Origin of the sequence: Massilia agrisoli, from assembly GCF_020831365.1 — a bacterium.
Lineage (GTDB): Bacteria > Pseudomonadota > Gammaproteobacteria > Burkholderiales > Burkholderiaceae_D > Telluria_A > Telluria_A agrisoli.
In genome coordinates this window covers 1-57,671 of sequence record NZ_JAJHPV010000006.1, presented here as the reverse complement: position 1 = coordinate 57,671, position 57,671 = coordinate 1, and the positions used below count along the sequence as shown (strand labels likewise).

General features: G+C 65.1%; 50 protein-coding genes and 2 rRNA genes (1 of these 52 running past the window's edge). 23 read left to right on the top strand and 29 right to left on the bottom strand.

The window, feature by feature from the left end:
- Positions 1-1,110 carry the 3' end of a methionine synthase gene (gene metH, locus LMJ30_RS04270; protein ID WP_229431105.1) on the top strand. The gene continues 2,655 nt to the left of window position 1, outside the view, so 1,110 of the gene's 3,765 nt are visible here — the last part of the coding sequence; its start codon lies off the left edge, out of view; its stop codon occupies positions 1,108-1,110.
- A 157-nt stretch (positions 1,111-1,267) separates the two neighbouring features.
- Positions 1,268-1,645: an SPW repeat protein gene (locus LMJ30_RS04265; protein WP_229431104.1), complete on the top strand. Its 378-nt coding sequence runs from the start codon at positions 1,268-1,270 to the stop codon at positions 1,643-1,645.
- A gap of 47 nt (positions 1,646-1,692) precedes the next feature.
- Here LMJ30_RS04265 and LMJ30_RS04260 read toward each other — a convergent pair whose 3' ends face one another.
- The 8 genes from LMJ30_RS04260 to rsmB all read right to left on the bottom strand — a co-directional run bounded on the left by LMJ30_RS04260 (position 1,693) and on the right by rsmB (position 9,824).
- A complete protein-coding gene (locus tag LMJ30_RS04260) occupies positions 1,693-2,973 on the bottom strand; it encodes an EAL and HDOD domain-containing protein (RefSeq protein WP_229431103.1) in 1,281 nt (426 codons plus the stop codon).
- An 86-nt stretch (positions 2,974-3,059) separates the two neighbouring features.
- Positions 3,060-3,827, bottom strand: coding sequence for a class II glutamine amidotransferase (locus LMJ30_RS04255; protein ID WP_229431102.1), 768 nt, complete (start codon positions 3,825-3,827; stop codon positions 3,060-3,062).
- Between the two features lie 132 nt (positions 3,828-3,959).
- Positions 3,960-4,217 (bottom strand): BTH_I0359 family protein, encoded by a 258-nt coding sequence (locus LMJ30_RS04250; protein WP_131428549.1) that lies wholly within the window; start codon positions 4,215-4,217, stop codon positions 3,960-3,962.
- A gap of 109 nt (positions 4,218-4,326) precedes the next feature.
- A complete protein-coding gene (locus LMJ30_RS04245; RefSeq protein ID WP_229431101.1) occupies positions 4,327-4,698 on the bottom strand; it encodes a P-loop NTPase family protein in 372 nt (123 codons plus the stop codon).
- Positions 4,695-5,414 carry a response regulator gene (locus LMJ30_RS04240; RefSeq protein WP_229431100.1) on the bottom strand — a complete coding sequence of 240 codons (720 nt, stop codon included), beginning with the start codon at positions 5,412-5,414 and terminating at the stop codon, positions 4,695-4,697. The genes LMJ30_RS04245 and LMJ30_RS04240 overlap by 4 nt, the downstream gene beginning before the upstream one ends.
- A gap of 90 nt (positions 5,415-5,504) precedes the next feature.
- Positions 5,505-7,781: a sensor histidine kinase gene (locus tag LMJ30_RS04235; RefSeq protein WP_229431099.1), complete on the bottom strand. Its 2,277-nt coding sequence runs from the start codon at positions 7,779-7,781 to the stop codon at positions 5,505-5,507.
- Positions 7,782-8,345, bottom strand: coding sequence for a DUF4390 domain-containing protein (locus LMJ30_RS04230; protein WP_229431098.1), 564 nt, complete (start codon positions 8,343-8,345; stop codon positions 7,782-7,784). It abuts the gene before it with no gap.
- A 48-nt stretch (positions 8,346-8,393) separates the two neighbouring features.
- Positions 8,394-9,824 carry a 16S rRNA (cytosine(967)-C(5))-methyltransferase RsmB gene (rsmB, locus tag LMJ30_RS04225; protein WP_229431097.1) on the bottom strand — a complete coding sequence of 477 codons (1,431 nt, stop codon included), beginning with the start codon at positions 9,822-9,824 and terminating at the stop codon, positions 8,394-8,396.
- A 182-nt stretch (positions 9,825-10,006) separates the two neighbouring features.
- On the opposite strand from rsmB, the gene argS reads away from it, so the two are divergent.
- The 7 genes from argS to LMJ30_RS04190 are packed head-to-tail and all read left to right on the top strand — an operon-like array spanning position 10,007 to position 16,049.
- Positions 10,007-11,719 (top strand): arginine--tRNA ligase, encoded by a 1,713-nt coding sequence (gene argS, locus LMJ30_RS04220; protein ID WP_229431096.1) that lies wholly within the window; start codon positions 10,007-10,009, stop codon positions 11,717-11,719.
- 20 nt (positions 11,720-11,739) lie between these two features.
- Positions 11,740-12,378: an SPOR domain-containing protein gene (locus tag LMJ30_RS04215; protein ID WP_229431095.1), complete on the top strand. Its 639-nt coding sequence runs from the start codon at positions 11,740-11,742 to the stop codon at positions 12,376-12,378.
- Positions 12,379-12,401: 23 nt separating this feature from the next.
- Positions 12,402-13,073, top strand: coding sequence for a thiol:disulfide interchange protein DsbA/DsbL (locus LMJ30_RS04210; protein ID WP_229431094.1), 672 nt, complete (start codon positions 12,402-12,404; stop codon positions 13,071-13,073).
- A 19-nt stretch (positions 13,074-13,092) separates the two neighbouring features.
- Entirely contained in the window at positions 13,093-13,866 is a 774-nt protein-coding gene (locus LMJ30_RS04205) for an SDR family oxidoreductase (protein WP_229431093.1), read from the top strand.
- Positions 13,863-14,630, top strand: a complete 768-nt coding sequence (locus tag LMJ30_RS04200) for a biotin--[acetyl-CoA-carboxylase] ligase (RefSeq protein WP_229431092.1) — start codon at positions 13,863-13,865, stop codon at positions 14,628-14,630. The genes LMJ30_RS04205 and LMJ30_RS04200 overlap by 4 nt, the downstream gene beginning before the upstream one ends.
- Positions 14,631-15,356 (top strand): type III pantothenate kinase, encoded by a 726-nt coding sequence (locus LMJ30_RS04195; RefSeq protein ID WP_229431091.1) that lies wholly within the window; start codon positions 14,631-14,633, stop codon positions 15,354-15,356.
- 3 nt (positions 15,357-15,359) lie between these two features.
- Positions 15,360-16,049, top strand: coding sequence for an SPOR domain-containing protein (locus LMJ30_RS04190; RefSeq protein ID WP_229431090.1), 690 nt, complete (start codon positions 15,360-15,362; stop codon positions 16,047-16,049).
- Positions 16,050-16,059: 10 nt separating this feature from the next.
- Here the strand turns inward: LMJ30_RS04190 and LMJ30_RS04185 are convergent, their stop codons facing one another.
- From LMJ30_RS04185 to LMJ30_RS04160, 6 genes are all read right to left on the bottom strand, one after another.
- The gene (locus LMJ30_RS04185) at positions 16,060-17,079 is read right to left on the bottom strand and encodes a septal ring lytic transglycosylase RlpA family protein (protein ID WP_229431089.1); all 1,020 of its coding nucleotides are present in this window, start codon (positions 17,077-17,079) and stop codon (positions 16,060-16,062) included.
- Positions 17,079-18,191: a rod shape-determining protein RodA gene (gene rodA / locus LMJ30_RS04180; RefSeq protein ID WP_229431088.1), complete on the bottom strand. Its 1,113-nt coding sequence runs from the start codon at positions 18,189-18,191 to the stop codon at positions 17,079-17,081. Before rodA ends, LMJ30_RS04185 begins: the two co-directional genes overlap by 1 nt.
- An 8-nt stretch (positions 18,192-18,199) precedes the next feature.
- A complete protein-coding gene (mrdA, locus tag LMJ30_RS04175; protein WP_229431087.1) occupies positions 18,200-20,110 on the bottom strand; it encodes a penicillin-binding protein 2 in 1,911 nt (636 codons plus the stop codon).
- A 7-nt stretch (positions 20,111-20,117) separates the two neighbouring features.
- Complete coding sequence (mreD, locus tag LMJ30_RS04170) at positions 20,118-20,630, bottom strand: rod shape-determining protein MreD (protein ID WP_229431086.1); 513 nt, start codon at positions 20,628-20,630, stop codon at positions 20,118-20,120.
- Positions 20,627-21,652 (bottom strand): rod shape-determining protein MreC, encoded by a 1,026-nt coding sequence (gene mreC, locus LMJ30_RS04165; protein ID WP_229431085.1) that lies wholly within the window; start codon positions 21,650-21,652, stop codon positions 20,627-20,629. Before mreC ends, mreD begins: the two co-directional genes overlap by 4 nt.
- 132 nt (positions 21,653-21,784) lie before the next feature.
- Positions 21,785-22,828, bottom strand: a complete 1,044-nt coding sequence (locus LMJ30_RS04160; RefSeq protein ID WP_018057985.1) for a rod shape-determining protein — start codon at positions 22,826-22,828, stop codon at positions 21,785-21,787.
- Between the two features lie 322 nt (positions 22,829-23,150).
- Between LMJ30_RS04160 and gatC the strand changes: the two genes are divergently transcribed.
- From gatC to gatB, 3 genes are read left to right on the top strand one after another with little or no spacing between them, the layout of a single operon-like run.
- Positions 23,151-23,453, top strand: coding sequence for an Asp-tRNA(Asn)/Glu-tRNA(Gln) amidotransferase subunit GatC (gene gatC, locus LMJ30_RS04155; protein ID WP_229431084.1), 303 nt, complete (start codon positions 23,151-23,153; stop codon positions 23,451-23,453).
- A gap of 21 nt (positions 23,454-23,474) precedes the next feature.
- Positions 23,475-24,950, top strand: coding sequence for an Asp-tRNA(Asn)/Glu-tRNA(Gln) amidotransferase subunit GatA (gene gatA / locus LMJ30_RS04150; protein WP_229431083.1), 1,476 nt, complete (start codon positions 23,475-23,477; stop codon positions 24,948-24,950).
- A gap of 22 nt (positions 24,951-24,972) precedes the next feature.
- Positions 24,973-26,433: an Asp-tRNA(Asn)/Glu-tRNA(Gln) amidotransferase subunit GatB gene (gene gatB, locus LMJ30_RS04145; RefSeq protein WP_229431082.1), complete on the top strand. Its 1,461-nt coding sequence runs from the start codon at positions 24,973-24,975 to the stop codon at positions 26,431-26,433.
- Between the two features lie 93 nt (positions 26,434-26,526).
- Here the strand turns inward: gatB and pyrE are convergent, their stop codons facing one another.
- A complete protein-coding gene (pyrE, locus tag LMJ30_RS04140) occupies positions 26,527-27,189 on the bottom strand; it encodes an orotate phosphoribosyltransferase (RefSeq protein ID WP_229431081.1) in 663 nt (220 codons plus the stop codon).
- A 59-nt stretch (positions 27,190-27,248) separates the two neighbouring features.
- Here pyrE and LMJ30_RS04135 point away from each other — a divergent pair, with 59 nt between their 5' ends.
- Both LMJ30_RS04135 and LMJ30_RS04130 read left to right on the top strand, forming a co-directional pair.
- Positions 27,249-28,019, top strand: coding sequence for an exodeoxyribonuclease III (locus LMJ30_RS04135; RefSeq protein ID WP_229431080.1), 771 nt, complete (start codon positions 27,249-27,251; stop codon positions 28,017-28,019).
- A 215-nt stretch (positions 28,020-28,234) separates the two neighbouring features.
- Positions 28,235-30,931, top strand: a complete 2,697-nt coding sequence (locus LMJ30_RS04130; protein WP_229431079.1) for a DUF4214 domain-containing protein — start codon at positions 28,235-28,237, stop codon at positions 30,929-30,931.
- On the opposite strand, the gene LMJ30_RS04125 is transcribed toward LMJ30_RS04130, so the two are convergent.
- From LMJ30_RS04125 to LMJ30_RS04070, 12 genes are all read right to left on the bottom strand, one after another.
- Positions 30,932-31,843, bottom strand: coding sequence for an RluA family pseudouridine synthase (locus LMJ30_RS04125; protein WP_229431078.1), 912 nt, complete (start codon positions 31,841-31,843; stop codon positions 30,932-30,934). It abuts the gene before it with no gap.
- Positions 31,844-32,728, bottom strand: a complete 885-nt coding sequence (locus LMJ30_RS04120) for a M48 family metallopeptidase (protein ID WP_229431077.1) — start codon at positions 32,726-32,728, stop codon at positions 31,844-31,846.
- A gap of 84 nt (positions 32,729-32,812) precedes the next feature.
- The gene (gene metW, locus LMJ30_RS04115) at positions 32,813-33,430 is read right to left on the bottom strand and encodes a methionine biosynthesis protein MetW (protein ID WP_229431076.1); all 618 of its coding nucleotides are present in this window, start codon (positions 33,428-33,430) and stop codon (positions 32,813-32,815) included.
- Entirely contained in the window at positions 33,427-34,698 is a 1,272-nt protein-coding gene (gene metX / locus LMJ30_RS04110; protein ID WP_371872972.1) for a homoserine O-succinyltransferase MetX, read from the bottom strand. Before metX ends, metW begins: the two co-directional genes overlap by 4 nt.
- Positions 34,598-36,355 carry a phosphoenolpyruvate--protein phosphotransferase gene (gene ptsP, locus LMJ30_RS04105; RefSeq protein WP_229431074.1) on the bottom strand — a complete coding sequence of 586 codons (1,758 nt, stop codon included), beginning with the start codon at positions 36,353-36,355 and terminating at the stop codon, positions 34,598-34,600. The genes metX and ptsP overlap by 101 nt, the downstream gene beginning before the upstream one ends.
- Before the next feature lie 41 nt (positions 36,356-36,396).
- Complete coding sequence (locus LMJ30_RS04100; protein WP_229431073.1) at positions 36,397-36,666, bottom strand: HPr family phosphocarrier protein; 270 nt, start codon at positions 36,664-36,666, stop codon at positions 36,397-36,399.
- A 64-nt stretch (positions 36,667-36,730) separates the two neighbouring features.
- Positions 36,731-37,138 carry a PTS sugar transporter subunit IIA gene (locus tag LMJ30_RS04095; RefSeq protein WP_229431072.1) on the bottom strand — a complete coding sequence of 136 codons (408 nt, stop codon included), beginning with the start codon at positions 37,136-37,138 and terminating at the stop codon, positions 36,731-36,733.
- Between the two features lies 1 nt (position 37,139).
- The gene (gene gshB / locus LMJ30_RS04090) at positions 37,140-38,087 is read right to left on the bottom strand and encodes a glutathione synthase (protein ID WP_229431071.1); all 948 of its coding nucleotides are present in this window, start codon (positions 38,085-38,087) and stop codon (positions 37,140-37,142) included.
- A gap of 102 nt (positions 38,088-38,189) precedes the next feature.
- Positions 38,190-39,491: a glutamate--cysteine ligase gene (gene gshA / locus LMJ30_RS04085; RefSeq protein WP_229431070.1), complete on the bottom strand. Its 1,302-nt coding sequence runs from the start codon at positions 39,489-39,491 to the stop codon at positions 38,190-38,192.
- A gap of 158 nt (positions 39,492-39,649) precedes the next feature.
- The gene (locus tag LMJ30_RS04080) at positions 39,650-41,179 is read right to left on the bottom strand and encodes an ammonium transporter (RefSeq protein WP_307729217.1); all 1,530 of its coding nucleotides are present in this window, start codon (positions 41,177-41,179) and stop codon (positions 39,650-39,652) included.
- Between the two features lie 12 nt (positions 41,180-41,191).
- Positions 41,192-41,530 carry a P-II family nitrogen regulator gene (locus tag LMJ30_RS04075; RefSeq protein WP_229431069.1) on the bottom strand — a complete coding sequence of 113 codons (339 nt, stop codon included), beginning with the start codon at positions 41,528-41,530 and terminating at the stop codon, positions 41,192-41,194.
- Between the two features lie 13 nt (positions 41,531-41,543).
- On the bottom strand, positions 41,544-42,287 hold the full coding sequence (locus LMJ30_RS04070) for a TorF family putative porin (protein WP_267869545.1): 744 nt from the start codon (positions 42,285-42,287) through the stop codon (positions 41,544-41,546).
- Between the two features lie 248 nt (positions 42,288-42,535).
- Here LMJ30_RS04070 and LMJ30_RS04065 point away from each other — a divergent pair, with 248 nt between their 5' ends.
- The 9 genes from LMJ30_RS04065 to LMJ30_RS04015 all read left to right on the top strand — a co-directional run bounded on the left by LMJ30_RS04065 (position 42,536) and on the right by LMJ30_RS04015 (position 57,146).
- Complete coding sequence (locus LMJ30_RS04065) at positions 42,536-42,781, top strand: accessory factor UbiK family protein (RefSeq protein ID WP_229431068.1); 246 nt, start codon at positions 42,536-42,538, stop codon at positions 42,779-42,781.
- Between the two features lie 105 nt (positions 42,782-42,886).
- Positions 42,887-45,007, top strand: coding sequence for a hybrid sensor histidine kinase/response regulator (locus LMJ30_RS04060; RefSeq protein WP_229431067.1), 2,121 nt, complete (start codon positions 42,887-42,889; stop codon positions 45,005-45,007).
- Between the two features lie 143 nt (positions 45,008-45,150).
- Positions 45,151-45,750 (top strand): adenylyl-sulfate kinase, encoded by a 600-nt coding sequence (gene cysC / locus LMJ30_RS04055; RefSeq protein WP_229431066.1) that lies wholly within the window; start codon positions 45,151-45,153, stop codon positions 45,748-45,750.
- Positions 45,751-45,761: 11 nt separating this feature from the next.
- On the top strand, positions 45,762-46,610 hold the full coding sequence (locus LMJ30_RS04050) for a sulfotransferase (RefSeq protein WP_229431065.1): 849 nt from the start codon (positions 45,762-45,764) through the stop codon (positions 46,608-46,610).
- A gap of 19 nt (positions 46,611-46,629) precedes the next feature.
- A complete protein-coding gene (locus LMJ30_RS04035) occupies positions 46,630-53,292 on the top strand; it encodes an Ig-like domain-containing protein (RefSeq protein WP_267869544.1) in 6,663 nt (2,220 codons plus the stop codon).
- Positions 53,293-53,410: 118 nt separating this feature from the next.
- On the top strand, positions 53,411-54,931 hold the full coding sequence (locus LMJ30_RS04030; protein ID WP_229431064.1) for a YifB family Mg chelatase-like AAA ATPase: 1,521 nt from the start codon (positions 53,411-53,413) through the stop codon (positions 54,929-54,931).
- A 27-nt stretch (positions 54,932-54,958) separates the two neighbouring features.
- Positions 54,959-55,468 (top strand): hypothetical protein, encoded by a 510-nt coding sequence (locus LMJ30_RS04025; RefSeq protein WP_229431063.1) that lies wholly within the window; start codon positions 54,959-54,961, stop codon positions 55,466-55,468.
- A gap of 1 nt (position 55,469) precedes the next feature.
- A complete protein-coding gene (locus tag LMJ30_RS04020) occupies positions 55,470-56,717 on the top strand; it encodes an MFS transporter (protein WP_229431062.1) in 1,248 nt (415 codons plus the stop codon).
- An 84-nt stretch (positions 56,718-56,801) separates the two neighbouring features.
- Positions 56,802-57,146 carry a DUF1840 domain-containing protein gene (locus LMJ30_RS04015; protein ID WP_229431061.1) on the top strand — a complete coding sequence of 115 codons (345 nt, stop codon included), beginning with the start codon at positions 56,802-56,804 and terminating at the stop codon, positions 57,144-57,146.
- 222 nt (positions 57,147-57,368) lie between these two features.
- On the opposite strand, the gene rrf is transcribed toward LMJ30_RS04015, so the two are convergent.
- Positions 57,369-57,481, bottom strand: a 5S ribosomal RNA gene (gene rrf, locus LMJ30_RS04010).
- Between the two features lie 116 nt (positions 57,482-57,597).
- Positions 57,598-57,671, bottom strand: a 23S ribosomal RNA gene (locus tag LMJ30_RS04005); the annotation flags it as partial.

Below are 57,671 nucleotides of genomic sequence, written 5' to 3'. Positions count from 1 at the left end.
GTGCCGGACGCATCGCGCTCGGTATCGGTAGCGCAGTCGCTGCTCACGCCCGAGACGCGCGACAAGTACATCGAAGAGATCAGCGACGACTACGCGCGCATCCGCGAGCAGCACGCCAACAAGAAGGCGCTGCCAATGCTGTCGCTGAAGGACGCGCGCGCCAACAAGGCCAAACTGGACTTCGCGCCGGTGCGCCCGAAGTTCATCGGCCGCCGCGAATTCCGCAATGTCGACCTGGCCGCGTTGGCGAAGTACATCGACTGGGGCCCGTTCTTCCAGACCTGGGACCTGGCCGGCCCCTACCCCGCCATCCTGAAAGACCCGGTGGTTGGCGAAGCGGCCAGCCGCGTGTTTGAAGAAGGCCAGGCGCTGCTCAAGAAGGTCATCGAAGGGCGCTGGCTGACCGCCAACGGCGTCATCGCGCTGCTGCCGGCAAACTCGGTGAACGACGACGACATCGAGGTCTACACCGACGACACGCGCACCGAAGTGGCGTTCACCTACTATGGCCTGCGCCAGCAGGGCGTCAAGCCGGTGGTCGACGGCGTGCAGCGCCCGAACCAGTGCCTGGCCGATTTCATCGCGCCGAAATCATCGGGCGTGGCCGACTACATCGGCATGTTCGCCGTCACCGCGGGCCTGGGCATCGAGAAGTACGAGAAGCGCTTCGAGGACGCGCACGACGACTATTCGTCGATCATGCTCAAGTCGCTGGCAGACCGGCTGGCCGAAGCCTTCGCCGAGTACCTGCACGAGCGCGTGCGCACCGACCTGTGGGGCTATGCAGCCACCGAGACGCTGAGCAACGAAGACCTGATCGCCGAGCGCTACGCGGGCATCCGCCCGGCGCCTGGCTACCCTGCGTGTCCTGAACACACGGTCAAGGCCGACATGTTCCGCGTGCTGCAGGCCAAGGACATCGGCATGGAACTGACCGACTCGTTCGCGATGTTCCCGGGCGCGGCCGTCTCCGGCTTCTACTTCGGCCATCCTGAATCGAAGTACTTCGTGGTCGGCAAGATCGGCGACGACCAGTTGGCCGACCACGCGGCGCGCCGCGGCGCCAGCAAGGACGAGCTCGAGCGCTGGCTGGCGCCCAACCTCTCGTAAGCCCGGCAACGACGCGGGCGGCGATATCGAGATCGCCGCACTGCGGATTTGCCAGAACTTTTGCCTCCCCTCCGCCGTCCAAGCACTGTTGCGGGCGTGTCGGCGCGACGCCTGTGGCGGCTGCTTTTTCGCGCCGGACTGTCTTCACGGAGGCTATATGGCACTGCACTTCTCCGCCAAGCGCTGGCAGGACCAGGTCATCCTGCTGCTGGGCGTATGGCTGTTCGTTTCACCCTGGGTGCTTGGACTCGCGACCGACTCGCCACAGGCAATCAACGCGTACATCGTTGGCGCCGTGATGGCAGTGCTGGCCGCCTTCGATCTCTACAAAACCTACTTCTGGGCAGTGGCGGCCAACCTGATGCTGGGGGCATGGATAGCGATTTCTCCATGGGTGCCAGCCTTTGCCGACAGGGGCGCGATGATGACCAATTCGGTCATCGTCGGCATCGCCGTGGTCGTGCTGGGCTTGTGGGAGCTGCGCAGCGACCCGGACCTGCACCGCCAGTGGGCTGGCACGGGCGGCGCGCACTGAGCGCCCAAACAACAACGCGAACCTTCGGGTTCGCGTTTGTTTGCACATCAGATTGCGTAGCGCGCGACGTTGTCGCTCCATTCGAACGCAGCGACTTCCAGTTCACCGAGATCCTCCGCGGACAGCGCCAGTTCGGCCAGCGCGGGCGCTACATGCTGCTCGCCCTCGTCCATCATCTCGATGCTCTCAGCCAGTCGCAACAGTTCACCGAAGAAGCCACTGCGCTTGAGCAGCGCATCGGCAACCTCTTCACTCACCGGCATCTGCTGCACGATCTCGTCCATCGGCATGCCGAACAGCGCATCCATCAGCGACATGATGCCGACCGTGAACGCGATCTCGGGCACGCTGCGCTGGCCCGGACGCAGGCGCTGCGCCAGCAGTTCGAGCAGGCGGCCACGCGCCGTCGCCAGGGTCAACAGCGGCGGCATGCTTTCGCCGCGCCGCGCCGGCTCCGCGTACAGCATGATCTGCAGCCAGCGCTGCAGCTGGCGCCGTCCCAGTACCGTAACCGCCTGGCTGACCGAGTCGACGCGGTGAACGATGCCGGCGGCCGGCGTATTGACCAGCCGCAGCAGGTTAAGCGCAAGGGGCACGTCTTTCTTGACGGCGCGTTCGATGACGATGTTGTCGGCGTCGGCATCGATCAGGTTCATCAGTTCGAGCAGGACCACCTGGCCCGGGGACAGTTTGCGGCCGCTGATGATGGCCGGACGGGCAAAGTAAAAGCCCTGGAAGTAGTCGATACCCAGCGCCATGCAGCTGTCGAATTCCTCGCGCGTTTCGACCTTCTCGGCCACCAGCTTCTTGCCGGTCGCCTTCAGCTGCGGCGCAATGCATTCAAGCGCCTCCTGCGAGGTGTTGCGCAGGTTGATCTTGAGGTAGTCCAGCATCGGCAGCAGCTGGCCGTAACCGGGCGTTTCGCCCCCCACGTCCGACAGGGCGAAGCGGAAACCGTGACCGGCCAGTTCGGCGATCCGGTCCAGCAGGGGGCCGCCAGGCTGCATCGACTGGGGGATTTCCAGCACCAGCTTTTCGCGTGGCAAAAAGGCAAAGATGTCGCTGTTAAGCACTTCCGCGTCGACATTGAGGAAGCCGCATGCGCCGCCCAGCACCCGGTCCAGGCCGAGCTGGGCGGCGTGGGCGATCACCGCAGCAGTCGCCGACAGGTCGGAATCGATGCCGGCGGGCCCAAGCGGCGCACTGCGAAACAGCAGTTCGTAACCGTATAGCGCCTGGTCGCGGCCAAGGATGGGCTGTCGCCCGAGATAGAAATCTCGGACCCGCAGGTGCGAGCGGGTGTTGTCGGGACTTGCGGTATCGATCATGCGGGGCCAGTTCTAAACGGAAATTATGGGCGATACTTTAACCTTTATTTCCGTTTTTGTGGCTTTTTTGTCATTGATCGACCGGTTTAGTCGAGCGGCCAGCCGTCGACGAACACCTTGATCTCGCCGCTGGCGAACGCCGTCCACGCCTCGTTGGTGGTCAGCGGCGCGGTCACGATCACCGCCACCCTGTCCTGCGGGGTGGTGACCTGGGCGAAATCGACGCTGACATCCTCGTCGGCCAGCTTGGCGGTAGGAAACGGATACTGGCGCACCACGTAATGCAGGGCGGTCGAGCAATGGGCGAACAGGGCCGAGCCGTCCGACAGCATCATGTTGAAAGTGCCGTGCGCGGCAATGGCGCGGACCAGCTCGCCGAGCACGGCCCGCAGGGCGTCCAGCGGCGGCGGTTCGTCGCCAAAACGCGCGCGCAGCTCCTGCAGCAGGTAGCAGAAGGCGCGCTCGCTATCGGTCGTGCCTACCGGGCGGAACGGACCATCGAGCCCCGGATCGAAGTCCTTCAGGTCGCCATTGTGGGCAAACACCCAGTAGCGCCCCCACAGTTCGCGCACGAAGGGATGGCAGTTTTCCAGCGCAACATGGCCCTGGGTCGCCTTGCGGATGTGCGCAATGACGTTTTTGGACTTGATCGGGTAGCGTTTGATCAGTTCGGCAACGGGAGACTCGATCGCCGGCATGTGATCGACGAACAGGCGCACGCCGGGGCCTTCGAAAAATGCGATGCCCCAGCCGTCGTGGTGGGTGTCGGTGCGGCCGCCGCGCAGGGCAAAGCCGGTGAAGCTAAAAACAATGTCCGTAGGGACATTGCAGTTCATTCCGAGAAGTTGGCACATGGCGCAAGCTTACCATGCGCGCTTTGAGCTGCTGCAAACCGGGACAGGCCGTGCGGCCGATATAGAGGGGAGAAATGCCGGGAGGCGCCGGGTGCGTGGGCCGCCCGCAGGGGACCCACGTCCGGCCCAGGTTTAGTGCAGGAGCACAGGATTGCTCATCAACGAATCGTACGAACCGAGGAAGTCGTCAATCTCTTCCATGGTAGGTTCGCTGGCGATCAGCGTATTGACGTCGCGGCGGAACGATTGTGCCAGCTTGCCGCCGATAAATGCTTCGCGGCGGCCCGACTTGTCGACGATCTCATAACCGCCGAAGCGCAGGGCTTCGAGGTTCTGGTCAACGCCGAACTCGACGACGCTGTACTGTTCGCTGTTGTAGATCATATTCATAAGTCACTCCTTCACTCGATCAGACGGTTTTGCAGATCGGAACCGCCTGCGTTCAGACGGCTGACTTTCCACTCCGTTCAATGGGGAGGTGGGGATCCCGGAACCAAATTCAAGTGCTGAGGTCCGGGGTCAGTTCCAACAGCTGATCGTATGGCGGTTGCTGCAGCCACGATCGCAACTGATCAAGATGTTCCGTGCTGGCAAGCCCGATATAGAGGCGCTCGGGCCGCCGGCGCAGGACACGATTTAATGTTACACGCAAAACCAGATTGCCGGTGCAGCATACGCAACCGGGTGCGATGCGGTGCACTTCGAGGGAGCCGGAGGGAGTGAGGATGGAGCGGGGATCGGGCAGGCCTTCGAGGATGACGGCCAGGTGGCCGCCCTGCCCCATGGCGGCCAGGCTGGCGCCGATGGCCGCCTCGCGCGCAGCAGCGCTGGGGCCGGTCACGAGCGTGGCCGGCAGCGCCGCTGCGGTCATTGGCCTTTTTTGGCCAGCTTGCCCGGCTCGACGCCGAGTTGCTTGAGCTTGCGGTACAGGTGGGTGCGCTCGAGGCCGGTTTTTTCGGCCACGCGGGTCATGCTGCCCCCTTCGCGCCCGAGGTGGTGTTCGAAGTACATACGCTCGAAGGCGTCGCGCGCCTCGCGCAGCGGCAGGTCGAACGACAGGTTGTAGCCGTGTCCTTCGCCATTCGGCAGGCCGCCGACGCGGGCCGGGATGCCTACCGGCTGCGGGCTGGCGGCGAACATCGGCGCCCCCGCCACGATGCTTTCCTCGACCTGCGCCGCCATCATCGGGCGCGGCGCGATGGCCGGGGCGCGCACCACTTCCTGGGCGCGCGACAGGCCCTGCTGCACCGCCTTGAGCAGTTTTTGCAGCGCGATCGGCTTTTCGAGGAAATTCAGCGCGCCAATACGGGTCGCCTCGACGGCCGTGTCGATTGTCGCGTGGCCCGACATCATAATGACCGGCATCGTCAACAGGCCGTCGCGCTGCCATTCCTTGAGCAGGGTGACGCCGTCCGTATCCGGCATCCAGATGTCGAGCAGTACCAGGTCGGGCGCGCCCGCCGCCCGCGCATCGCGTGCCTGCTGCGCATTTTCGGCGAGTTGGATCGCATGGCCTTCATCGCCAAGGATCTCCGAGAGGAGCTCGCGGATGCCCATTTCATCATCAACTACGAGTATGTTTGCCATCTAATGCCTTCCTGATTTCGCCCATGCTGGGCCGCACGCGTGGCATGCCGCCGAAGCCATGATTCTATTCTTGATTCTTACCTTACGCCACTATGCCGCAGGCGCTAACTTTAACAGCAAAATCAAGACTGACGCGCCTGTTCCGTCACTACGGTTCTGGATGTCGATCCTGCCACCGTGTTCGTCGACGATTTTTTTCACCATCGGCAGGCCAAGGCCGGTGCCGCGCACCTTCGACGTAACATACGGTTCGAACGCGCGCGCCAGGATGCGCGGCGCGAACCCGGGACCGTTATCGACGATCGACAGGCGTACCGCGGTGCCGGCGGCGCCGCCCGCACCCTGGTAGTGGATCGCCTCCGTGGTGATGTCGATGCGCGGCGGCGGCGCGCCGGGCGGCCGGTCGTTCATCGCATCCTGCGCATTTTGCAGCAGGTTGTGTATCACCTGGCGCAACTGGGTCGGGTCGCCCATCACCGCAGGCAGGCCTGGCGCCAGCGCGGCGTGGATGATATCGCTGCCGTCGCCGGCCAGGTAGAGGTCGAGGATCTCGCCGATCAGGGCATTCAGGTCGAGCGTCTCGAGGTGGGCCGGCGGCGCCTTGGCATAGTCGCGGAAGTCGTCGACCATGCGCTTCATTGCGTCGACCTGGTTGACGATGGTGGCGGTGCCGCGGTTCAGCAGGTCGGCTTCCTTCTGTTCGAGGTGGCCTTCAAGCTTCATCTGCATCCGCTCGGCGGCCAGCTGGATCGGCGTCAGCGGGTTCTTGATTTCGTGCGCCAGGCGGCGCGCCACCTCGCCCCAGGCGATCGAACGCTGGGCCGAGATCACGTCCGAGATATCGTCGAACACCACGATAAAGCCGCTGCCCGCGCCCACCGGAAGGCGCGAGCCGCGCGCCAGCAGGGTGAGGTCGTGGTCGTCGCCGCTGCCCGGCCGGCGCGGAATCTCGATCTGCTGCTGCCAGTGGCTGCGCAGGCGCGCGCTGCCCGCCGCCGATCCCGCGCTCTGCGCCGAGAACGCGCGGTTGACGGCGCCGGCAAACACTTCGAGGCCGGCGATTTCCGACAGCGCCGCGCCGAGGTGGGCGGCCACCGGGTGCTGCAAGATGCGTTCGACCGCTTCGTTCGAGTTCACCACATGGAAATCGGCGTCGAGCACGATCACCCCCGCCGACATATTGGCCAGCACCGACTCCAGGTGGGCCTTGGCGCTTTGCAGCGCCGAGCGGTTGCGCTCGACGGCGCTGCGCGCTTCGAACAGCTGGCCGGTCATCATGTTGAACGACTGGGTCAGGGTGCCCAGTTCGTCGTTGGTCGCCACGATCGGGCGCGGCGACAGGTCGCCCTCGGCCACCGCGCGCGTGCCTTCGGCCAGCACCAGCAGCGGCTGCGCCAGCCGGCCGGCGATGACGAAGGCGCTGGCGATCGCGCCAAAGATCGCCAGCAGCAGGGTCAGGGTCAGCGTCTCGATATACATCTTGCGCAGCGCCACGCGGGCCACAAAGCGCTCCTGGTATTCGCTGTAGGCGCTGCGCAGCACTTCCGCATTCGAGGCCAGGTGCACCGGCACCGCCTGCATCAACTGTAAAAAGCGCGGCTGCGCGCCTGGCGGTTCGGGAATCGCCTGCACCACGCGCAGGCGCAGGCCGGTGGCCGCGTCATGCGCGGTATCGGAGGCGCCTGGCGCCTCGCGGAAGTCGCGCTCGATACCGCCTTCGGGGCGCGCATAACCGCCCGGCATCACGGCCTGCAGCAGCATTTGCGGGGTCGGGATATCGGCCTGCAGGTCGGCCGCGCGCCGGTTCAGCGAGGCGCTCGCCAGCACCTTGCCGTCGGCGCCGATGATCATCGCGTTCTGCATGCCTTCGCGTTCGTCCAGCAGGCGCTTGAGGATTTGCTGGCCGGAGTAGACGTCCTGCCCGGCCACCGTGGCGGCGGTCACCTCGGCCTGCGCGCCCAGTTCGGACAGCGCCTGGTCGAGCGCCGCCACGCCGAGGTTCACGCCCGATTGCAGCGCGGCCTCGATCTTGACGTCGAACCAGGACTCGATCGAATGCGATACGAACTGGACCGAGACAAGGAAGATGACGAGGCCCGGCAGGATGCCGATGGCGGCGAACAGCATCATCAGGCGCGCCATCAGGCGCGATCCGAACTTGCCGGACTTGTAGCGTGAATACAGGCGCGCCAGCGCGACGATGGAGAACACCAGCAGGGTGGCGGCGACCGCGGCGTTCAGGCCAAGCAGCCAGGAGTAGTAGCGGTCGAAGAAGCCGGAGCTGTCGGAGGCGCTGGCGAGCAGGAACAACAGGATGCTGACGACGCCGCCAGCGACGACTACCGCGTACCGCAATCCCTGTTTCACTTACTCGGCCTTGTACTTGAAGGTTTTGTAATCGGATGACAGGCGCCAGCCGGCGTTGCTGACCGCATTGACCTGGATCGGCTTGGACATGTAATCGCGGTTCATCCCCATGCGCAGTGTCACGTCATAGGTCTCGCCGGGCGTGAGCGCGCCTTTCGGCGCAACTACCCAGCGGCTCGGGCGCCGAATCAGGAAAAGCGCGTCTTCCAGCGTCTGGAAGCTTTGCTTGACGCTGCCAAGCGGCAGCACGTTGTACTCGCGCGTGATGACGTTGTACCAGATATGGATGGTCTGCTTGGCCGACGCAGCCTTTTCGTCGCGCCAGTACCAGCGCGGGCGAGTCAGGCGCACCTCGGTGGTGAAGTACAGGTGGACGCCATGGTGGATGGCGTCCTCCACGGCCGGCGTGAGCTCGAAGGCGTAGGCGGCATCGAGCTTGTAGCCGTCCTCTGTCGCCTCGATGCGGGCACGCGTGACGTCTACGCCGTCGGCCGCATGCGCCTGGGCGCACGCAAGCGCCAGCAGCAGCTGGCATGCCAGGAGTCGAAGAAATCGTAGTGTCACAAGTGGGCCAGAGCCTTAATCATCGTTTGAGTGCCGACAGGACCCGCGTCACGCAGCCTTCTTTTGGAATAGCGCGTAAAACAATCCGTCGTGATCCTGCCCGGCAGAGGCGCCTGGAAGGAGCTGGCCTGGCGCGTCGAGGCGGATCGCCTGGTGGCGCACCGCGAACGCGGCGGCCTGCGCCTCCGATTCCTGGGGCCATAGCGAACATGTCACGAACAGCAATTTACCATTGGGCCGCAGCATCTGCCAAAGGTTGTCGAGAATTTTGGCCGAAAGTGTTGCAAGTTGGAGCGTGTCGCCCTTGCGGCGCAGCCAGCGGATGTCCGGATGGCGCCGCACGATGCCCGAGGCGGTGCACGGCACGTCGGCCAGGATGCGGTCGAACTGGCGGCCGTCCCACCAGCCGCTCTCCTGCGCCAGGGCCGGCGCCAGGGTGGCCTGCATGCCGAGGCGGTCGAGGTTCTCGCGCACCCGCACCAGGCGCTTCGGGTCGGAGTCGAGCGCCGTCAGGTCGACATCGGCCAGTTCGAGGATATGGCCGGTCTTGCCTCCCGGGGCGGCGCACGCATCGAGCACGCGCATGCCGTCGGCCAGGTCGAGCAGCGGCGCGGCGACCTGGGCGCCGGCGTCCTGCACCGACACCACGCCAGCCTCGAAGCCTGGGATCTGGGTGACCGGCAGCGGCTTGTCGAGGCGGACCGCGCTCGGGCCGACCTGGGTGGCGCCAATGCCGGCGCCGAGCAGCAGCTTCAGGTAGTCGTCGACGCTGCTCTTGCGGCGGTTGACGCGCAGGGTCAGCGGCGGAGCTTCATTGCCGGCCGCAAGAATCTGCTGCCACTGGCGCGGGTAAGCCGCCCTGGCCGCATCGATCCACCAGTCCGGGTAGTTCCACTCGGCGACCGGCTGCTTGACGGCTTCGGCCACCAGCGCCGCGCGCTCGCGCAGGAAGCGCCGCAGCACCGCGTTGACCATGCCGCGCGCATGCGCCATGTCGGGATGCGCGGCCGCGGCCGTCACGGCCTGGTCGACCACGGTGAATTCCTCGTAGGCCGCGGCCTGTCCTTCCGGCGTGTCAAGCAGCGCCAGCGCGCTGCACAGCAGGCCGGCCAGCATCGGCGGCTCCGGGGCTTTCGACGTCATCAGCCCGACCAGCACCTCGCTTCGGCCCAGCTTGCGCATGGCGCGGTAAGCGATGTCCTGGATTGCGCCGCGCGCCTGCGGCGAAGCGTCCATCACGCCGAAGGCCACCCCAAGCGCCTGCGGCAGGGTGACCCCGCCGCGCACCTGCGCCACCGCGTGGGCGGCGCCGGTCAGCGCCAGCGCCAGCGAGTCGTCGCGCAGGTCAGGCCGGTAGCCGCTTTGCAGCACCGGCTTGACCTCGTAGCTGGGCCGGATCGCAGGCGCGGGTGCGCGTTTCGGCGCGCCGGTCTTCTTGGGCGCTGGCTTCAGGGAGAGCGTCGGGCGCTTGTCGGTCATGGTCGTCTTTACAATAGTGCTAATGAAAGGCGCCATTGTACCGGGTGAATACATAAGCCAAGCTTAAACAAGCCACCGGTGCGCAGTAGCCGGCGGTACTCCGGGCGGCCCCAAACCAGTATAATTGACCAATCTTTGCCCGTGGCCCAGCCACCGCACCTTCACTTTACAGACCACCGCACATGCTCGCCCAACAAAAACAAGAAATCGCCGCCCTGTTCCAGGCCGCCCTCGCCCCAATCCTCGAAGGCAGCGGCCTCACGCCAAACGTCGTGCTGGAGCGCCCGCGCGACCCGTCGCACGGCGACATCGCGTGCAATATCGCCATGCAGCTGGCCAAGCAACTGAAAATGAACCCGCGCGAGCTGGCCACCAAAATCGTCGCCGGCCTGCTCGAGAACCCGGCCGGCAAGGGCCTGGTCGACAGCGCCGACATCGCCGGCCCCGGTTTCATCAACCTGCGCGTGGCGGCCAGCGCCAAGCAGTCGGTGGTGCGCACGATCATGCAGCAGCAGGGCCAGTTCGGCCGCAGCGAGCTTGGCCAGGGCAAAAAAGTCATCCTTGAATTCGTCTCGGCCAACCCGACCGGCCCGCTGCACGTGGGCCACGGCCGCCAGGCCGCGCTGGGCGACGCGCTGTCGGCGCTGTTCCAGGCGCAGGGCTTTGCGGTCACCCGCGAGTTCTATTACAACGACGCCGGCGTACAGATCGCGACCCTGGCCAATTCGGTGCAGGCGCGCGCGCGCGGCATCAAGCCGGGCGACGCCGGCTGGCCGGAGTCGGCCTACAACGGCGACTACATCCAGGACATCGCCGACGACTTCATGGCCGGCAAAACCGTGTCGGCCAGCGACAGCCTGCCGGTGACCGCCAGCGGCGATGCCGACGATATCGAATCGATCCGCAAATTCGCCGTGACCTACCTGCGCAACGAGCAGGACATCGACCTGCAGGCCTTCGGCGTCAAGTTCGACAACTACTACCTCGAGTCCTCGCTTTACCTCGAAGGCAAAGTGGAAGCCGCCGTCGACACCCTGCTCCGCTCCGGCAAAACCTACGAGCACGAAGGCGCGCTGTGGCTGCGCACCACCGAATACGGCGACGACAAGGACCGCGTGATGCGCAAGTCCGACGGCACCTTCACCTACTTCGTGCCGGACGTGGCTTACCACATCACCAAATGGCAGCGCGGCTTCGGCCAGGCCATTAACATCCAGGGCAGCGACCACCACGGCACCATCGCGCGCGTGCGCGCCGGCCTGCAGGCGGTCGACATGGGCGTCCCGCAAGGCTACCCTGACTATGTGCTGCACAAGATGGTCACCGTGATGAAGGACGGCGAGGAGGTCAAGATCTCCAAGCGCGCCGGTTCCTACGTCACCGTGCGCGACCTGATCGAATGGTCGGGCGGCGGCGACATCGGCAAGGGCCGCGACGCCGTGCGCTTCTTCCTTATTTCACGCAAGGCCGACACCGAGTTCGTGTTCGACGTCGACGTCGCGCTGGCCACCAGCGATGAAAACCCGGTCTATTACGTGCAGTACGCCCATGCGCGCATCTGCTCGGCGCTGGCTAACTGGGGCGGCGACGAGGCACAGCTGGCCAATGCCGACCTGTCGCTGCTGGCGACCCCGCACGAAGCGAGCCTGCTGGCCAAACTGGCGGCCTATCCGGAAGTGCTCGCGCGCGCGCAGTCCGAGCTTGGCCCGCACCAGGTGGCGTTCTACCTGCGCGAGCTGGCCGGCGAGCTGCACAGCTACTACTTCGCGCACAAGTGGCTGCTCGACGATGACGAGCCGCTCAAGCTGGCACGCCTGGCGCTGGCCACCGCCACCCGCCAGGTACTGCGCAACGGCCTCGCGCTGATCGGCGTGTCCGCACCAAACAAGATGTAATTGGCCAAACCAGGGTCCAGATGAAAGCACAACTCCGCTCCGTTTCACCCGCGCGCCAGCGCGGCAACACACTCACCGGCATCATCATCGGCTTGATCATCGGCCTGGTGATCGCCGTCATCGTGGCGCTCCTGATCACCAAGGGCGCCACGCCTTTCACCGACAAGACCGGCAAGCTCGGAAAAATGGGCGAGCCGCAGGCCGGCCAGGCCGCCGATCCGAACAAGCCGCTGTACGGCGACAAGCAGGCCGCGCGCGAAGCGAACAAGCAGTTCGCGGGCAAGCCGAAAGCCCCCGAGGCCGATCCGCTGGGCGAGGTCATCGCCGGGCTGGATAACGATGCCACGCCGGCGGCGCCTGCGCCTGCGCCGGCAGCTCCCGCACCAGCGCCGGCGCCTGCCGCCGCCGAAGCGGGCGAAGACAAGACCATCTACTACCTGCAGGCCGGCGCTTTCCGCGAGATGGCCGACGCCGAAAACACGCGCGCCAAGCTCGCGCTGCTCGGTTTCGAAGCGGCCATCACCGACCGCGCCAACGGCGCCGACGTGCTGCACCGCGTGCGCATCGGCCCGTACAACCAGGTCGAGACGATGAACCGCGCGCGCGCCAAGCTGATCGATGCAGGCGTCGATGTGGCGATCGTCCGCAACCAAAAATAATTTTCACCCCAGGAGCTTCCAGCATGCGATTCATCCGTACCATCCTGTGCGCCGCCGCGCTGTGCGCCGTGGCCGCAACCGCCAGCGCCTCCCCTGCCAGCCCGGTAAACGGCACCGAGTACCTGACCCTGCCGGAAGTCCAGAACACCGATTCTGGCAACAAGGTCGAAGTGACCGAGTTCTTCGACTACGCATGCCCGCACTGCGACGCCTTCGAGCCAGTACTGGCCGACTGGGTGAAAAAACAGGGCGGAAATATCGTCTTCAAGCGCGTGCACATCAGCCGCGGCAATGGCGTGCTGCCGCAGCAGCGCCTGTACTACACGCTGGAGGCGATGGGCCTGGTCGAGCAGTACCATGCCAAGGTGTTCCGCGCAATGCACCACGAGCGCCAGCGCTTCCAGAACGACGAGGCGGTGTTCGACTGGGTAGAAAAGGCCGGCATCGACCGCGCCAAATTCATCGCCGCCTACCGCTCGTTCGGCATGGAAGCCAAGACGCGCCGCGCTGCCGCCATGATGGAGAACTACAAGATCGACCACTGGCCAATCCTCGCGGTCGGCGGACGCTACCTGACCTCCCCATCGCTGGCCAACGTGGCCGTCAAGACCAGCCAGACCGAAGCCGAACAGCAGCAGGGCGCGCTCCTGGTGCTGAACCACCTGGTCGCCAAAGTCAAGGCAACCAATAAATAAGCAGGCGATGCGCCCGGCCATGACACGCGTATTCATTACGGGCGCATCTTCCGGCATCGGCGCCGCCCTGGCTGCCGAGTATGCCGCGCGCGGCGCCACCCTGGGCCTGGTGGCGCGGCGCCGGGAACTGCTCGAGCAGCTTGCCGCCAGCCTTCCCAATCCCCACCTGCACAAGGTGTACGCAGTCGATGTCCTCGACCACGGCGCGCTTGCCGCGGCCGCGCGGGACTTCATCGCGACGCAGGGCGGCGCCGACGTCGTCATTGCCAACGCCGGCATTTCGCACGGCACCCTGACCGAATTCGCCGCCGACCTGCCGGTGTTCGACACCATCCTCGCCACCAACGTCAGCGCGACAGTGGCCACCTTCGCACCGTTTATCGCCACCATGAAGGCCCAGCCGGGGCCGTGCCGCCTGGTGGGCATCGGCAGCGTGGCCGGCATTCGCGGCTTGCCCGGCGCCGGCGCCTACAGCGCGTCCAAGGCGGCAGTGCTCAGCTACTGCGAATCGCTGCGGCTGGAGCTCAAGCGCGACGGCATCAAGGTCGTCACGATCGCGCCCGGCTACATCGACACGCCGATGACCCGCCATAACAAGTATCCGATGCCCTTCCTGATGCCGGCCGAACGGTTTGCCGCAAAGGCTGCCGATGCGATCGGGCGCGGCGCCAGCTACGCCGTCATTCCGTGGCAGATGGGCGTGGTCGCCAAGCTGCTGCGCGCGCTTCCCAACGCCGTCTACGACTTTGCCTTCTCGCGCGCGCCGCACAAGGCGCGCAAGGCGGCGCCATGAACGCCGGCGCAATCGCGCAGCGCAGCGGCACGCAGGTGGCGGTGGAAGTCGTTGCCGAAACCGGTTCGACCAACGCCGACCTGCTGGGCCGTGCTTCCACCCTTGAGGGCCCTACCCTGCTGGTGGCCGAACACCAGACCGCCGGCCGCGGACGCGCCGGGCGCAGCTGGCTGTCGGCGCCGGGCGATTCGCTGACCTTTTCGCTGGCGTGGAAATTCGACCTGCCGCTGCAGCAGCTGGCCGGCCTGCCGCTCGCAGTCGGCGTCGCGCTGGCCGGCGCGCTGGCCGCCTGCGGCGTCCAGGTGCAGCTGAAGTGGCCGAACGATGTGCTCAAGGACGGCAGCAAGCTGGCCGGGGTGCTGATCGAAACCCAGGCCGCACCGGACGGGGGCATCTGGGCCGTAATTGGCATCGGGATGAACCTGCGCATGCCGGACGAGCTGGAAGAGCGCATCGGGCGCAGCGTGGCGGCGGCGCCGTGGCTGGCGCAGATGGACCGCGACGCGCTGATGGCGGCGATCCTCGCCAGCCTCGCGGCCGCCCTCGGCGAATTCCGCCAGGCCGGCTTTGGCGCCTTCAGCGCGCGCTGGAACCGCCTGCACGCATGGCAGGGGCGCCCGGTCTCGATTTTGGACAACGGCGCGGTGCTGCATGACGGGCTCGCCGCCGGGGTCGACGACAGCGGCCGCCTGCTGCTCGATTGCGCCGAGGGCCGCATCACCGTGCTGGCCGGCGACGTTTCGCTGCGCACGCGGGAGGCCTAGATGCTGCTCCTGGTCGACGCGGGCAATACACGCATCAAGTGGGCGCTGGCGGAACACGGCGCGGCGCTCGGGCAATGGAGCGCCAGCGGCGCAGTCGCCAACGCCGACCTGAACCACCTGCCCCAGGCCTGGCACGGCGCGCATATCGATCGCGTCGTCGTCTCCAACGTGGCCGGCCAGGCACGGCGCGACCAGCTGCAGCTGATGCTGCCGCCGGCGGCAGTCACCTGGTTTGCGTCCGTCCCGGAACTGGCTGGCCTGCGCAACAGCTACCGAAATCCCGCGCAGCTGGGCTGCGACCGGTTTGCCGCAGCCCTCGGCGCGCGCGCACTGGCGCCCGCGCAGCCGCTGGTGGTTGCCACGTGCGGAACGGCGACAACCATCGACGCGGTCAGTGCGGACGGCGTCTTTTTGGGCGGGATGATCCTGCCCGGGCTGGGCCTGATGGCTGCATCGCTGGCCGCCAACACGGCGCAGCTGCCACAGGTGGAAACCGGAACCGCGCCGCCCGCGTTCGCGGACAACACCAACGACGCGATCCGCTCCGGCTGCCTGTCGGCGCAGGCAGGCGCCATCGAACGCGCCAGCCGCCTGCATGGCGGCGCGCTGTGCCTGATCTCGGGCGGGGCGGCGCCCTACATTGCGCCGGCGCTATCCATCCCGCACCGGCTGATCGATAATATCGTCCTGGTCGGCTTGCATGCGGCCGCCACTTCTACGGGATAAGCTGTGCTGAAATTTCTCTTCTGGATCCTGCTGTCCTTCAACGTAGCCCTGTTCGCGTATGGGCGCGGCTACCTCGGCAATTTCAAGGGCAACGAGCGCGAACCTGCGCGCATGAAGAACCAGGTCAACGCCGACAAGCTCAAACTGGTCCCGGCCTCGCAAGCTGCGGCGGTGAAAGCGGCCGAGCCCGCGCCTGCAGCGCTGCCCGAACCGGTGGCAGCCGCGCCTGCGCTGGTCGCCTGCCTTGAAGTCGGCCCCCTGGTCGCCGTGGACGCGCGCCGCTTCGATACCCGCATTGCCGCGCTCGGGCAACTCAAGCCGGTGCGGCAGAACGTGACGACCACGGAAGTGGGCAGCTACATGGTGCACATCCCGCCGCAGGCGACGCGCGCGGCCGCCGACAGCAAGGCGGAGGAGCTGAAGAATCTCGGCGTCACCAATTACTACGTCATTCCGGACAATACGCCGATGAAGTGGGCGATTTCGCTGGGCGTGTTCAAATCGGAGAATGCAGCCAAGACCTTGCTCGCTGCGCTGAACAAGCAGGGTGTGCAAGGCGCGCGCATCAGCGGCCGCGGCGCCCAGGTCACCCGCGTGAACTACCGTTTCCGCGACATCGAGCCAGCCATGCGCGACCGGATCGACCGCGTCGCGGCGTCGTTCCCGGGCCAGCGCGCGCGCAGCTGCAAGTAGCCAGCCGGCGCTAGCGCCTGACCACCATCGGTTTCAGGCCCATGCCCTTCAGTTCGCGCAGCGCTTCGTTGGCCTCGTCGCGGCTGGCGAAAGGCCCGCTGAACAGGCGGTGCATGCTACCCCCCTTCACCACCTCCAGCACGCCGCGTACCGCCGCGTTGTTAAGCAGGCGTTCGCGCGCCTGTTCGGCCTTGTCGGCGCGGGCGTAGGCGCCCAGTTGCAGGTAGAAGGCGTTCGAAGGCGCCGCTACCGGCCGTTCCGTCGATGCTTCGGTATCCAACGCATGGTCGTTCAGCATCAGGGCGGCGATGCCTGCAGGTGCGCTGTCGCGCGCAGGCGCCGGCACCGCCGCCTGCGGCGCGTTGCGCCTTTGCTCCGCGACGTTGATAACCCGGTTCGGCAGCAGGCGCTCGACCTCCACCTCATGGCTGCCTTTGCCCAGCAGGCCAAGCTTGAGCGCAGCCGTAAACGAGACATCGATGACGCGGCCCGCATGGAAAGGCCCGCGGTCGTTAATCCGCACCACCACCTGCTTGCCGCTCGAGATATTGGTCACGCGCGCGTACGACGGGATCGGCAGCGTCGGATGGGCGGCGGTCATCTTGTACATGTCGTACAGCTCACCGGACGAGGTGCGCTGGCCGTGGAACTTCTTGCCATACCAGCTGCTCACGCCACGCTGCACGAACGGTTCCTCGTTGACGATCGGGACATAGGTCTTGCCGAACACGGTGTACGGACGGTTGGCGTACTTCGAATACGGCTCGGCGCGCACCTCGGCGTCGGCGACATCCTTCAGGTTGGGCGGCGGATTATCGCCCGGCCCGTCGTCCTTGTAGTAGCCGCCGCGGCCCGAGCCGGCGCGCGGCAGCAACGGCAGGTCCGGGTCGACCGAAGGATGGCGCTCAGCCTTGTGGAATGGCGTCGGGAACTTCCAGATAGAGCGCTTCTCGCTGTCCGAGGTGCTGCCGCATCCGGCCAGCACCAGCGCGGACAGCGCGATCGACAGCCTTCCGTGCGCGCGCGGCATCAAGTTTGCACCAGCTTGCGGTGGCGCTGGATGCTCATCAGGATGCCCAGGCACAGGCCCAGCGTCATCAGCGCCGTGCCGCCGTAACTGAGGAACGGCAGCGGCACGCCGACCACCGGCAGGATGCCGCTGACCATGCCCATATTGATGAATACGAAGGTAAAGAAGATCATCGAGATCGCGCCCGCCAGCAGGCGTGAGAACAGGTTGGCCGCGTTCGCGGCGATCATCAGGCCGCGCCCGATCAGCAGCAGGTACATGAACAGCAGCACCAGGATGCCGATCAGCCCGAACTCTTCGGCGAAGACCGCGAAAGCGAAGTCGGTGGTGGCCTCGGGCAGGAATTCGAGGTGGGCCTGCGACCCGTGCAGCCAGCCCTTGCCCGAGATGCCGCCTGAACCGATCGCGATGATGGACTGGAGGATGTGGAAGCCCTTACCGAGCGGGTCGGCGGTGGGGTCGATCAGGGTCATTACGCGCTCACGCTGGTAGTCATGCATCAGCGACCATGCTACCGGCAGGCTGGCGAAAAACGCTACCACCAGGCCGGCAATGGCCTTCCACGACAGGCCCGCCAAAAAGATCACATACATCCCCGAGGCCAGCACCAGCAGCGAGGTGCCGAGGTCGGGCTGCAGCTGGATCAGGCCGACCGGAACCGCCAGCAGCACCGCCGCGACCAGGAAGGAACTCCAGCGCACCACGCCGGCGCGCTGCTGGAAGTACCAGGCCAGCATCAGCGGCATGGCGATCTTCATGATCTCGGACGGCTGGATGTCGATACCCACGTGCAGCCAGCGGCGCGCGCCCTTTTTGATAATCCCGAACATGAACACCGCCACCAGCAGCGCGACGCCGAATGTATAGATCGGCACGGCGAGCCGCATCAGGGTCTGCGGCGGCACCAGCGCGGCGAGCCACATGAAGACGAAGGCCACGATGATATTGCGGATCTGCGCCTCGACCCTGCCAGGAAAGTCGATACCGGCCGAGTACAAGGTGACCAGGCTGGTGGCGGCGAGCAGGAACACGATCAGCGCCAGCGGCCCGTCGAAAACCATGAAGTAGGGCCGCATGCGGCGCCAGAGCGAGCGGCGTTCGTTGATGCGCATGTTATTCCTCAGTGTGCAGGCGCCGCTGGAGCGGCTCCCGGCTTGGCCTGGTCCTTGATTACCGGACGCTTCCCGAGCAGGTAGTAATCCATCGCCTTGCGCGCGATCGGCGCGGCGCTGGCGGCGCCGAAGCCGGCGTTCTCGACCACCATCGCCAGCGCGATGCGCGGTTTGTCGGCGGGCGCAAACGCCACGTACAGGGCGTTGTCGCGGAAGCGCTCGGCGATCCGGCTGGCGTTGTACTTCTGGCCTTTCAGGCCGATCACCTGCGCGGTACCGGTCTTGCCCGCGGACGTATAGCCGGCATTGGCAAATGCGATGCGGCCCGTGCCGGCGGGCTCGGTGTTCACGCCTACCAGCGCGCGCTTGATCACGTCGATGTTTTCCTGCTTGAGCGCGACGCGCCGGGTTTCCTTCGGCACGGTCAGGCTGCGCGCGCGGGTGGCGCCATCCTCGACGATCTTGACCAGGTGCGGCTTCATTACCACGCCGTTATTGGCCAGAATCGAGACCGCGTGCGCCAGCTGCAGCATGGTGTAGTTGTTGGCGCCCTGTCCGATGCTCACCGAGATGGTCTCGCCCGCGTGCCACTTCTGCATGGCCTTGTTTTTCTTGTAGCGCTCGCGCTTCCAGGCAGTCGACGGCAGCACGCCGGTCTTCTCGTGTTCCAGGTCGATCCCGGTCTTTTCGCCGAACCCGAACTGCTTCATGAAGTCGTGGATATTATCGACCCCCATCTCGTTGCCGAGCTGGTAATAATAGGTGTCGCATGAAGCGACGATCGAATCATGCATGTTGACGAAGCCATGTCCGCCCGGCTTGTCGTCGTTGAAGCGGTGCCCGCCCAGCATGAAGTAACCGATGTCCTGGATGCCCTGCGACGGTGTGCGGCGGCCCTGCTCCAGCGCGGCCAGCGCCATGAACGGCTTGAAGGTCGATCCCGGCGGGTAGGTGCCCGACAGCGGGCGGTTGAGCATCGGACGGTCTTCGGATGTGTTGAGTTCGTTCCAGTTCTGCGTGTCGATCCCGTCGACGAACAGGTTGGGGTCGTAGCCAGGGCGCGAGACGTAAGCCAGCACGTCGCCGGTTTCCGGCTCGATCGCTACAAAAGCGCCCTTGAAATCGCCATAGGCCTGCTCGACAATCTTCTGCAGTTCGATATCGACCGAGAGGATCAGGTTGCTGCCCGGGGTTGCCTCGGTGCGCGACAGGGTCGACACAGCGCGCCCGCCCGCGGTCTTGATGACTTTTTCGTAGCCGGTGCGGCCATGCAGCTGCGCCTCGTAGCTTTTCTCGAGGCCTTCCTTGCCGATGTGATCGGTGCCGTTGTAATTGGCCGCGTCCTCGCTGGCGTCGATCACCTTGGCGTCGCGCTGGTTGATGCGGCCGATGTAGCCGATCACGTGCGATGCGACCTCGCCCATCGGATACTGGCGGAACAGGCGCGCCTGCACCTCGACGCCGGGAAAGCGGAAGCGCTGGGCGGTGAAGCGCGCCACCTCGTCGTCGGTCAGGCGGGTGCGCAGCGGCACGCTGGCGAAACTGCGCGACTCTTCCAGCAGGCGCTTGAAGCGCTTGCGGTCGCGCGGCGTCACCTCGACCAGCTTGGCCAGCTCGTCGATCACCGACTCCAGGTTGGCGTGCAGCTTGGACGGCGTGATCTCGAGCGTGTAGGCGGAGAAGTTGCGGGCCAGGACGACGCCGTTGCGGTCGACGATCAGGCCGCGGTTCGGCACGATCGGCACGATCGCGATGCGGTTGTCCTCGGCCTGCGCCGCATAGTCGCTGTACTTGATGACCTGCAGCCAGACGAAGCGCGCCACCAGCACGCCGAAGCCGAGGAACACGATGCCGACAAACGCTGCAAGGCGCATGCGGAAGCGGTGGATCTCCCGGTCGTTGTTCTTAATTTCAGTCATCGCTGCTTCAGATCGGGCGCGTATGGTCGCGGTCGACCGCGCGCCGTTGCGGCGCCATCAGCAGCGACGAGATCACCGGCCACAGCGCGATGGCCACGGCGCTTTCGACGAACTGCAGCCAGCCGGAGAACTTGCCGGAGCCGATCAGGTGCACCAGCATCTGGATCGCCTGCGCCATCAGGAGCAGGGGCAGGATGTGGAAGGCCTGGGTCAAGACCGGGAACCACAGCACGCGGCGGTGGATCATGATCGCGAAATAAGACAGCAGCGTATAGGCCAGCGCGTTCTCGCCCAGCAGCGTGGCCTCGTGCACGTCCATCAGCAGGCCCATGAAGAAGGCGACGCCGATGCCGACCTTGCGTGGCTGCTTGATGCCCCAGAAGACCAGCACCAGCGCGACGAAATCGGGTACGCCCACCCACTTCCCCCATGGGAGCAGGTTGAGCATGAAGGCGCAGGTCAGGCTGAACGCGATGAACAGCGGGCTGACCGGCAGCAGGATGTAGTGAGGACGGTTCATCGTGCAGTCTCCGTGGCCGCGGGCGGCGTGGTCGCCGGGGCCGCTGCGGTGGTCGGTGTGGCGGCCGGCGCCGGCGCGGGCATCGCCATGGCGGCCTGCGGCGCGCGCGGGGTCTCGAGCGGCGTCATCTTGGGCAGCTGGCTGCGCTTGGCCGGCGGCGGCGGTTCGGCAGGTGGGCGCGGCGGCAGCTCAGGCAGCGACATCAGCACCAGCAGCTGGCGGTTGCGGTCGACGCCGGCCAGCGGCTGGCACACCACGCGGCCGAAGGCGCCAGAGGCGCTGTTCTCGACCTGGATCACCTTGGCCACTGCCAGGCCGGCCGGATACACGCCGTCCATGCCGGAGGTAATCAGGATGTCCCCGACCTGCACGTCGGCGTTCGGCGTCATGAAGCGCAGTTCGAGCGAGCCGGAGTTGCCGCGCCCATAAGCGACGCTGCGCAGGCCGTTGCGCAGCACCTGCACCGGGATCGCCTGCTCCTTGTCGGTCAACAGGGTCACTTCGGACGTGAACGGGAAGACGCGCGTTACCTGGCCGACCACGCCGGCGTTGTCGATCACGGGCAGGCCGAGGGCGACGCCGTTGCGCGCGCCGCGGTCGAGCACGATCTTGCGGGCCGAGGGATCGCGCGCGTCGTACAGGATCTCGCTGACGATCGACTTGACGGGAACGTGCTCGCGCGCGCCCATCAGCTTGCGCAGGTGGACGTTCTCGGCCATCTGCAGGCGCGCCTGCTGCATCGCCAGCGCCGTCGCGGCCTGCTGGCTTTTCAGCTCATGCACTTCTTTTTGCAGCGCCGACAGTGACGAAAAGTAGCTGCCCATCGTCGAAATGGCTTCGCGCGGCATCAGCGCGGCCATTTGCAAGGGGTAGAGGACGGTGCCTGCCACCTGGCGGATGGTGGCGAGGGTGTTCATGCGCGCGTCGACCAGCAACAGCACGATGGAAATGAGAGCGAACACAATCACCTTGACCCGCGCTGGGGCGCCTTGTTTGAACAGTGGCGGTGGGCTGTATTCCATGACTTTCAGGTGTGAAGATGACGGCGCACTGCGCCAGGTTCACTATGCGGGGCGCGCGTGCGCCCCGCTTCGATCAGGACATCCGTGCCAGGGCACGGGCGGGCCGCCCGGGAAGCGGCCAGCGGCGAGTGATCACTCGTAGGAGAAGATCGAGCCAAGCTTGTCCATGCGCTCGAGCGCCATTCCCGAACCGCGCACCACGCAAGTGAGCGGGTCTTCGGCGACCAGCACCGGCAGGCCGGTTTCTTCCATCAGCAGGCGGTCCAGGTCGCGCAGCAGCGCGCCGCCGCCGGTCAGCATCATGCCTTTTTCGGCGATGTCGGCGCCCAGTTCCGGCGGGGTCTGTTCCAGCGCGTTCTTCACTGCCGACACGATGTTGTTGAGCGGGTCGGTCAGCGCTTCGAGGATCTCGTTGGACGAAATGGTGAACGAACGCGGGATACCTTCGGACAGGTTGCGGCCCTTGACTTCCATCTCCTTGACTTCGGAACCAGGGAAAGCCGAACCGATGGCCTTCTTGATCGCTTCCGCGGTCTGTTCGCCGATCAGCATGCCGTAGTTGCGGCGGATGTAGTTGACGATGGCTTCGTCGAATTTGTCGCCGCCGACGCGCACCGAACCTTTGTACACCATGCCGCCCAGCGAGATGATGCCGACTTCGGTGGTGCCGCCGCCGATGTCGACCACCATCGAGCCGGTGGCATCCGATACCGGCAGGCCGGCGCCGATCGCCGCAGCCATTGGCTCTTCGATCAGGTAGACCTGCGACGCGCCGGCGCCGAGCGCCGATTCGCGGATCGCGCGGCGCTCGACCTGGGTCGAACCGCACGGCACGCAAATGATGATGCGCGGCGAAGGACGGAAGAATTTGGAGTCGTGCACCATGCGGATGAACTGCTTGAGCATCTGCTCGGTCACGGTGAAGTCGGCGATCACGCCGTCCTTCATCGGGCGGATCGCCTCGATATTGCCCGGCACCTTGCCCAGCATCTGCTTGGCTTCCTTACCGACTGCCTGGATGGTCTTCTTGCCGTTCGGGCCGCCTTCCTGGCGAATCGCCACCACCGATGGCTCATCCAGAACGATGCCGAGGCCACGCACGTAAATCAGCGTGTTTGCAGTACCAAGGTCAATTGCGAGATCGTTCGAAAAATAGCTACGTAAAAAACCAAACATGTGTGTCCTGTAGCGCAATAAGCTGCGCGTTTAGCATTATTAAGGATAACGTCAAGGATACCGTCGCCGCGCGTATATTGTCGCACCGTCGCGCCGTTTCGCAAGCTGCGGTGGGCAGGATTCAGCCCCCACAACGCATTAGCCCGCCATTCTACCTTATAATTTGGCGTGTAAATGCTGAAAAACCGGTGTTTTCCATGCCAGTTCGCTCGACGAGATCGGCGGGATTAATAAGCTTTTATCGTCTTTAACGCTCTGTTATTTCAATTTTCACCATTCGCCCACAACATTTTGAACGCGGCCAGCGCCGCGCTATCCTGCCATGTCCCTGACACTTTCAGATGTAAAACGCATTGCCCATCTCGCGCAGCTCGATATGGACGAGGCCCACGCCGAGACCGCATTGAATGAATTGAACGGCATCTTTGCGCTGGCCGAGCAGATGCAGGCGATCGACACCACCGGCGTCGCGCCGCTGTCGCAGCCGCTGGCCGCCGTCATGGATTCGCTGTCGCTGCGCCTGCGCGACGACGTGGTGACCGAAGAAAACCGCCGCGACGACTACCAGGCGCCGGCGCCGAAAACCCAGGACGGCCTGTACCTGGTACCAAAAGTTATTGAGTAATTACGGATTCGATGATCAGCCATGCATACTAAAACCCTGAAACAGCTGTCCGAACTCCTGCATTCGAAACAGGTGTCCGCCACCGAACTGGCGTCGCAATATCTTGCGCGCATCAAATCGAGCGACCTGAACGCATTCCTGCACGTCGACGAATCGCTGACCCTCGCGCAAGCGGCGGCGGCCGACGCGCGCCTGGCCGGCGGCAGCGCCGGTCCGCTGACCGGCGTGCCGATCGCGCACAAGGACATCTTCGTCACGCGCGACTGGCGCTCGACGGCCGGCTCCAACATGCTGGGCAATTACACCAGCCCGTTCGACGCCACCGTGGTCGAGCGCTTCAACGCTGCCGGCATGGTCAGCCTCGGCAAGCTCAATTGCGACGAATTCGCGATGGGCTCGTCGAACGAGAACTCGGCTTTCGGCGCGGTGAAAAACCCGTGGGACAAGCTGGCGGTGCCAGGCGGCTCCTCGGGCGGCTCGGCCGCCGCGATTGCCGCGCGCCTGGCCCCTGCGGCCACCGCCACCGACACCGGCGGCTCGATCCGCCAGCCGGCCTCGTTCTGCGGCGTCACCGGCATCAAGCCGACTTACGGGCGCGTGTCGCGCTTCGGCATGATCGCGTTCGCCTCCTCGCTCGACCAGGGCGGCCCGATCGCCCAGACCGCGGAAGACTGCGCCCTGCTGCTCAATGAAATGATCGGCTTCGACGAACGCGATTCGACCTCGCTGACGATCGAACAGGGCAATGTGCGCGAAGACTTCGCGCGCGACCTCGCCAAGCCTTTGAGCGGCCTGCGCATCGGCGTGCCGAAAGAGTACTTCGGCGAAGGCCTGGCCGCCGATGTTGAACAAGCGGTGCGCGCCGCGCTGGACGAATTCGTCAAGCTGGGCGCGACCCTGGTCGACATCACCTTGCCAAAGACCTCGCTGTCGATCCCGGTCTACTACATCATCGCGCCGGCGGAAGCGTCGTCGAACCTGTCGCGCTTTGACGGCGTGCGCTACGGCCACCGCGCCGCCGGGTACAAGGACCTGCAGGACATGTACAAGAAGACGCGCGCCGAAGGCTTCGGCCCGGAAGTACAGCGCCGCATCATGGTGGGCACCTACGTGCTGTGCCACGGCTACTACGACGCCTACTACCTGCAGGCGCAGAAGATCCGCCGCATGATCGCCGACGACTTCCAGGCGGTTTTGGGGGACAAGTGCGACGTCATCATGGGACCGGTCGCGCCGACGGTCGCGTGGGACCTGGGCGACAAATCGAACGACCCGGTCGCCAACTACCTGGCCGACATCTTCACCCTGTCGACCAGCCTGGCGGGCCTGCCCGGCATGTCGATCCCCTGCGGCTTCGGACAAGGCGAGAAGAACAGCAAGCGCCCGGTTGGCCTGCAAATCATCGGCAACTACTTCGCCGAAGCGAAGCTGCTGAACATCGCGCACCAGTACCAGCTGGCGACCGACTGGCACACGCGCGCCCCTGCCGGCGTCTAACATTCAAAGAAGCGAGAAACCTATGCAATGGGAAGTCGTCATCGGTCTTGAGAACCACGTCCAGCTCACGACCAACTCCAAAATTTTCAGCGGCAGCTCGATCCAGTTCGGCGCCGAGCCGAACACCCAGGCCAGCCCGGTCGACCTGGCGCTGCCTGGCGTGCTGCCAGTGATGAACAAGGGCGCGGTCGAACGCGCCATCCGCCTCGGCCTGGCCGTGGGCGCCAAGATCGCGCCAAGCTCCGTCTTCGCGCGCAAGAACTACTTCTACCCTGACCTGCCGAAGGGCTACCAGATCAGCCAGTTCGAAGACCCTGTCGTCATCGGCGGCCAGCTCACCTTCGGCTACGAGAAGGACGGCAAGCTCGAGACCAAGACGGTCAACCTGACCCGCGCCCACCTCGAAGAAGACGCCGGCAAGTCGCTGCACGAAGACTATGCGGGCATGACCGGCATTGACCTGAACCGCGCCGGCACGCCGCTGCTGGAGATTGTCTCGGAGCCGGAGATGCGCAGCTCGGCCGAAGCGGTCGCCTACGCCAAAGCGCTGCACTCGCTGGTGGTCTGGCTCGGCATCTGCGACGGCAATATGCAGGAAGGCTCGTTCCGCTGCGACGTCAACGTCTCGGTGCGCCCGGTCGGCCAGAAGGAATTCGGCACCCGCTGCGAGATCAAGAACCTGAACTCGTTCCGCTTCATGGAAGAAGCGATCGCCTACGAAGTACGGCGCCAGATCGAGCTGATCGAAGACGGCGGCAAGGTGCAGCAAGCGACGCGCCTGTGGGACCCGGACAAGAAAGAAACGCGCGCGATGCGCACCAAGGAAGACGCGCAGGACTACCGCTACTTCCCTGACCCGGACCTGCCGCCGCTGGTGATCTCGCAAGAGTGGATCGAGCGGATCCGCGCCGACATGCCGGAACTGCCGGCGGCGATGCGCGCGCGCTTCGTCAGCGACTACGCGCTGCCGGAATACGACAGCCTGATTTTGACCTCGTCGCACGAGATGGCGGCCTACTTCGAAGCGGTGGTGGCCAAGGCCGGCAAGGAGAATGCCAAGGCCGCGGCCAACTGGCTGATGGGCGACGTCTCGTCGACCCTGAACCGCGAAGGCGTGGGCATCGCCGACGCGCCGGTCGAAGCATCGCAGCTCGCGCTGCTGCTCAAGCGGATTGCCGACGGCACGATCTCCAACAAGATCGCCAAGGAAGTATTTGGCGCGATGTGGGAAGCCAAATCGACCGACGAGCACATTGCCGACGCGATCATCGACCAGAAAGGCCTGCGCCAGATTTCGGACAGCGGCGCGCTGGAAAAGATTGTGGACGACGTACTGGCAGCCAACGAAAAGTCCGTTGAACAATACCGCGCCGGCAAGGAAGCGGCCATCAATGCGCTGATCGGCCAGGCGATGAAAGCCTCGAAGGGCAAAGCAAATCCTGCCCAACTGACGGAACTGCTGAAGAAAAAGCTCGCGGGCTAAGCTCCAGCCAAACAAAATCGGGGTCAGACCACAGGTATTTGAAATATTCCAAAATACCGGTGGTCTGACCCCGAATTTTTTGCAACTACTTGTTTAAATGCCGTAACGGGCGCGGTAGGCGGCGACTGCTTCCTTGTATTGCGCCAGCTGCGGGTCGGCGCCTTCGGCGTTGAGGTAGGTGAACAGGTCGTCGAGGTTGGCGATCGAGATCACCGGGATGCCGAACTCGCGGCTCACTTCCTGCACCGCAGAACTGGCCGACAGCGCGTCGTCCTTGCCCGAACGTTCCATGCGGTCGAGCGCAATCAGTACCGCGCAGGGCTCGGCGCCGGCCGCGCGGATCATCTCCACGGATTCACGCACCGAGGTGCCGGCCGAGATCACGTCGTCGATGATGACGACCTTCCCTTGCAGCTTGGCGCCGACGATGGTGCCGCCTTCGCCGTGGTCCTTGGCTTCCTTGCGGTTGAAGGCGAACGAGGTGTCGCGCCCCTTGCCCGCCAGCGCAACCGCAGTGGCGGACGCCAGCGTGATGCCCTTGTACGCGGGCCCGAACAGCATGTCGAATTCAACGCCGGAATCGAGCAGGGTCTGGGCGTAGAACTGCGCCAGCTGGCCGAGCGTCGCGCCTTCGTGGAACAGGCCCGCGTTGAAGAAGTACGGCGACAGGCGCCCTGCCTTGGTCGTAAACTCACCGAAGCGCAACACGCCCGTGGACACCGAAAAAGCGATAAACTGTTGGCGCAAATTATTCACTAAGACCTCACTGTTAAAATCTGGCGGTATTTTACGCCACCCCTACTCCCCCTGGAACCATGCCAAGAATTATTTCAGCGAACCTGAACGGAATCCGCTCCGCCCACAAGAAGGGCTTTTTCAACTGGATGGCGGCGCAAACCGCCGACTTCGTTTGCGTGCAGGAGCTGAAGGCGCAACTGCCTGACATGACCGAGGAGTTCCTGGCGCCAGGCGGCTATCACGGCCATTTCCATTATGCGGAAAAGAAGGGGTATTCAGGCACCGGCATCTACAGCCGCACCAAGCCGGATGCGGTGCGCACCGGTTTCGGCTGCCCTGAATTCGATGCAGAGGGCCGCTACGTGCGCTGCGATTTCGGCGACCTGTCGATCATTTCGGTGTACTGCCCTTCTGGTTCGTCTTCCCCCGAGCGCCAGGAAGCGAAGTTCCGCTTCATGGAGGTGTTCCTGCCCCACCTGCTCGAACTGAAAGCCGAGGGCCGCGAAGTGGTCATCTGCGGCGACTGGAATATCGCCCACCAGGAGATCGACCTGAAGAACTGGAAGGGCAACAAGAAGAATTCGGGCTTCTTGCCGGAAGAGCGCGCGTGGCTGACACGCATCTTCGACGAGGTCGGTTTCGTGGACGTCCACCGCGGCATCGACAAGCGCGAGGAACAGTACACCTGGTGGAGCAACCGCGGCCAGGCCTGGGCCAAGAACGTCGGGTGGCGTATCGACTATCACGTCGCTACCCCGGGCATCGCGTCGCAGGCGAAAACGGTCGCGATCTACAAGGATGAGCGTTTTTCCGACCACGCGCCCCTGATCATCGACTACGGCATCTAAACGCCACCTCTTATCAAAAACACAGCTATTCGCGGCACTCAGTTGCGAATAGCGTGGTTTTTCGGCACGTTAATGTTGCCCGCACGCAAATTCCGTGCCGGTAAACGTTGCCTTACGAAAATAATATCTCCTTTGTTGATACACTATGCTTCCCTGCGGCAGGTGTCTTCACGCCCGCCGCGATCCCAACTTTTCGCCCCCGCGGCATCCAGACCATGAGTACTCCAGCCTTCGTAGAACAGCTCTACCTGACCTTCCTCGGGCGACCTGCCGACGATGCTGGACGTGCGTTCTGGTCGCAGGCGATCGACGCCGGCGTGCTGTCGGCTGCCGAGGCGACCCTTCACTTTGTCGAAAGCGCGGAGTTCGCGGACGCGGTCGCGCCCCTGGCCCGCCTGTACTACAGCGCCTTTGACCGCATTCCCGATGCCGCCGGCCTGTCATTCTGGCTGCAGCAGCTGCAAGCGGGCACGCCGCTCGACGCCATCGCCGCCGCCTTCGTCATGACCCCGGAGTTCGCGGAGGTGTACGGCGCCGCCCGCAATGCCGACTTCATCGACCTGATCTACCAGAACGCGCTGGGCCGCGCACCGGACGCCAGCGGCAAGGCGTATTGGGTCGAGCAGCTGGCGCAGGGCCTGGCCAGCCGCGCCGACGTCCTGGCCGCGATCGCCGCCTCGGGTGAGATGGCGGCGGCCACTGGCGGCGCCGTCAAGGTGATCGCCCAGTATCACGGCATCACCGGTTCGGCCCCGACCCAGCAGCAAATCGACAGCGCCCTGCAGCTTGAGGAGCCGCTCACCCTGATCAACCAGCTGTTTGCCAGCAGCCGCTACACCGGCGCGCCGGTGCCGCATCCCTTCGTTACCGACACGGTAAAGACCAGCGCGGGTGGCGGCGGCACCATCAACGACATGTCGAACAAAGCGCCCGTGCTCGACTTTGGCTCGACCACGCCGGCCGATGACACGACTTCGGGCGTCTCTGTTACGCCGAAGATCGTGCTCGCGTTTTCGCAAGACGTGTTCGCAGGATCCGGTGTGATCTACATTACCGACGGCGCGGCGCAAACCGTGATCGACCGCGCGACCGGCCAGCCGAAAGTACGCATCGTCGGCGCCACCGACACGCGCGCGATCGACGTCAGGGACACTTCCCATGTGTCGTTCGACGGCGAGCGCGTCACCATCACCGTGGCGTCCGCGCTGAAGTCCGGCGTCACCTACAGCATCCTGGTCGGCAAGGGCGTGTTCGAAGGCGCCAACGACATGCCGTTTGGCGGCATCTCCGATTCGACCGTCCTTAACTTCACGCCATTCGGCGATTCGACGCCGCCCGAAGTGGTGTCGTTCACGCTGGACCGCGGCAGCTTCAACTCGGGCCATACCGCGACCATGACGATCGCGTTCAGCGAAGCCGTCGAGGCCCCAGTTGCAAGCGACTTCGATATTCCAAACGGCTCGCTGTCGGGTTTTGCCAGTACCGATGGCGGACGCACCTGGACCGCCGCGTTCACGCCGACGGCCAGCCAGGTCAATGACGAGACCAACTTCATCACCCTGCGCGCCGGTAGCGTGCGCGACGTCGCGGGCAATTTCACAGACCGTGACTTCACCTCCAGCACCTACACTGTCGACACCCTGGTCACGCCGGTAGTCGACAGCAAGCTTGAATTCAATGACACCGGCATCTCCGCTACCGACCAGCTGACCAATGATCCGACCCAGACGCTGAGCGGCAAATTCGTCGGCGCCCCTTCCGGAACAACACTGAACATCGTCGTCAACGGCGTCTCGCACGTTGTCTCCCCGAACGCGGACAAGACCTGGGCCTTTAGCGGCGGCGAGTACATCGAGGGCCTCAATACCGTCATCGCCTACTTCACCAATCCGACCGGCGAGCACCGCAGCGCCGAACGCTCGCTGAGCTTTGTGCTCGATACCACCGGCCCAGGCGTTACCGGCCTGGACGACTCCATCGACCCCGCGACGCCGCTTGCGCTCACCTTCAGCGAAGCGATGTACTGGCGCGACGATACCGCGACGATCACGTTCTCGACGGCGTCTGGCGCGAGCGTCACGGTGGGCCGGGAGAATGTCGGGTTCTCGTCCGACCTGAAGACAATCACGATCGACGGCGCCGATGTGCTGGCGGCAGGGACGGCATACACGATGACGCTGCCCGGCTCGTTCACGGACGCCGCCGGAAACGCGGTCGCCGGTGCACTGGCTTTTGCCACATTGCCTGGCCCGGATATCACGCCGCCGCCAACTCCTTCGATTGCCGACCTGGTGGACGCAAGCGACACCGGCACCTCGGCCATCGACAACATCACCCGCGACACGCTGCCGATGTTTGAGGGCACGACAGGCGCCCAAGGCGATACCGTCAAGCTGTATGCCGGCGCTGCGGAAGTCGGATCGGCGACGGTTGGGGCGGACGGGGCGTGGAAGGTAGCTCCTTCGTCCGCGCTGGCTGAAGGCGCGCACAGCATCACCGTCAGGTTCGTGGACGCAGCAGGGAATGTTGGCGAGGCGTCGCCGGTGCTTGGCATCCGCATCGATACAACCGCGCCAACCATCATCGGCACCACGCCGCTGGAAAACGGCGCCACGTCCGGCGACGTCAAGCTGGCTTTTTCGGAGCACGTCAGTTTCGTGCAGGGCTCGCTCAAGTTCGCCGGCGTCCTCGGCGGCCTGCTCAGCTTTATCAGCTTGGACCATGCAACCGCGTGGTCGATCGGCGCTTCCCCCACCAATGCCGAGCATTCCGTGCTGACCATCAGCCCTGACATCGGGCTTGGCCAGCATACGCTGTCGCTGGAAGCGAACAGCATTACTGACGTGGCGGGCAATGCCTACGCCGAGATCATCGGCACGCCAGTGCTGACCTTCAACCTCACCCTGCTGTAATCAGTCCAGCACGCGCCCGCTGTCGAAGCGGCGCTGCTGGCCGCTGAGCGGATCGCGGAAAGCAATCGACCGCGCCAGCAGCTTGAGCGGCTTCGTAAAATCATCGCCCTTGCATGGCAGCGCGACCGGATAAAAAGCGTCGTTGAGGATCGGCGCGCCCAGGCTCGCCATATGCACCCGCAGCTGGTGCTTGCGGCCCGTATGCGGCTCCAACCGGTACAACCAGGCGTCGCCGCGCTGGCCGATGACATCCACCAGGGTTTCTGAATTGGGCTCGCCCTCGACCTCCTGCATGCGGAAGAACGGGGTGCCGTCGACCATCCGGCTGCGATGGGTAAACGGGAAGCTGCGGCCGGCCATCGGGGCGGCCAGCGCTTCGTAGGCCTTCTCCACGCTGCGCTGCTGGAACAGCGACTGGTAGGCGCCGCGGCTCGCCTCGCAATGCGAAAAGATGACCACCCCCGCGGTCTCGCGGTCGAGGCGGTGGATAGGCGTCAGGTGCGGCAGTCCAAGCTTGTCCTTGAGGCGCACCAGCAGCGTCTCGCGCAGGAAGCGGCCGCTCGGGGTCATCGGCAGGAAGTGCGGCTTGTCCACTACAACCAGGTGCTCGTCGCGGAACAGCACCTGTTCCTCGAACGGGATCGGGGTTTCGGCTTCAATCTCGCGGTAATACCAGATGCGCATGCCGCGCCTGACTTCGCTGCCTGCATCGAGCACGCAGCCGGCGCCGTCGACTACCTCGCCGCGCGCCATGCGGGCGCGCCACGCGGCCTCGCCCACGGCCGGGAACTGGTCGCACAGGAAAGCCAGCATGCCGCCGGCGCGGTCCTCGTCGAGCCACAGGTAGCTTGGCGCGACGCCGTTCCTGACAGGGAGCGGCCGGATGGCGTTGTTAGCGGCCTGCCTTCCCATTTATCTCAGTGCGGTGGTGCGGTACGGCGGCAGCTTCGACGCCGACGTGCCTTTCGAGCGCGCATACAGCGGCAGCAGCACGCCCATATGGTCGTTCATCTGGCGGATGCGGTCCGAGCCGCCCGGGTGGGTCGACAGCCAGCTGGCCGGCGCGCCCTTGTTCAGGGAGGCCATTTTTTGCCACAGCGCGATGCCTGCACGGGGGTCGTACCCTGCGCGCGCGGCCAGGTCGAGGCCAATCAGGTCGGCTTCACGTTCGTCGTCGCGCGAGTATTTCAGCGACAGCAGCTGGGTGCCGTACTGCGCCACGGTGTCGGTCATGCGCGGGTCGATGCCCAGCCATCCGGACAGCAGCGCGCCGCCAAGGCGCATGCCGAGCGAGGTGCCGGCCGATTTGACCATCTGCTCACGCCCGTGTTCGCGCAGCGCGTGGGCGATTTCGTGGCCCATGATGGCCGCCGCTTCGTCATCGGTCAGCTTCAGCCTGGTCAGGATGCCGCTGAAGAAGCCGATGCGCCCGCCCGGCATGCAGAAGGCGTTGACCTGGTCGGAGCCGATCAGGTTGACCTGCCAGTTCCATTTCGATGCGGCCGGGTTCCAGCGGGTCGAGTACGGGATGATGCGCTTGGCGATGGTGCGCAGCCTGACCACTTGCGGATGGTCTGGCGGCGCCAGGGCGCCCTGCTTCTGCGCCTCCGTCATCATGGCCGCGTACTGCTGCCTGGCCTGCTGCTCCATCTGGTCTTCCGACGCCAGCACGCGGTAGCGCGGCATCGGGCGAACCTCGATGCCGTCCTGGACCTGGGCTTCCTGTTGCTGGGCCGGGGCGACGCCTGCGCAGGCGGCCAGCGCCGCCGCGAGGGCAATGTGTTTGAGCTTGTTCATGTGGGTACCGTGCTGTTTATCTGATAACACCATCATCTCAAAAATCCGCCCGAAGTCGCACACGATATGGACAGGCGGTCTGGATCACGGCGCCGGGCGGCCTTTTTTGCGGAGGCGGAAAACGGCCAGGCTGCCGCGCAGGTTGGGCAGCACCGATACCGGCCGGCCGCCCACCAGCGCCACGCGCTCGAGCACTTCGAGGCCGCATTCCTGCGCGAGTTCCTCGAAATCGTAGATGGTCGCGCAGCGCACGTTCGGCGTGTCGTACCACTGGTACGGCAGCGAACGCGATACCGGCATGCGCCCGCGCAGCAGCGCCACCCGGTGCGGCCAGTACGCGAAGTTGGGGAAAGAGACGATCGCTTCGGCGCCCACGCGCACGATATCGCGCAGCAGCGCCTCGACGTGCTGCATCATCTGCAGCGACGACAGGCACAGCACCGTGTCGAACGAATTGTCGCCGAAGATGCCGAGGCCTTTTTCCATGTCGTGCTGGATCACGTCGACGCCGCGCGCGGCGCTTTCGAGCACCTTGTGGTCGTCGATTTCGATGCCATAGCCGGTGCAGCGCTTGTCGCTGCCCAGGTAGCTCAGCATAGCGCCGTCGCCGCAGCCCACGTCGAGGACGTGCGCGCCCTTCGGCACCCAGTGTGCGATGAAGGCCAGGTCGGGCCGCAGCGTTGAGAGGTCTTCGAAGTTCATGCGCGCACCTCCGGCATCTGGTCCCAGATGCGCTGGTAATAGGCGCGCACCATGTTCATGTAGCGTGGGTCTTCCAGCAGGAAGGCGTCGTGGCCGTGCGGCGCGTCGATCTCGGCGTAAGTCACGCGGCGGCGGTTGCACAGCAGCGCCTCGACGATCTCGCGGCTGCGCTCAGGCGAGAAGCGCCAGTCGGTGGTGAACGAGGCCAGGAAGAATTCAGCGCGGGTGTTCGCAAGCGCCTTGGCCAGGTCGCCGCCGAAGTCGCGCGCCGGGTCAAAGTAGTCGAGCGCCTTGGTGATCAACAGGTAGGTGTTGGCGTCGAAGTATTCGGAGAATTTGTCGCCCTGGTAGCGCAGGTAGGATTCGATTTCGAAGTCGACGCCGAAGTCGAACTTGTAATCATTGTTCTCCGCGGCGTTGCGCAGCTTGCGGCCGAATTTTTCCGCCATGTCGTCGTTGGACAGGTAGGTGATGTGGCCAACCATGCGTGCCACCTTCAGGCCGTTTTTCGGCACCACGCCGTGCGCGTAGAAGTCGCCGCCATGGTAGTCAGGGTCGGTCAGGATGGCCTGGCGGGCGACGTCATTGAAGGCGATGTTCTGCGCCGACAGCTTGGGTGTCGATGCAATCACGACGCAGTGGCGCAGGCGTTCCGGGAACATCATGCTCCAGGCGAGCGCCTGCATGCCGCCCAGCGAGCCGCCCATGACCGCCGCAAACTGTTCGATGCCCAGCGCGTCGGCAAGGCGCGCCTGCGCCGCCACCCAGTCTTCCACTGTCACCAGCGGGAACGCCGCGCCATACGGCTTGCCGGTGGCCGGGTTGTCGTGCATCGGGCCGGTCGAGCCGAAGCAGGAGCCGAGGTTGTTGACGCCGATGACGAAGAAGCGGTCGGTGTCGACCGGCTTGCCGGGGCCGACCATGTTGTCCCACCAGCCGGTGCTCTTTGGCTGGTCGGCGTAAGTGCCGGCCACGTGGTGCGAGGCATTGAGCGCATGGCAGATCAGGACGGCGTTCGAGCGGTCGGCGTTGAGCGTGCCGTAGGTTTCGTAGACGAGCGTGTAGTCACCGATCCGCGCGCCGCTTTTCAGCGCCAGCGGTTCAGTGAAGTGCATCGAACTGGGCGAGACTATTCCAATGGATTGCATGTGACTTCGTTGTGGTGTTTCAGATTGCCTGCAACTGCTCGACCGCTTCGCTGATCGCGGACGGCTCGCTGGTGCGCAGGATTTTGCGGGTTTGCGTGGCCAGCTTCGCCATGTCGCAATTGAGGATCTCCTGCTTGACCGACAGCAGCTGGGCCGGATGCATCGAGAACTCGCGCAGGCCCATTCCCAGCAGCAGCCGGGTAAGCTTGGTGTCGCCCGCCATCTCGCCGCACACGGCGACGTCGATGCCGGCCTTCTGGCCCGCCGTAATGGTCATCGCGATCAGCTGCAGCACCGCCGGATGCAGCGGGTTGTAAAGGTGCGCGACTTCGTAGTCGACGCGGTCGATCGCCAGCGTGTACTGGATCAGGTCATTGGTGCCGATGGACAGGAAGTGCATGCGCTTGACGAACATCGGCAGCGACAATGCAGCCGCCGGGATCTCGATCATCGCGCCCACCTGGACCGCCGGGTCGTACTTGTGCCCTGCCTCGCGCAGCTGCGCCTTGGCCTGCTCGATCATCGCCAGCGACTGGTCGATTTCAAACGCGTGCGCCAGCATCGGGATCAGGATGCGCACCTTGCCGAAGGCTGAGGCGCGCAGGATCGCGCGCAGCTGGGTCAGGAACAGCTGCGGCTCGGCCAGGCAGTAGCGGATTGCGCGCAGGCCCAGCGCCGGGTTCAGCGCGTTGTGTTCGGTCGGGTCGAGCGGCTTGTCGGCGCCGATGTCGAGCGTGCGGATCGTCACCGGACGGCCCTTCATCGCTACCACCGCCTTGCGGTACTGCTCGAACTGTTCGTCCTCGCCCGGGATCTTGTGCGGATGGCCGGTGCGGCCCATGAACAGGAACTCGGAGCGGAACAGGCCCACGCCTTCGGCGCCGGAGTCGAGCGCGCCCGGGCAGTCGTCCGGCAGCTCGATATTGGCCAACATGGCCACCTGCACGCCGTCGCGGGTGATGGCCGGGGTCTTCTTCAGCTTCAGCAGCTTTTTGCGCGCGCGAATCTGCGCGGCCTGGCGTTCGCGGTACTGGTCGAGCACCAGCGCGCTCGGGTTGGCGATCACCACGCCGGCGTCGCCGTCGATGATCACCCAGTCGTCCTGCTCGATCAGCTGCGAGGCCTGCGACATGCCCACGGCTGCCGGTATGTCCAGGCTGCGCGCGACGATCGCGGTGTGCGAGTTCTGGCCGCCGACGTCGGTGACGAAGCCAATGAACGAACGGTCGCGGAACTGCAGCATGTCGGCCGGCGAGATGTCATGCGCGACGACGATCATCTGCGGCTGGTATTCGTCGGCGCTCGCCGCGGCGCGCGGCGGCATCAGCTGCGCGGTCCCCATCAGCACCTTCAGCACGCGCTCGGCGACCTGCTGGATGTCGGCCTTGCGCTCGCGCAGGTAAGGGTCTTCGATTTCGTCGAACTGCGCGGACAGCTCATCGATCTGCGTCACCAGCGCCCATTCGGCGTTGTAGTGGCGCGTGCGGATGATGTCGAGCGGCGCTTCGGAGATCATCGGGTCCGACAAAATCAGCGCGTGGACGTCGATGAAGGCGCCCAGTTCGGTCGGCGCATCCTTGGGCAGGTCGGTCCACAGCGCCTGCAGGCCGCGGTGCACTTCTGCGATGGCTTCCTGCAGGCGGCGCACCTCGGCTTCGAGCTGTTCCTCGGGGACGAGGTAGTGCTTGACGTCGAGTGCGGCGGGCGTGAGCAGGTGCGCGCGGCCGATCGAGATGCCGCGCGAGACCGGTATGCCGTGCAGCGTGAACGATGCCATTGGCGGACCTGTGTGGAAGCGGGACGAAGCGCGCTCGCGCATTACTCGCCTTCGCCGAACTTGTCGTTGATGAGCGCGGCGAGGGCCGCGACGCATTCACTTTCGTCCGGTCCGTCGGCTTCCAGCGTGACCTTGGCGCCCATGCCGGCGGCCAGCATCATCACGCCCATGATCGACTTGGCGTTGACCCGGCGCGCGTTACGCGTGAGCCAGACATCGCTTTGGAACTTTGCTGCCAGTTGTGTGAGTTTTGCCGAGGCCCGTGCGTGCAAGCCCAGCTTGTTGATAATTTCTAGTTCTTGTTGAATCATTTTTTCTCGTCTCAATCACACAGAACTGCGCCATTTGTTCGGCCGCGCAGCGCGCAGCCGCTTCCTATCCCGGACCTACCCGGATCCGGTTATCCACTCGTACCGCCCCGCTTTGCGCGCCGGCCAGCGCCATCTCGACGACCACGTCGAGCGTGTCGCGGCGATAGGTAATCGCGCGCAGCAGCATCGGCAGGCTGATGCCGGCGATGACTTCGACACAGCCTTCTGCCGCCAGCGAGTTGCAGCAATTGGACGGCGTGCCGCCCTTGATGTCGGTGATGACCAGCACGCCACTGCCGTCGTCCAGGCGGGCGATCGCCTGCTTCGCCAGCGCGTGGACCTGGCTGATATCCTGGTCGGCGGTGACGTCAATCGCTTCAAAGCGCTCGGTCGGGCCGCGGAACACATGCTCCACGGCCGCGATGAATGCCTGGCCCAGCGGGGCGTGGGTCAACAACAGAATGCCTACCATGTTATTTACCTGTTACCTGCTGCTGGACCGCGTCGATGAACATCGCGGCCACGTCGAATCCGGTCTGCTCCGTAATCTCCTGGAAGCAGGTCGGGCTGGTGACATTCACCTCGGTCAGGAAATCGCCGATTACGTCTAATCCTACCAGCAACAGGCCGCGGGCCGCCAGTGTGGGGCCGAGGGCCTCGGCGATCTCGCGGTCGCGCTCCGTCAGCGGCTGGGCCACGCCGATGCCGCCGGCGGCCAGGTTGCCGCGCACTTCGCCGGCCTGCGGGATGCGCGCCAGCGAGAACGGCACCGGCTTGCCGCCGATGACGAGGATGCGCTTGTCGCCCTTGACGATCTCGGGGATGTAGCGCTGGGCCATGATGGTGCGCCGTCCGAGGTCGGTCAGCGATTCGATCACCGAACCGAGGTTCATGCCGTCGCTGCGGATGCGGAAGATGCCGGCGCCGCCCATGCCGTCGAGCGGCTTGAAGATCACGTCGCCGTGTTCGGCGTGGAACTCGCGCAGGCGCGTGGAATCCGACGTCACCAGGGTTGGCGAGGTAAATTCGCTGAACTGGGTGATCGACAGCTTCTCATTGTGGTCGCGCACCGCCTGGGCCTTGTTGACCACGCAGGCGCCCTGCTTTTCCGCCAGGTCGAGCAGGTAGGTGCAGTACACGTACTCCATGTCGAAGGGCGGATCCTTGCGCAGGATGACGGCGTCGAACTCGGACAGGCGCGCGCTGGCTTTCGGCGTGGCGCGGTACCAGTCGTCGGCGTCGCCGGTCAGGGTGATCTCCGAAATTTGCGCGCTGACGATGCCGCCTTCGAGCGCCATGTCGCCTTGTTCGAACGCATACACCGCGTGGCCGCGCCGCGCCGCCTCGCGCATCATGGCGAAGGTCGAGTCCTTATAGGTTGTGAAGCCGGACAGCGGGTCGGCGAGGAAAGCGAGTTTCATGGGCGGTTCCATTGCAGGTAATACCTGATTTTAGCCGGAAACGCCGAGTGGGGTTGAAGGAGGGCCAAGCTTGTTCCCGCAAGCGGGAACAAGCACAGTACGTCAGTACACTTCCGGATTCGGATCCGTGCGTTCCAGTTCCAGCGATGCGGCCAGCAAGCCCAGCCTTGCCACCACGCCATACACGTAGAAGCGGTTCGGCGCTGCCGTGCCCGGCTTGGCCTTCAGGTCCGGCACCGCGTGCTGCTGGGCAAACGCCAGCGGCACGTATTGCGAGCCCGGGGCGTTCAGGTTCTGGTCGATGCCGCGCTCGGCGTGCACACGGTAGAAGCCGCCCACCACATAGCGGTCGATCATGTAGACCACCGGCTCGGCCACCGCATCGTTGATGCTCTCGTAGGTCGGCACGCCTTCCTGGATGATGACGTCGGTAACGGCGACGCCGTCCTTGATCACGGACATCTTGTTGCGCTGCTTTCGGCTCAGGTCCCTGACTTCGCTGGCGTCGCGCACCGTCATGATGCCCATGCCATAGGTGCCCGCGTCCGGCTTGACGATGACGAACGGCTTCTGGTCCTTGATGCCGTATTCCTTGTATTTCTTCTTGATCTTGGCCAGCAGCATGGTGACGTTGTCAGCCAGGCACTCGGAGCCCGTGTCTTCCTGGAAGTTGATCTCGCCGCACTTGGCGTGGAAGGGGTTGACCATCCACGGGTCGACGTCGATCAGCTTGCCGAACTTCTTGGCCACTTCATCGTAGGCGGCAAAGTGGTTGCTCTTGCGGCGCACCGCCCAGCCGGCGTGCACCGGCGGCAACAGCGACTGCTCGTGGATGTTTTCCAGGATGGACGGGATGCCGGCCGACAGGTCGTTGTTGAGCAGGATGGTGCACGGGTCGAAGTCCTTCAGCCCCAGGCGGCGGCCGTTGGCCGAGCGCACCAGCGGTTCGATCACCAGCATGTTGCCGTCAGGCAGCGCCAGCGGCGTCGGCTCGGTGATGTCCGGCGACAGCGAGCCCAGGCGCACGTGCAGGCCGGTCTGGCGGAAGATCTGCATCAGGCGCGCGATGTTTTGCAGGTAGAACGGGTTGCGCGTGTGGCTCTCGGGAATCAGCAGCAGGTTGCGTGCGTCCGGGCAATACTTGTCGATCGCGGCCATGGCGGCCTGCACCGACAGGGGCAGCATTTCGGTCGCCAGGTTGTTGAAGCCGCCCGGGAACAGGTTGGTGTCGACCGGGGCCAGCTTGTAGCCGGCGTTGCGCAGGTCGACCGAGCAGTAGAACGGCGGGGTGTGCTCCTGCCACTCGAGGCGGAACCAGCGCTCGATTGCCGGCGTGGCCTCCAGGACTTTTTTCTCGAGATCATGCAGGGGGCCGGTCAGGGCTGTGACAAGGTGCGGAACCATGGATAAGACGTCCTTCAGGCTTTTTTGATAATTATGAGAATCGTAAATCGGGGCGATAAAGACATTTTAAAGGCCTTTGCGCCGCTGGAACGCAAAAAGGCGCCCCGCGGGGCGCCTGGAACCACCCCGCTCGCGCGGGAAAGGGTATTTAGGCCAGGTCAGGAATGGTACGCCGATTCGCCGTGGCTTGTAATGTCCAGTCCTTCGCGCTCTTCTTCTTCCGGTACGCGCAGGCCGATGACCATGTCGACCAGCTTGTAAAGGACCACGGACACCACCGCCGACCAGACGATCGTCGTGCCCACCGCCCACAACTGGGTGACCAGCTGGCCGCTGATCGAATAGTCCGGCGACGCCTTGTTGGCGACATAGTCGAAGATACCCTGCCCGCCCAGCGACGGTGCGGCAAACACGGCCGTCAGCAGTGCGCCGAGGATACCGCCGACGCCGTGCACGCCGAACACGTCGAGCGAGTCGTCGGCGCCGATCAGGCGTTTCAGGCCGTTCACGCCCCACAGGCAAATGATGCCGGCCAGCAGGCCGATGACCAGGCCGCCCATCGGTCCGACGAAGCCGCAGGCCGGGGTGATCGCCACCAGGCCGGCGACCGCGCCGGACGCTGCGCCCAGCATCGAAGGCCTGCCCTTGAAGATCCATTCGCCCAGCACCCACGAGACGGTGGCGGCAGCGGTAGCGAGCAAGGTGTTGATGAAGGCCAGCGCGGCGATGTCGCCCGCTTCCAGTGCCGAGCCGGCATTGAAGCCGAACCAGCCAGCCCACAGCAGCGAGGCGCCGATCATCGTCATCGTTAGCGAGTGCGGCGCCATGGCTTCACGGCCGTAGCCGATGCGCTTGCCGATCATGATGGCGCCGACCAGGCCGGCGATGGCGGCGTTAATGTGCACCACGGTACCGCCGGCGAAGTCGAGCGCACCTTTCTGGAACAGCCAGCCAGCCTTGGCGCCTTCCGCCGCTGCGCTGGCGGCGTCGGTGATGGCGTCCGGACCGGTCCAGAACCAGACCATGTGGGCGATCGGCAGGTAGCTGAAGGTGAACCACAGCACGACAAAAGCCAGCACCGCCGCAAACCTGGCGCGCTCGGCGAACGCGCCGACGATCAGGGCGCAGGTGATGGCCGCGAAGGTGCCCTGGAAGGCAACGAACACGAATTCAGGAATGACGACGCCCTTGCTCCAGGTGGCGGCATAGGCGAACGCGCCTTGCGCAGGGTCCCAGATGCCGGTCAGCAGTGCGCGGTCGAAGCTGCCGATGAACGCGTTGCCAGCCGTGAACGCCAGCGAGTAGCCGTACACGCACCACAGCACGATGACGACGGCGAAGACCATGAAGACCTGCATCAGCACCGACAGCATGTTTTTCGAGCGGACCAGGCCGCCGTAGAACAGGGCGAGGCCAGGAATCGCCATGACGACGACGAGGATGGTCGCGATGAACATCCAGGCGGTGTCGCCCTTGTGCGGGACCGGGGCCGGTGCGGCTTCGGCCGCAGGTACGGCGGCTTCGGCGGCGGGCGCGGCCACTGCCGGCGCTGCGGGTGCGGCGGCGGTAGCGGTGGCGGTGGTGGCGGTTTCAGGCGCCTGGACATCCTGCGCCATGGCGGGCAGCGCGCCAGCGAAGGCGAACAGCAATGCCGCCCCAGCCAGCCATGTTGTTATAGTTTTTTTCATTAAGTGTTCCCCTCAGAGTGCTTCGTTGCCGGTTTCGCCGGTACGGATACGCACCACCTGCTCCAGGTTGGCGACAAAGATCTTGCCGTCGCCGATCTTGCCGGTACGCGCGGCGGTTTCAATTGTTTCGATCACCTGCTCGACGATGGCGTCGTCGACCGCGATTTCGATCTTGGTCTTTGGCAGGAAATCGACGATGTACTCTGCGCCGCGGTACAGCTCGGTGTGGCCCTTCTGGCGGCCGAAGCCTTTCACTTCGGTCACCGTGATGCCTTGCACATTGATCTCGGAAAGCGCTTCGCGCACTTCGTCGAGCTTGAAGGGCTTGATAATGGCCGTGATCATTTTCATGGTTGCCTCGCTATTAGAAAGTCTTTGCAATCGACAGCACCGCGCCGGTCTTGGCCAGGTCCTTGCCGTTCACAGGGCTGAAGTAGGCCTTGGTGTCGGCCTTCACGACGGCCAGCGCCACGGTCGCGAAGCCCATGTCCTTGGACAGGCCGATCTTGTAGTCGTTGTAGCTGAACGCGCTGTTGTTGGCCACGCGCTGGCGGCCCGCGTGCAGGTTCACCACCAGCCCCCCGGACAGCTCGACGTTGGCGCCGATGTCGAGGTAGCCGCTGTTCTTGCTGTCGGCGGTGCCGAACAGGTTGGTCGTCGAGTGCGAATACTTGATGTAAGCCGGGCCCATGCCGACCTGGCCGTACAGCTCGAAGGTGTTGGCGCTCGGGTTCAGGCCGTTGGACGGGTATACGTAGCCGAGGCCGCCGATGTCGTAACTGATCCCCTCGGCCAGGTCGCCGCGCTTGCCCGCGTAGATATCCCACTCGATGTCGCCGTCGCCGCCCAGGTCCTTGGTCCACTTGATGGTCGACAGCCAGGTGCCGACGTAGAAGCCGCTTGGCTTGTGCACGTAATCGGCGCCGCCCTGCAGTGCCGGCTTCAGGCGCGTCTGCGACAGGCCGCGGTAGCGGTAGTCGGAGGTCAGCGCGGCGTTGAAAGTCAGCTCGCCATCGGTGGTTTGCGCCATCGCGGCTGGTGCGCCCGACGTTGCCGCAGCCACGCACAGCGCGGCGGCGAAAGACAGCTTCAATTTCAGGTTATTCATGGGCGGTTCCCTTGGATTTGAACGTATGGTGCGGTTGCGGATTACAATCTCGGATGACCGGGGGTCAGGTATGTCTTAGCAGGAGTCATGCCAGCCCGCATTTCGGCAGGCAAGGGCTTGTTTTTCCTGCCTTTCGAACTTATTTACGATGTATTCACAGCCGTGTACCCGGCGACGCCCGCCGCACCGCACCAGATTAAGACCCGCGCGCACCCCATTGGTGCATCGCCCTCACACCAGGAAATCAGATGGACATGAATAGTTTCTTCACCGACTTGCAAGGCAAGATCAACCAGGCCATCGAAAGTTCGCCCGCCAAGGACATCGAGAAGAATGTGAAGGCCATGATGACCCAGGGCTTCTCCAAGCTTGACCTGGTCACCCGCGAGGAATTCGACATCCAGGCCCAGGTGCTGGCCAAAACCCGCGCCAAGCTCGACGCGCTGGAAAAGCGCATTGCTGAACTGGAAGCGGGCATCGACGCCAAACCGTAACTGTTGTATCCGCGGCGCGCTTCGTTGCGCCGCGCCTTTCGCGTTCCATCGTGTGTGCTATCGTGCTCAGCCTGCCACTCCGGCAGCGACCTCGAGCACGCACCTATGGACAGTACCAACGCCCCGCCTCCCCCGTACGACCTGTTTCAAGGCAACGATCCGCAACGGCAGGCGTTCAGCGCCACTGACTGGTCGCGCACAGCAGTCGGGAATCCGGACAGCTGGCCGGCGGCGCTGCGGAACACCGTCGCGCTGATGCTCGACTCGCGCTTTCCGATGTTCGTAGCGTGGGGCGAGGAACTGACCTTCCTGTACAACGACGCCTACGTCTACCTGCTCGACAAAAAGCACCCCGCCGCACTGGGAGCGCCACTTCCGCAAGTCTGGCCGGAACTGTGGCCACAGGTACGCCCGCTGATCGAGTCGACCTTCGGCGGCCAGGCCACCATTGGCGAGGATGTGCCGCGCATGATCCGCCGTGACGGGCGCGATGAGCCAAGCACCTTCACGCTGTCGTATTCGCCGATCCGGGATGCATCCGGCACTGTCGCTGGCGCCTTCTGCGTAATCCGCGACACCACGGCGCGCACCCGGCTCGAACGGCGCCAGGCCTTTCAGTTGCGCCTGTCCGACGCGCTTCGCACGCACACCGACCCGGCCCAGATCCTGGCCACCACCGCCGAGCTGCTGGGGACGCACCTCGATGCAAGCCGTGTACTGTCGGGCGATTACGACTGCGATGCGCAGCTGGTGACCCTCCATTCGAACTACACGTTCGCGCCCGCGGTCGCGCTGGTCGGCACCTTTCCCGCCGCCAGCTTCGGCACCAGGAATTTCAAGACGGTCGAACAGGGCGACACCTGGGTCTGCGATGACATGGCGAACGACCTGCGCACCAGCACCGGGGACATATTCCCGGCCTTTTACGCGCTCGGCATCCGGGCGGCGATCGCGGTGCCGCATCAGCGCGCGGGTTCGACCATCAGCTGCCTGATCGTCAATGACAGCAAGCCGCGCAGGTGGCGGCCCGACGAGATCGAACTGGTGGAGGACGTGGCCCACCGCATGTGGAATGCGGTCGAACGGGCGCGCGCGGAACTCGCGCTGGTGCAGGCGGACCGCCGCAAGGACCAGTTCCTGGCGATGCTGGCGCACGAGCTGCGCAACCCGCTCGCGCCGATCAGCTCCGCGGCGGAACTGCTTAAGCTCGGGACGCTCGACACGGAGCGGGTGCGCAGCACCGGTGCGCTGATCGCACGCCAGGTCGGCCATATGACCGGCCTGGTGGACGACCTGCTGGACGTCTCGCGCGTCACCAGCGGCATGGCGGTCATCCAGGATGAAGAAGTCGACATCAAGCGGGTCCTGGCCGATGCGATGGAACAGGTGCGGCCGCTGATGGAAGCGCGCAAGCACCGCTGCGTGGTGCAGACCGCGCCCGGCAGCGTGGCAGTCGGCGGCGACTACAAGCGCCTGGTGCAGGTGGTGGCCAACCTGCTGCACAACGCCGCCAAGTACACGCCGGAGCATGGACGCATTGAAGTGGCGCTCGAAGCAGGAGACGACCACGCCACCCTCAAGGTGTCGGACAACGGCGTCGGCATTTCGCCCGAACTGCTTCCGAGCGTATTCGAATTGTTTTCCCAGGCCGAGCGCAGCAGCGACCGCGCCCAGGGCGGGCTCGGACTTGGCCTGGCGCTGGTCAAGAGCCTGGTCGAACTGCACGGCGGCAGCGTGGCCGCGGCCAGCGCGGGTGCGAATGCGGGCAGCAGCTTTACCGTGCGGCTGCCGCGGCTGGCGCAGCGAGAGGCAGCCGCGGCGCCGGTGTGGCCCGAGCGCGGATCGGCTGCTGCGGGCGTATCGCTGCGCGTGATGGTTGTCGACGACAATGTGGACGGCGCCCAGATGCTGGCGATGTTCCTCGAAGCGAGCGGGCACCTGGTGGCGGTGGAGCACAGCGGGCAGGCGGCGCTGGCGCGTGCAACGACGGAGAGCTTCGACGCTTTCCTGCTCGACATCGGCCTGCCGGGAATGGACGGCAAGGAGCTTGCCCAGCGCCTGCGTGAGATGCCGCAAGCGGGCAAAGCGATGCTGGTGGCGATTACCGGTTACGGACTGGCAGGCGACGGCGCGGAATCGCTCAGGACCGGGTTCGACCATTACATGGTGAAGCCTGTCGATCCGTTGGCAGTGCTTGGGCTGTTGAGGGATAAGCGGCAAAACTGAATCCGCCGCCCTACATAAGGATTTCTGATCGGAATGTTCAATATGTAACAGTCGCGACCGCAGCCCGCTCCGCCGTGCTATATTATTTTCCGCTTAACATTTCTACTGTACCGCCCAATTGGTCGGTACCCAAAGCCGGTCCAATGACAATTTCCGCTATTGAAGCCGCGCCCTACTGCCTCTGGATGACCGGACTTTCCGGCGCTGGCAAGAGCACGCTGGCGCAGGCGCTCTTTGCCGAGTTGCAGCAACGCGGCACGCGCGCCTTCGTCCTCGACGGCGACCATTTGCGCCAGGGACTTTGTGCCGATCTCGGTTTTTCCGCCGCCGACCGGCATGAGAACATTCGCCGCGCCGGCGCAGTCGCCCGCTTGATGTTCGACGCCGGGCTGGTTGTCATCTGTGCGTTTGTCTCGCCGTTCGCGGCCGATCGCGATCGGGTCCGCCGCTTGTTTCCCGCCGGCCGCTTCGTCGAAGTCTACCTCTCCACGCCGCTGGCAACCTGCGCCGCCCGCGACCCCAAAGGCTTGTACGCGCGCGCGGCCCGCGATGCGACGCTTGGCCTGACCGGTGTGCAGGCGCCGTATGAACCGCCGGCGGAACCCGAGCTCACGCTCGATACCAGCATGCTCAGCGTACCCGCATCGCTCAGCGCATTACTGGCACTCTCCTCCTGCACCGGCCTTGGACCGCAGCAGGCAGGATCGCGCGCCCCGCCGGCCTGGGCCGATCAACTTCAATAGCACTGAGGAAAATGCAGAAATATCACTTTATCTCCGGCCTGCCGCGCGCTGGCTCTACCTTGCTGGCGGCGATCCTGCGGCAGAACCCGCGCTTCCATGCGGGCATGACCAGCCCGGTCGGCGCCCTCGTCAGGAACATGCTGAACCAGTTGGGCGCAGGCAGCGAATTCGGCCCGGTGGTCACCACCGGACAGCGCCGCCGTCTGGCGCGTGGGCTATTCGACAGCTACTACGCGGACCTGACCGACAAGGATATCGTTTTCGATACCAACCGCATGTGGTGCGCGCAAATGCCCGCCCTGATGGATATGTTCCCCGGCGCCAAGGTGATCGCCTGCGTACGCAATGTGGCGTGGGTGATGGACAGCATCGAGCGGCGCTACCGCGCCAACCCGTTCGAGATCACCCGGCTGTTTAACGACGACGTCGAACGCAACACCGTGTACAGCCGCGTGGACACGCTGGCCCAGCGCAACCGCCTGGTGGGCTATCCGTGGACCGCGCTCAAGGAAGCCTTCTACGGCGACCATGCATCCTCGCTGCTGCTGGTCGACTACGAACTGCTGGCGCAGGCGCCGCAGCAGGTGCTGCCACTGGTGTACCAGTTCCTGGGCGAGCCCGTTTTCGAGCATGACTTCGAGCAGGTGCACTACGACGCTCCCGAGTTTGACGAGGCGCTGGGCCTGCACGGCCTGCACAAGGTCCGCCCGCGCGTCGGCATCGAGAGGCGCGAAACGATCCTGCCGCCGGACCTGTTTGCCCAGTACAGCAAGCTATCGTTCTGGCAAGACCAAAGCAACAGCCGGGCGGGCGTGATCACCGCCCGCCCGCCTGCACCGGAACCAGCAGTACCAAAGTAACGCACTGACAAGGAATCCCATGACCCAGCCTTCCGCCTCCACCGCCACCGCGCGCGCCGTCGTCTTTGTCGACAGCCGCATCCAGGATTCGGACGTACTGCTGCAAAAGCTGTCGCCCGGCGCGCAAGTGGTCTACCTGCGCGCCGGCGAGGATGGCCTCGCGCAGATGGCTGCGGCACTGGGCGAGCACGGCGGGGTGGACGCTGTGCATATCCTCGCGCATGGCGCAGAAGGCCAGCTATGGCTGGGAACCACCTTCCTCGCCCCGGATACCCTGGCCGCGCAGGCCGATGCACTGGCTGCGCTCGGGCGCGGCGTGGCAGCCGATGGCGACATCCTGGTCTATGCCTGCAACCTGGCCGGCGGCGACGCCGGCGCGGCGTTTGTCGCCCGCCTCGCCGACCTGACCGGTGCGGACATTGCGGCCAGCAGCAACGGCACCGGCGCCGGCACCGACTGGAAGCTCGAAATTGCCACTGGCGCGGTCGAGGACGGCACGCCGTTCGATTCGGCGGCTTTGCAACAGTATGCGCACAGCCTTGCAACGCTGACGGTTACCACCGGGCTCGACGTCGGCGCCGATGCGACGCTTGGCGCCAGCCTTGCAGCCGACACCAGCGACGGCGGCGGGCTGTCGCTGCGCGAAGCACTGAACTGGGCAGCAGTGAACGACACGATCACGTTCAATGCGGGGATGACGGTCCAGCTCAACTCAGCCCTTACGCTCGGCAAAAACGTCAGCATCGATGGGGACCTGGACAACAACGGCGTTGCCGAGGTGACGCTGGACGGACAATACAAGTCGCGGGTGATTAACGTGACTGGTGGCACCACCGCGACCCTTGATGGCCTGGTAATCACCCATGGCCTGGCGGCTGGCAATGGCGGCAACGGCGGCGACGACGCCCTGGTCGCGATGGGAGGCGGCATTTACAACGCCGGCACGCTCACGCTTAACAACGTCAGGGTCGCCGAGAACGCGGCCTCCGGGGGCGGCGGCGGCGGCGGTGTGACGCCCCAGTATGCCGGCGGCGGTGGCGGTGGCGGCGGCGCTACCGGGACCGGCATCGGCGGCCGCGGCGGCGACACCCTCAATGCAAGCGGCTCGCTCGGTTCGACCGGCGCGGGCGGCGCCGGTGGCGGCTTCTTGAACATCGGAGGGCGCGGAGGCACCAGCACCGGCGGCGCAGGCGGCGCCGCTTACCCCGGCTACAGTACCGGCAGCGCCGGCGGTACGGCCAATGCAGGCACCATCTCGATTGGCGGTGGTGGCGGCGGCGACGGCTACAACGACATCGGCGGAGCCGGCGGCGGGGCAGTGGGCGGGATTTACAACAATACCGGCGCGATCCTCAAGATCATCGGCACCTCGGTCATTTCCAACAATGCCGGCGCCGGTGGCGGCGGCGGCGGCGGCGGCGCCGGAGGCGGCTACACCCAGGCAGGGGGCGCCGGCGGTGTCGGTGTCGGGGCCATCTGGAACAAGGGTTCGGTTCTGATCACGGCCGGCAATTTCGCAGCCATGACGGGCAATGTCGGCGGGAGCGGCATCGGCGGCACGAGCGCCGGCACCGCCGGCGTTTCGCCCGCGTCAGTTGCCAATGTCTACGGCGACGGCGGTACGATCAACACCAATTATGTCGAGGCGCCGACCGCATCCATTGCGGTGGCCGACGCCGCGCTGGCGATCGGCGAAACCTCGCTGGTCACCATCACGTTCTCGGAAGCCGTGACCGGTTTCACCAATGCCGACCTGACGGTGGCCGGCGGCACGCTGGGCGCCGTCACGAGCGCCGATGGCGGGGTCACGTGGACCGCGACGCTCACGCCCGCCGCCGGCACCACCGACACGACCAACGTCATCACCCTCGACAACACCGGCATCGCGAGTACCGGCGGCACACCCGGCGTGGGCACCACCAATTCCAACAACTACGCCATCGATACGGTGCGGCCCACGGCCACCGTCGTCGTTGCCGACACCGCGCTCAAGGCCGGCGAGACCTCGCTGGTAACCATCACCTTCTCGGAAGCGGTGAGCGGGTTCAGCACGGCCGACCTGACCGTCGACAACGGCGTGCTGACTGGCTTGAACTCGCTTGACGGCGGCATTACCTGGACCGCCACGCTGACCCCGGCGGCGGCCGTGGCCGACACGAGCAATGTCATCACGCTCAACAACGCCACGGTCAGCGACCTGGCCGGCAACGCCGGCAGCGCCAGCACCGGCTCGAACAACTACGCAATCGACACTGCGCGGCCGACCGCAAGCATCGTGGTGGCTGACAACGCGCTGTCGGCCGGCGAGACCTCGCTCGTCACCATCACCTTCTCCGAAGCCGTGAGTGGCTTTAGCAACAGCGACCTGACAGTTGCCAATGGCACCCTCAGCGCGGTCAGCAGCGCCGATGGCGGGGTCACCTGGACCGCAACCCTTACCCCGACGGCCAGCACGGTCGACGCCAGCAATATTATTTCACTGAACAACACCGGTGTCAGCGACGCGGCAGGCAATGCCGGCACTGGCACCACCGATTCGAACAACTACGCCGTCGACACCAACGCGCCGACCGCCACCGTGGTCGTTGCCGACACCGCGCTTGCCGTCGGCGAGACGTCGCTGGTGACCATTACCTTCTCGGAATCCGTGTCGGGCTTCGACAATGCCGACCTGGCAGTCGCCAACGGCACGCTCGGCGCGGTCAGCAGCGCCGACGGCGGCATCACCTGGACCGCGACCTTCACGCCGACAGCCGGCGTGACCGACGCCAGCAACGTGATGACGCTGGCCAACAGCGGCGTGCAAAACCTGGCCGGCAACCCTGGCGTTGGCAGCACCAGCTCGAACAACTACGCCATCGATACCGCGCGGCCGACCGCTGCGATCGTGGTGGCGGACACGGCGCTGATGGCCGGTGAGAGCTCGCTGGTGACGTTTACCTTCTCGGAAGCCGTGAGCGGTTTCACCACGGCCGACCTGGTTGTCGGGAACGGCGCGGTGACTGGGCTGGGCTCGCTTGACGGCGGCATCACGTGGACCGGCACGCTCACGCCTGACGCCGCCGTGAGCGACGCCACCAACCTCGTCTCCCTGGCCAATACCGGCGTGTCCGATGCGGCCGGCAATACCGGCAGCGGCACCACCGATTCCGCCAACTTCAGCGTCAGCACAGTGCGGCCGACTGTCGCCGTCGCGCTGGCCGACAGCGCGCTGGCCGCAGGCGAGACAACGGACGTGACCTTCACGTTCTCGGAAGCGGTTAGCGGTTTCGACAATGCCGACATCGCCGTCGCCAATGGCACCCTCGGTACGGTCGCCACGGCCGACGGCGGCGTGACCTGGACGGCGACGCTGACGCCATCGGCGGGCGTGGCCGACGCCAGCAACGCCATCAGCGTCACCAACACCGGCTACACGAACGCGGCCGGCAATACCGGCAGCGGAACCACCAGTTCGGCCAACTACACGGTCAGTACCGTGCGCCCCACGGTGGCGGTCGCGCTGTCGGACAACGCGCTGAAAGCGGGGGAAACGGCAACTGTCACCTTTACCTTCTCGGAGGCGGTGTCCGGTTTCGACAATAGCGACATTACGGTGGCCAACGGCGCCTTGGGTCCTGTTTCATCGAGCGACGGCGGCGTCACCTGGAGCGCCGTGTTCACGCCGGCGGCGGACCTGACCGACGCGAGCAATGTGATCAGCGTGTCGGCTGCGGGCGTCATGAACGCGGCCGGCAATGCCGGGACGGGCCAATCCGATTCGGCCAACTACGCCATCGACACCGATCGGCCCGACGCCACGGTAGCACTGTCCGACAGTGCCCTGGCGGCGGGCGAGACCGCATTGCTGACGATCACCTTCGACCAGGCGGTGAGCGGTTTCTCCGGCGCCAGCATCACCGTCGCGAACGGCAGCCTGTCGGGCCTGGCCTCGCTTGACGGCGGCATCACCTGGACCGCCACCCTGACACCGTCGGCCGCCACTGCCGACGCCAGCAACGTCGTCAGCGTCAACATGGCCGGCTTGTCGGATGCGTCCGGCAACAGCGGTTCTGGCCTTGCCAGCAGCGCCAATTACACGGTGGACACCGTGCGGCCGGGCGCCACCGTGGTGGTGGCCGACAACGCGCTGCTGGCCGGCGAAACCTCGCCGGTGACGATCACCTTTTCGCAGGCCGTTACCGGACTGGGGCTTGCCGATTTCAGCGTGGCCAACGGCACCCTGTCGAACCTGGCCAGCGCCGACGGCGGCGTGACATGGACCGCGACCCTCGCGCCAACTGACGGCGTCGACGATACCAGCAACGTAATCACCCTCGACAACACGGCGTACGCCAGCGCCGCCGGCAGTACCGGAACCGGCACCACCAGCTCGAACAATTACGCGCTGGCCACTGCTCGCCCAAGCGCCAGCATTGTCGTCAGCGATGCTGTGCTCGGCATCGGCGCCACGACCACGGTCACGATCACGTTCTCGGAAGCGGTTTCCGGTTTCACCAATGACGACCTGAGCGTGGGCTCGGGCAGCCTGTCGCCGGTCAGCTCGACCGATGGCGGCGTCACCTGGGTGGCAACGCTGACGCCGAGCGCCGCTGTGTCTAGCAGCGGCAACGTCATCACACTCAACAATACCGGGGTGCAGGACGCATCTGGCAACACCGGCGCCGCCACCACCTCCTCGAACGCCTATACGGTCAACACACGCGTGGATCGCCCGCCCCCGGTGCCGGACGACACGGTTGACGGGGTGCCGGTGTTCAGCGACGTCGTCACCGATCCCGAGACCGGCATCGTCGGCACCATTGTGACTGTCCCATTCGTTCCGGTGGGACGCAGCGACGATCCGTCCACGCCGAACCGCGGCCTGGCCGATATTCCGCTCGGCATCGAGACGCCAGCAGGCAGCCCACAGGTCGACCTGGTGGTGAGCCTGCCGGCCGGGGCCGGCCTGCGCGCCGAAGGTCCGAACTCCTTGCTGTCAAACGCACAGGCATTGGTCGACCTGATCAACCGCATCGAGGACAAGACCGCCGCTGGCTCGGCGGTGCAGCAGGAACTGGCGGGGCAAGGCGCCGATTTCCTGGGCACGCTCGGCAGCGCTGTCGTGCTGGAAACCAAAACCCTGGTGCCCACGGTGTCGCCCGGCGCGACGCTGGGGCAGCCGATCGTGATCACCGGCAGTTCGGCCACGCCCGCTCCCGGCACCCAGAACGCCACCGCCATCGCGCTGGTGATCGACGCCAGCGGCTTGCCCGCGAATGCCGTCCTGCAACTGGACAATGTGGACTTCGCCGCGATCATCGGCGCCGCCACCCTGCGTGGCGGCAGCGGCGAAAACTTCGTCATCGGCGACGGCGCCGCCCAGAACATCTTCCTCGGCGCCGATGACGACCAGCTGTATGGCGGCGGCGGAAACGACATTGTGGGCAGCGCCGGCGGCAACGACCTGCTTGACGGTGGCTCGGGTAACGACACCGTCGTCGGCGGCATCGGCAACGACAGTGTGGCCGGCGGCAGCGGCCATGACCTGCTGCAGGGCGGACGCAGCGCCCAGGGTGGATGGCAATTCTTTGTCGACGCCACCGGCCACATCAACGCGCGCCACGAGACGGCGTTGTTCGCCCCGGGCAGCAGCGAACTGGTCACCGTGGCCGAACTCAACCATGATGCCTCCGGGCTCGGTTTCCTGGACGCGCCCGCGCAGCGCCTGGCCGACCTCGGTCTGCTGTACCGCAGTGTGTTCGGCCGCGCGCCCGACCTCGGCGGGCTCGAATTCTGGTCCGGCTCTGACGCGACCATGGCCGAAATCGCCAGCGCATTCGGCAGGTCGGCCGAGTGGGCCGCTGCCGGTTACGACCAGCTCAGCGATGCCGGCTTCGTCAGCCAGCTCTACCAGCACGTATTGGGCCGCGCCACCGACGCAGGCGGCGCCGCCTTCTGGGTCGACAAACTGGCCGGCAGCGGCGCGGCCGCGCCACTCAGCCGCTCCGAGGTAGTGCTGGCGATCGCATTGAGCGATGAGCACAAGGCGGCCTCGGGCACCGTGGACGGCATTGCGATCGGCGTTGCCACCAACACGTCGGAAACCGACTGGTTCGCCGGTAGCGGCGACGACCTCCTCGAAGGCGGGCTGGGTAATGACGTCCTGGTGGGAGGTGACGGCGTCGACACGGTCGTGTACGGCGGCGAGCTCACCGGCTACAAATTCCTGCTGACAGAAGGCGGACAGGTCCAGGTCCTCGACCGGTCCAATGGCGACCTCGACACGCTGAGCGGTATAGAAAACGGTGTCTTTGCGGGCGCGGCAGCCGACCTCGGGTTCACCCAGGCCACGTCCGCCGGGCTCCAGCAGCTGGGCTTGTTGTACCAGACGCTATTCGACCGGGCCGCGGACCTTGGCGGCATAACGTGGTGGGCCGGGCAATATAGCGACGCAAACGCAGCGGTGCTCGGCTTTATGGCCACGCCCGAGTACGCAGCGCGCTATGGCAGCGTCAGCGATACGCAACTGGTCGAAGCCCTGTACCGCAACACCGGGCTGCAGGAGAGCGACGCAGGCGGCATCGCGGCCTGGGAAAGCTATCTTGGCAGTCATACGCGGGCGGAACTGATTGCCAGCTGGGTCAGCAACGACAGCGTGATCGACGCGCAGTTCGGCAGCCAGGGATTGTGGCTGATCTAGGGCGCGCCGTGGTTTAACACAGCCTTCAGGGTTTGTCGCCCGCACTTTTGGCCGTACTCAAGTGCGCGACCCGTGGCGCGTATAGCATCAGCCATCGGAGTCCACCCTGCGGATCATCATGAGCCTTGCCGTGTTAAAGAGCCGCGCGCTGGCAGGCATGGCAGCGCCTGCAGTAAATGTTGAAGTTCACCTCGCGAAGGGATTGCCTTCATTTACCATCGTGGGTTTGCCCGATACCGAGGTGCGCGAATCCAAGGATCGCGTCCGTGCCGCGCTGCAGAATGCCGGCTTCGAAATTCCTTCGCGCCGCATCACCGTCAACCTTGCGCCGGCCGACCTGCCAAAGGAATCGGCCCGCTTCGACCTGCCGATCGCGCTTGGCATCCTGGCCGCGTCAGAGCAGATTCCCGGCGATCGCCTCGACCTTTACGAATATGCAGGCGAGCTGTCGCTGTCAGGGCAGTTGCGGCCGATACGGGGCGCCCTTGCGATGACGTTCGCGATGCACCGCCATGCATGCGGTGAGCCGCGTGCCTTCATCCTTCCGCTTGCCAACGCGGGCGAAGCCGCGCTGGTGCCGAATGCGCATATTTATCCCGCGCAATCGCTGCTTGAGGTATGCGCACACTTCAGCGCCCGCAGCGAGGAAAGTTCGCTGCAGCGGCACCATCCTCAGCCGCCCTCCGAACCCCTGGCAGGCCACGCGGACTTCGCCGATGTTAAGGGCCAGCTGCATGCCAAGCGCGCCTTGGAGGTAGCCGCCGCGGGGCGCCATAGCGCGCTGCTGGTGGGGCCGCCCGGCGCAGGCAAAACCATGCTGGCGTCGCGCTTTGCCAGCTTGCTCCCGCCGATGAGCGATGACGAGGCGCTGGAAAGCGCCGCAGTTCACTCGCTGGCCGGCGGCTTCTCGCCGGCACAGTGGAAGCGCAGGCCATTTCGCAGTCCGCACCACACGACGTCTGGCGTGGCCCTGGTCGGTGGCGGTTCGGTGCCGCGCCCCGGTGAAGTCTCGCTCGCACACTTCGGTGTCTTGTTCCTCGATGAGCTGCCCGAGTTTGACCGGCGCGTGCTGGAGGTATTGCGACAGCCGCTGGAGTCGGGCACGATCACCATCTCGCGCGCAGCGCGCCAGGCCGACTTCCCTGCCCGCTTCCACCTGATCGCGGCGATGAATCCCTGCCCCTGCGGCTATCTTGGCCACCCATCCAACAAGTGCCGCTGCACGACTGACGCCGTGCTGCGCTACCAGGACCGCATCTCGGGGCCGCTGCTGGACCGGATCGATATCCAGGTGGAGGTGCCGGCGATGCTGCCTTCCGCCTTGTCCGCGCAAGCCGACGGTGAGCCGAGCGCCGTTATCGCGCAACGCGTCCTGCGCGCGTTCGAACGCCAGCTGGAGCGGCAGGGAAAAGCCAACGAAGGCTTGAGCACGCGCGAGGTGGACCAGCATTGCAGGCTCGATCGGCCCGGCGCCGAGATCCTCCGCACCGCGATGCTGCGCCTTCACTGGTCGGCGCGCGCCTACCACCGGGTGCTGAAGGTGGCGCGCACCATCGCAGACCTGGCCGGCGAGCAGCAGGTTGGCGCAGCCCACGTGGCGGAGGCGATCCAGTTCCGCCGCGGCTTGCGCGAGCTGTAGCGACGGCCATTCTGCTACCATGGCAGGATGCGACATTCACTCATTTCCTCCCTCGTTCTTCCTGTACTGACGGCGCTCATGCTGGCCGGCTGCAGCCCCGCTTACAACTGGCGCGACTACAACAGCCCGGACGCGCCGTACCAGGCGATGTTCCCGGACAAGCCGGTAACGCATAAGCGCAGCATCAATCTCGATGGCCTGGTCGTGGATATGACGATGACCGCGGCGAATATCGACGGCACCGTGTTCGCGATCGGCAGCGCACAAGCGCCTGATGCGGCAAAGGCACAGGCTGCGGTGGCGGCGATGCGTACCGCGATGGTCAGGAACATCGGCGCCACCGTCACCCGCGAAGAAAAAAAGGACTCGGCCATCAACATCGATGCGAAGGGCGTGCAGAACGGCGCGCCGATGCGCCTTGTAGGCCACTTCGAAGCGCGCGGCACCCGTTTCTACCAGGTCATCGTGATGGGCAAGGAGAAGAACGTGCCGCAGGACGAAGTCGATATGTTCATGTCTTCGTTTAAGCCCAACTGACGTGGGCGCGACGACCGGCACTTTGCGCGGCGTGCTCGCCGCACGGGTTTTCCTGTGCTTTGCACTGGGCTACCTGCTGTCGTATGGCCTACGCTCGATCAACGCTGTCATCGCACCAGCCCTGATGGACGAAATGGCGCTGTCGAATGCCGACATGGGCCTGCTGTCTTCAGCCTATTTCGTCGCTTTCGGCTCGCTCCAGCTGCCGCTGGGGATCTGGCTCGACAAATACGGACCGCGCCGGACGGAATCCGCGCTACTGATCATCGCTGCAATCGGCGCGGTCGTATTCGCCACCAGCGAGTCGCTGGCTGGCCTGTGGATCGGACGCGCGCTCATCGGCATCGGCGTGTCCGCCTGCCTGATGGCGGCGTTCACGGCCTATCGCCAGTGGTTCGCGCCAGAGCAGCAAAGCCAGCTTGCGAGCTGGATGCTGGTCGCCGGTACCGCTGGCGCATTAACCGCGACTGTCCCTGTTACGCTGGCCCTGCCCCTCATCGGGTGGCGCGGCATTTTCTGGGTCGTGGCGGTGCTGTTATTGCTGGTGTCGGCGGCGATCTTCCTCTCCCTGCGCGGGGTCGAGCGGCGCTTCGCACAGGCTGCGTCCGGCGCGTCCGCGGCAAAGGCCGGCGACGGCGGCTACGGCCGCATTTTCGGTAGCGCGTATTTCCGCCGCATGGCCCCGCTGGGCATGTTCAACCAGGGGATCTTCGTCGCGTTGCAAACCTTGTGGGCCGGCCCGTGGATGACGACAGTGCTCGGCAAAACCCAGCAGCAGGCCAGCGAGATCCTGTTCATGCTGAACCTGCTGCTGATGACGGGCTACCTTGCGCTGGGCTGGGCCGCACCGAGGCTGGTCGCGCGTGGCGTGGATGCGCATCGCCTGATCGCTTTCGGCATCAGCGGCATGGTGCTGGCCCAGGTAGCGATGTTGCTCAACCAGTCTGAACACGCCTGGCTCCTGTGGCTGATGCTGGCCATGTGCGTGCCGGTGACGACACTGGTGCAATCGCACCTGGCGCTGTCCTTCCCCGCCGCGCTGGCGGGTCGCGCCAACTCGGCGTACAACCTGATGCTGTTTGTCGGCGCTTTCGCCACGCAATGGGGTTTTGGCGTGGTGGTGGACGCGCTCAAGACCAGCGGGCTGAGCGCAGTTGATGCCTTCCGGGCCACATTGGCAATCGCCGTGGCAGTGCAGGCGGCATCGCTCGCGTATTTCGTCACCAGCCGGGCCAAAGCGCACGATTGAGGCCCATGGCGCATGTGCGCGGCGTGACCACAGGCCCAGTTCGTGTTATCGTTTCGTCATCAACCGCACTATCGGAAAACTCCCATGTTAATCACATTTCACTCAAAAGCCGCAGCCGACGTCATGATGTACAAGGAGCACGCCAAGCGTATCCTCGACCTGCTGCAAAAAGATAGCGACAAGGGGATCATCACCGCCGCCGAGGCGCCCACGGCAGTTGATATCCTGGAAAAGGAAATTGCGGAAAGCCGCATGCACCCGACTTCCGAACAGGTCAAGCGCGATGTCGACGCCCACCACGGCGAGCAGGGAGACGACCCGGAACATGAGGAAATGGAAGTGGTGTCGTTCGCGACGCGTGCGTATCCATTGCTCGACATGCTGCGCGAGGCGCGCAAAGGCGGCTACGACGTAGTCTGGGGCGTTTAGCGCGACCACGATCGCCGCGAACAGTAGGGCGGATAAGACCTAAGGCCGCATCCGCCGAACGTGTAAATTGTGGCGATGATGTATGTTCTAGCGTTCGGAGGATGTGGCTTTGCCTTATCCGCCCGACGATTTGCTGATCTCTTAGACGAAAAAAAACCCCGGTTTGCACTTAGCGCGATCTTGAGCGCGCTAAGGCTTACCGGGGGTTTTTCACTATAACTAGCCTGACGATAACCTACTTTCACACTGGTTGCAGCACTATCATCGGCGCAAAGTCGTTTCACGGTCCTGTTCGGGATGGGAAGGGGTGGGACCGACTTGCTATGGTCATCAGGCATAACTTGTACGAGCAACTGTTCCCAACGGGGCAACAGCGCTCTGAATCTGGAAGAAGTAGTTTTATATCAAAATCAGTTTTGAAGTCTTGCAGACCTATAACTACTAATGTTATAGGGACAAGCCGTACGGGCAATTAGTATCAGTTAGCTTAATGCATTACTGCACTTCCACACCTGACCTATCAAC

Coding starts and splice junctions, on each gene's coding strand:
- LMJ30_RS04265 (WP_229431104.1), top strand. CDS start 1,268: ATGGCACTGCACTTCTCCGCCAAGCGCTGGCAGGACCAGGTCATCCTG.
- LMJ30_RS04260 (WP_229431103.1), bottom strand. CDS start 2,973: ATGATCGATACCGCAAGTCCCGACAACACCCGCTCGCACCTGCGGGTC.
- LMJ30_RS04255 (WP_229431102.1), bottom strand. CDS start 3,827: ATGTGCCAACTTCTCGGAATGAACTGCAATGTCCCTACGGACATTGTT.
- LMJ30_RS04250 (WP_131428549.1), bottom strand. CDS start 4,217: ATGAATATGATCTACAACAGCGAACAGTACAGCGTCGTCGAGTTCGGC.
- LMJ30_RS04245 (WP_229431101.1), bottom strand. CDS start 4,698: ATGACCGCAGCGGCGCTGCCGGCCACGCTCGTGACCGGCCCCAGCGCT.
- LMJ30_RS04240 (WP_229431100.1), bottom strand. CDS start 5,414: ATGGCAAACATACTCGTAGTTGATGATGAAATGGGCATCCGCGAGCTC.
- rsmB (WP_229431097.1), bottom strand. CDS start 9,824: ATGACCGACAAGCGCCCGACGCTCTCCCTGAAGCCAGCGCCCAAGAAG.
- argS (WP_229431096.1), top strand. CDS start 10,007: ATGCTCGCCCAACAAAAACAAGAAATCGCCGCCCTGTTCCAGGCCGCC.
- LMJ30_RS04215 (WP_229431095.1), top strand. CDS start 11,740: ATGAAAGCACAACTCCGCTCCGTTTCACCCGCGCGCCAGCGCGGCAAC.
- LMJ30_RS04210 (WP_229431094.1), top strand. CDS start 12,402: ATGCGATTCATCCGTACCATCCTGTGCGCCGCCGCGCTGTGCGCCGTG.
- LMJ30_RS04205 (WP_229431093.1), top strand. CDS start 13,093: ATGACACGCGTATTCATTACGGGCGCATCTTCCGGCATCGGCGCCGCC.
- LMJ30_RS04200 (WP_229431092.1), top strand. CDS start 13,863: ATGAACGCCGGCGCAATCGCGCAGCGCAGCGGCACGCAGGTGGCGGTG.
- LMJ30_RS04195 (WP_229431091.1), top strand. CDS start 14,631: ATGCTGCTCCTGGTCGACGCGGGCAATACACGCATCAAGTGGGCGCTG.
- LMJ30_RS04185 (WP_229431089.1), bottom strand. CDS start 17,079: ATGCCGCGCGCGCACGGAAGGCTGTCGATCGCGCTGTCCGCGCTGGTG.
- rodA (WP_229431088.1), bottom strand. CDS start 18,191: ATGCGCATCAACGAACGCCGCTCGCTCTGGCGCCGCATGCGGCCCTAC.
- mrdA (WP_229431087.1), bottom strand. CDS start 20,110: ATGACTGAAATTAAGAACAACGACCGGGAGATCCACCGCTTCCGCATG.
- mreD (WP_229431086.1), bottom strand. CDS start 20,630: ATGAACCGTCCTCACTACATCCTGCTGCCGGTCAGCCCGCTGTTCATC.
- mreC (WP_229431085.1), bottom strand. CDS start 21,652: ATGGAATACAGCCCACCGCCACTGTTCAAACAAGGCGCCCCAGCGCGG.
- LMJ30_RS04160 (WP_018057985.1), bottom strand. CDS start 22,828: ATGTTTGGTTTTTTACGTAGCTATTTTTCGAACGATCTCGCAATTGAC.
- gatC (WP_229431084.1), top strand. CDS start 23,151: ATGTCCCTGACACTTTCAGATGTAAAACGCATTGCCCATCTCGCGCAG.
- gatA (WP_229431083.1), top strand. CDS start 23,475: ATGCATACTAAAACCCTGAAACAGCTGTCCGAACTCCTGCATTCGAAA.
- gatB (WP_229431082.1), top strand. CDS start 24,973: ATGCAATGGGAAGTCGTCATCGGTCTTGAGAACCACGTCCAGCTCACG.
- LMJ30_RS04135 (WP_229431080.1), top strand. CDS start 27,249: ATGCCAAGAATTATTTCAGCGAACCTGAACGGAATCCGCTCCGCCCAC.
- LMJ30_RS04130 (WP_229431079.1), top strand. CDS start 28,235: ATGAGTACTCCAGCCTTCGTAGAACAGCTCTACCTGACCTTCCTCGGG.
- LMJ30_RS04125 (WP_229431078.1), bottom strand. CDS start 31,843: ATGGGAAGGCAGGCCGCTAACAACGCCATCCGGCCGCTCCCTGTCAGG.
- LMJ30_RS04120 (WP_229431077.1), bottom strand. CDS start 32,728: ATGAACAAGCTCAAACACATTGCCCTCGCGGCGGCGCTGGCCGCCTGC.
- metW (WP_229431076.1), bottom strand. CDS start 33,430: ATGAACTTCGAAGACCTCTCAACGCTGCGGCCCGACCTGGCCTTCATC.
- ptsP (WP_229431074.1), bottom strand. CDS start 36,355: ATGGCATCGTTCACGCTGCACGGCATACCGGTCTCGCGCGGCATCTCG.
- LMJ30_RS04100 (WP_229431073.1), bottom strand. CDS start 36,666: ATGATTCAACAAGAACTAGAAATTATCAACAAGCTGGGCTTGCACGCA.
- LMJ30_RS04095 (WP_229431072.1), bottom strand. CDS start 37,138: ATGGTAGGCATTCTGTTGTTGACCCACGCCCCGCTGGGCCAGGCATTC.
- gshB (WP_229431071.1), bottom strand. CDS start 38,087: ATGAAACTCGCTTTCCTCGCCGACCCGCTGTCCGGCTTCACAACCTAT.
- gshA (WP_229431070.1), bottom strand. CDS start 39,491: ATGGTTCCGCACCTTGTCACAGCCCTGACCGGCCCCCTGCATGATCTC.
- LMJ30_RS04080 (WP_307729217.1), bottom strand. CDS start 41,179: ATGAAAAAAACTATAACAACATGGCTGGCTGGGGCGGCATTGCTGTTC.
- LMJ30_RS04075 (WP_229431069.1), bottom strand. CDS start 41,530: ATGAAAATGATCACGGCCATTATCAAGCCCTTCAAGCTCGACGAAGTG.
- LMJ30_RS04070 (WP_267869545.1), bottom strand. CDS start 42,287: ATGAATAACCTGAAATTGAAGCTGTCTTTCGCCGCCGCGCTGTGCGTG.
- LMJ30_RS04065 (WP_229431068.1), top strand. CDS start 42,536: ATGGACATGAATAGTTTCTTCACCGACTTGCAAGGCAAGATCAACCAG.
- LMJ30_RS04060 (WP_229431067.1), top strand. CDS start 42,887: ATGGACAGTACCAACGCCCCGCCTCCCCCGTACGACCTGTTTCAAGGC.
- cysC (WP_229431066.1), top strand. CDS start 45,151: ATGACAATTTCCGCTATTGAAGCCGCGCCCTACTGCCTCTGGATGACC.
- LMJ30_RS04050 (WP_229431065.1), top strand. CDS start 45,762: ATGCAGAAATATCACTTTATCTCCGGCCTGCCGCGCGCTGGCTCTACC.
- LMJ30_RS04035 (WP_267869544.1), top strand. CDS start 46,630: ATGACCCAGCCTTCCGCCTCCACCGCCACCGCGCGCGCCGTCGTCTTT.
- LMJ30_RS04030 (WP_229431064.1), top strand. CDS start 53,411: ATGAGCCTTGCCGTGTTAAAGAGCCGCGCGCTGGCAGGCATGGCAGCG.
- LMJ30_RS04025 (WP_229431063.1), top strand. CDS start 54,959: ATGCGACATTCACTCATTTCCTCCCTCGTTCTTCCTGTACTGACGGCG.
- LMJ30_RS04015 (WP_229431061.1), top strand. CDS start 56,802: ATGTTAATCACATTTCACTCAAAAGCCGCAGCCGACGTCATGATGTAC.